The sequence below is a fragment of the Leclercia sp. 1548 genome (genome assembly GCF_050435045.1).
Taxonomy (GTDB): domain Bacteria; phylum Pseudomonadota; class Gammaproteobacteria; order Enterobacterales; family Enterobacteriaceae; genus Enterobacter; species Enterobacter adecarboxylatus.
In genome coordinates this window covers 228,839-272,162 of record NZ_JBNDJP010000007.1, presented here as the reverse complement: position 1 = coordinate 272,162, position 43,324 = coordinate 228,839, and the positions used below count along the sequence as shown (strand labels likewise).

Genomic DNA, 43,324 nt, shown 5'->3' with positions numbered 1-43,324 from the left:
CTGCCGGTTTCTTCCGGGGTCTGCGGTTCAGAAGCCCGGCAGCCACTCACCAATAGCACCACCGCAAGGGCGATTTTCAGTTTCATACTTCTTTACCATCCATGTTGTATTGGGTGCGCTGCCAGTTTTCATCCCGGCGATGCAAAAATCTGAAGAAAAAGGCTACCTGCCGACGCGGCAGGTAGCCTGATAACAATCACCAGTTGCCGTAGGGATAGGCTTTATCTTTGATAAATTCCTGAGTCGTTTTGGTATATCCATATCCCTGAAAATGCCTTGTAATTCCCTTACAGATATCAAGCTGATCGCCTGAAAGCGTCGCGATTTGTTTCGGCCTTAAAGGGACATTTCTCCCTCCGGCGCTGTCCTGAAGCCAGATTTTTACCTTCCCTTCCGGCGCAAGACCAAACAGCATCGTTTTATACCAGGCGGTTTCTCCGTAACGGTCTGTCCCTGTCGGTGTCAGCATGGTTTCACGTAACGAAGGATTGAAAATAATCCACGTTTCATAGGTTTTTTTATCAATGATGGAGTCCCAGCAGAACAGCATGGAAACGGGGGGGTGGCGGACTTTATTAAAGATAACTCCGCCATTAGGTGTAGTGTCACTCCAGAACTGTACGGTATCCGGATCACTCTGCGTACTGTCCAACGTCCGAAAGGTCGATACAACTTTCCCGCTGTCGATTACCACTGCGTGCGTCACGATGGCAGGCAAAGCATAGGGAGTAAAAAATGCAAAACCCCATTTGCCGTAAGGCATGCTGCCCGTTTCTTCCGGTGTCTGCGGCTCAGAAGCGCGGCAGCCACTCACTAATAACACCAGTGCGAGGGCGATTTTCAGTTTCATATTTTTTTCCCGTCCATGTCGTATAGGGTGCGCTGCCAGTTTTCATCCGGGCGATCGAGAAAACCGATGATTTCCGCTGCGGATGCACCGCCCTGCGTAAAACCTTTTGTATCCGCAACGATCGCATTCCAGTTTGCCGAGCAGTGAATATATCGCCGGGCGATAGTGTCGATTTCATCCTGGCTAAACGTACCTGAACTCTGGCCCGAACGAACCGTCTTACCCATTTCCAGGGCTTTGGCGCACAATGAATTCAATTCATCTGGAACATTGAAATTATCGTCTTCCTGTATTTCATCAAACATCACCCCGGCCTCCTGTGCGGCGTCATACATCACCCGCAACGCGACTTTTGACCAGTCATTTCTAATGATTCGGTTACGTAGCGTCAGGGCGGCGTAGCTACGTTTCTGCGGTTCGCCGTAGCGGTCCGGCGGCATGCGGTCATCAAACCAGGTTTCTACAGAAATATCGCTGGTGCGCATAATGGGGGCGACTGCCGGACAGGCGTCCAGCTTATCCAGTTGCTTTCTTGTCTGATGGTAACCCCGCGTTTGTTCGCCGGACTGGCGCAGCGGGACAGTGGCGGTCTCCGGGCGAGACAGAAAAAGATTTTCTTCCACAGCGGGCAGATAACCTCCGCCAATATCAGAATGCACACCGGGTAACGCCAGTTCAGGCCAGGCGGGTTTTACGCTGTTCAGAGCGAAGTTAAAACGGCATTCATGGGCCGCAGTGATATGAAAAACCTTATCCGCCACACCTGGGCGTAGCACAAGATTTACTTCGCCCGTATCCGCACTGTGCGGGTTCAGGCCGTTTAGTGGGGTGCCAATCGCGGCTACGGTATCAAAAATCCCGATAAAGCGAATTTTGCCCACTGGAGTTCCTTTAAACTCTGTGCCCTGCACACCTTCGCGGATTGCAGCAATAATTGCGGGGTCTTCTGAATGAATACGATTGGCAAAGTGACGTGAGGCGGCTGCGCCACGACTGAAACCGAAAATATCAAATTGAAGAGACTTTATAATCAGTTCATAATTTGGTTGTCTTCTGCATATTTCTTGTAAAACCTCCTGTATATTGCGAGCCAGTCGGGATATGGCTATATCCGTTTTAGCAATAACTCCAGTGTCTGATATTCCAAACCCTTGCCCAATCAGGCTGTCCGGCTTACCTGCTTCCGTACCTATACCATCAATGTAAATGGCTCTCTGAATATCACTACCCTTGGTTGATATGTCCTTTTTATACAGCGTCCGCAGCCAGTGCACATTCGTGTAATACCCCGTATAACTAATGGCACCCACACCCGAAACGCCCATACCCTCCCGCGCACATTTTCCCAAAATCGCACCCGCGTCGATGTTATCAAGTTCGTAGCGTTCAGCAATACAGGCTTTTACCATGTTATTGGTATTAATGGCATTGTTGCCCGTACCATCGAAAAACACACCGAGCGTCAGGGTAATTTCTCGTTTTCCTTTTTGGGCACGGTTGCTGGCATTGTCAGAGGTAGCGGCTGAATTTTTTCGTGCGGCCTGCGCATGTTGTTCTGGCTCGCCAGCGTTTACAGGTGCACCGGCAACCGTGTTAACCCGTTTATCTTCCCCGGACCAATATACGGCATTCGGGAATGACGTTATTAGCCTTGCCCGGCACGGGCATGTACTACGGCTATGCAATGTTCCTGCTGCTGCCACGCCATGAATAAAGTAATTAGGTATACCCCCTGCGATATGATAGATCTTACGATCGATACCGCAGGAAACCTTATCGCCGTTTCTGGCCGTCGCAACACCTCCAAAACTATGGTGTTGTGAAGCGGAAAGCACAGTACCGCCACAGGAAGTTTTATCACCCAGACGAATAAAATAACCTATTACCATAATCATCATCCTTAATAAAGCGAATGAGCAGATTTGATTCATTCATGTTCAAAGAAGAAACGGCGAATATTTACATTTGATTAAAATGGTAATAACGCAATATGGAGAGGTTAAATATTACTCCCCCTGCATTGTTCAGCGCCATCAGAAAAATCATTACACCCAGAATAATTAAATGCCACACAAACTAACGGTGGGTTTTGGTTGTTATTATTTTTAGGCCCTATTCTATCGACAAAAATCATTGACTGAGAAAATTACAGGATCAAGTAAAAACTGAAGTAATAATAAAACCTTTGCAATCATTAACGGTGAACCCAGATGCCAGCATTATATAATGCCAGTTGATTGATATTCTTCATCATGCTCATTTCACTGATATTCAAACAGGCTGTTTTTACCATCACTCTGGTCCTCTCCCATAAGAGAGAGGGAACCAAATAGCGCCGAATTACAGGCGGGGTAAGACGCAGCCGCCACCCGTCGATGGTGCTGCGGTGCGGCCTGTTGCCGCTTAACCCTTTACCTCAACTGTTCTGCCGCAGCCAGCTCTGTAACAGCTTACCGTCCTGGCTCATCTCAACATCCTGCCGGACGCACAGGTAATAATCCCGACCATCGTCGATGGGCATATCAAATATTTTCACCAGCTCACCGCTCTCCAGATAGGGCGCAATGAGTGGCTCACGCATCAGGGCGCAGCCCAGCCCCGCCTGCACGCCCGCCAGCGTTAACAGGCCATCTTCAAACATCGGTCCGCTGCGTCGCGGCGGGCGCTTTACCCCCTGCTGGATAAACCACTGCTGCCAGGTCGCGCGCTCCTCATCATGCAGGAGCGGCATTTGTAGCAGCTGTTCGGGGGTATCGATATGTCCGTGCAGGCGCAAAAACGCCCGGCTACAGACCGGCACCATCTGCCCGGAGATAAGCTTCTCGCTCTGGTAGCCTGCCCACTGCCCGTTACCAAAGCGAATCGACATATCCGAGGCATCGCTCAGGTAGTTGCGGTGGTTGGCGTAGACCACATTAATTTCAGTTTGCGGATTGGCCCGCATAAACCCCGGTAGCCGCGGGATAAACCACCCCATGCCAAACAGCGGGATCAGGCTGATGGTCACCTGACGGGTCTGTACCTGTTCAAGCAGATGCTCGGTGGCCTGGCGCAGCACGTTAAAGGCCGCACGAATGGAGCGGTAATAGTCTCGCCCCTGTTGGCTGAGGATCAGCCTGCGTCCCTGACGCTCGGTAAGCGGCATCTGCAGGTACCCTTCCAGCACTTTGAGCTGATGGCTGACCGCTGACGGGGAGATATCCAGCTCCTGCGCCGCCTGGGTCACACTGCCCAGCCGGGCTATTGCCTCGAAGGCCCGTACCGCCCGCAGCGGTGGATCGTTCGCCAGTCGGCTCTCGGCAAAGGCCGGTACCACCAGGGATTGTTCTGTTTTATTCATATATTGATCTGTCATGGATAATCAGGTTTATCAGCCATTTATCATCATCTTTAAAATCAATCAGATAACGCAAGCTCCAAAAATCATAAGAAAGAATATATGTGTATTTCACAATTTAATTCAATTATTAGATGTTACCCGCTGAAAGAGCAATTTGTCGGGTAGGAACGTTGGACACACTCATACAACAACTGATCAACGGCGTGATGCTGGGCAGCATCTACGCGCTGATCGCGCTGGGCTATACCATGGTGTATGGCATTTTGCGCATTATTAACTTCGCCCACGGCGATATTTTAATGGTCGGCGCGCTGACCACCCTGTCAGGGCTGAATCTCCTCAACGGTTATTTTCCCGCTATGCCGCAACTGCTGCAGCTTGGCTTCGCGCTGCTGATCGCGATGGCGGTCTGCGCCCTGCTGGCGATGGCGGTGGAGCGTTTCGCCTATCGCCGCCTGCGGCATGCGCCGCGGCTGGCACCGCTGATCTCCGGGATTGGCGTGTCGGTGCTGCTGCAAACCGTGGCGATGATTATCTGGACGCGTAACCCGCTGATGTTCCCGCAGATCCTGCCGATGGACCCCATTGCCATCACCGCGGGCAGCGAGGCGCATCCCCCGGCGATTGTTACCGTGACCGGCATGGTTACCGTGGCGCTGGCTCTGATCGTCATGACCGGCCTGTGGCTGCTGGTGGAATACACCCGCCTCGGTCGCGGTATGCGCGCCGTGGCCGAAAACCCGCGCGTCGCGACTCTGATGGGCGTCAATCCGAACGCCATCATCACCCTCACCTTCGCCATTGGCGGCATCTTTGCCGCGCTGGCGGGCGTGATGATGGCCAGCAACTACGGTAACGCCAGCTTCTCGATGGGCTTCCTGCCCGGCATTAAGGCCTTTACCGCGGCGGTTCTCGGCGGCATCGGCAACATTCGCGGGGCGATGATAGGCGGGATCCTGCTCGGCATTATCGAAGCACTGGGTGCCGGTTATCTTGGCGAGCTGACTGACGGTGTGTTTGGCAGTAATTACCAGGACGTATTCGCCTTTATCGTGCTGATTCTGGTGTTGGTCTTCCGTCCGGCGGGTCTGCTGGGCGAGCGCGTGGCGCACAGGGCGTAAGAGGAAATCATGACTGCCATTGAACTCAAAACACCGGCGACCCGCCGTAAATTCTGGTCCGGCATGACGCTGTTTGTGCTTGCCCTGCTGCTTGCGCCGGTGGTGGCTACCCAACTGGGCGGCAACTACTGGGTGCGGGTGATCGACTTCGCCCTGCTCTACATCATGCTGGCGCTGGGGCTGAATATCGTGGTCGGCTACACCGGCCTGCTGGATATGGGCTTTATCGCTTTCTATGCTGTCGGCGCTTATCTGGCCGCGCTGCTGGCGTCGCCGCACCTGGCGGAGGTGTTCCCGATCCTCAACGTCTGGTTCCCGGATGGGCTTCATACGTCGTATCTGCTGATCATCCCGATTGCCGCGCTGGTCGCGGCGGTGTGCGGCATCCTGCTCGGTGCGCCAACGCTGAAGCTGCGCGGCGATTATCTGGCGATCGTGACCCTCGGCTTCGGGGAGATCATCCGTATTCTGATGCGTAATCTCGACCGCCCGGTGAACATCACCAACGGCGCTAAGGGCATTACCGGCGTCGATACCCTCAACCTGTTTGGACTGAAGTTCAGCGGGGTATACCACTGGTTCGGCGTCAAGGTGCCCGCCCTGTGGCTGTGGTACTACCTGCTGATGCTGGTGATTGTCGGGATCATTTTTGTCTGTCTGCGCCTGCAACACTCGCGCATTGGCCGGGCGTGGCACGCCATTCGCGAAGACGAAGACGTCGCCCGGGCGATGGGGATCAACGTGCGCAACTTTAAGCTGCTGGCCTTTGCCATGGGTGCCTCTTTTGGCGGTGTGGCCGGGGCGCTGTTTGGTGCCTTCCAGGGCTTTGTCTCGCCGGAATCTTTCACCTTGCAGGAGTCGATTGCCGTGCTGGCGATGGTGGTGCTGGGCGGTATGGGCCATATCCCGGGGGTGATCCTCGGTGCGGTGCTGCTTACTGCCCTGCCAGAGCTGTTGCGTAGCCAGGCTGCGCCGGTACAGCAGGCGCTGTTTGGTTCGGTGCTGATAGACCCGGAGATCCTGCGTCAGCTGTTCTACGGCCTGGCGCTGGTGCTGGTCATGCTGGTTCGCCCGTCGGGCATCTGGCCGGTTCGCCACAAGGAGGTCAACGCATGAGTCTGTTAACCGTGCGCAATATGTCCAAACGCTTTGGCGGCCTGACGGCGGTGGACAACGTCTCACTCTCGATCAACAAAGGCGAAATTTACGGTCTGATTGGCCCTAACGGCGCGGGTAAAACCACCTGCTTCAACCTGATCACCGGGCTGTACCCGGCAGACAGCGGCGAATTTGCCATTGCCGATACACCGTACTTCCCGAAGCAGATCGAAAGAGTGACCGCCGCAGGCATCGCCCGCACCTTCCAGAACGTCCGTCTGTTTAACGAGATGTCGGTGCTGGAGAACGTGATGGTGGGTCGCCATGTACGTACCCGCAACGGGCTGTGGGCCGCGCTGAGCCGTCACAAGCGCGCCAGGGAAGAAGAGGCCCAGACCCGGGAACAGGCGTGGCACTGGCTGGAGTACACCGGCATTGCAAAGTTCGCCCACTACCGCGCCTGCGATCTGGCTTACGGCCATCAGCGTCGGCTGGAAATCGCCCGCGCACTGGCCACCGATCCGCTTCTGCTGGCGCTGGATGAACCTGCCGCCGGGATGAACGCAGCAGAAAAAGTGGCTCTGGGGGAGCTATTGACCCGCATCCGCGACGACGGAAAAACCCTGCTGATGATTGAACATGACGTGAAGCTGGTGATGGGGATCTGCGATCGCCTCACGGTGCTGGATTATGGCAAAACGCTGGCCAGCGGCACCCCGGACAGCGTGCGACGTGACCCGGCGGTGATCGCCGCCTGGCTTGGAGGCAATGCCCATGTCTGAATTACTGAAAGTGGAACGCCTGGACGTGCATTACGGCGGTATCCAGGCGGTGCGCGGCGTCTCCTTTAGCCTGCGCGAAGGTGAACAGGCCACGCTGATCGGGGCCAACGGTGCGGGCAAAAGCTCCACCGTACGAGCCATCACCGGGCTGGAGCGTTTTGGCGGCAACATTGAATTTAACGGCAAGCCGGTGCGTAAACAGAAAGCCGAAGCGCTGCTGCGCGACGGGCTGGTGATGGTCCCGGAAGGCCGGGGTATCTTCGCCCGTATGACGGTGCTGGAGAACCTGCAGATGGGAGCCTGGCTTCGCCGTGACACTGTCACCGTGAAGCAGGAGATGGACGAGATTTTTGCCCGGTTCCCACGTCTTGGCGAACGCCAGCATCAGCTGGCCGGGCTGCTCTCCGGCGGAGAGCAGCAGCTTTTAGCGCTGAATCGCGCCCTGCTCAGCCGCCCGCGTCTGCTGATCCTGGACGAACCCTCCATGGGCCTCGCGCCAAAGATGGTAGAAAACATTTTTGCCGTCATCGCCGGGTTGCGCGAGCGTGGCGTGGCCCTGCTGCTCATCGAACAGAACGCCCGCCTGGCGCTGGAAGTGACCGACCAGGCCTGGGTAATGGACAGTGGCAGTATTGTTCACCATGGCGAATCCAAAGCGATGCTTAACGATGACCAGATTGCACAGATTTATTTGGGCGAAATGCCCGTTTAACAACACCCACCAACATCAGGGAATAACAATGAAAACCGTAACAATGAGCGCGCTCAGCGCCGCGATCCTGCTCAGCGGATTAGCCTCTACCGCGGTCTGGGCCGCCGACAGCGAAACCGTGGTGATTGGCCTGGCAGGTCCGCTCACTGGCCCGTCTGCCCGTATCGGTAAAGATCTGGAGAACGGTGCTCAGCTGGCAATTGACGACATCAACAAGCAGCACCCGACCATCGGCGGCAAAGCGGTGACCTTTAAGCTGCAGTCCGAAGATGACCAGTCGGATCCGCGTACCGCAGTGGCCGTGGCGCAGCGCCTGGTGGACAGCGACGTAGCAGGCGTGGTCGGCCACTGGAACACTGGCACCAGCATCCCGGCGGCCCGCGTCTATCACGATGCCGGTATCGCCCAGGTGGCACCCGTTGCCACCGGCCATGCTTATACCAAACAGGGCTTTGACACCAGCTTCCGCGTGATGGGTCACGATGATGACGGCGGTCAGTTTGCCGGGCAGTACGCGGTCAATACCCTGAAAGCCAAACGCATCGCGGTCATTGACGACCGTACCGCCTTTGGTCAGGGGCTGGCGGATGAGTTTATTAAATCGCTCGAATCCCAGGGCGTGAAGATTGTCGATCGCCAGTACGTTGACGACAAAACCGTTGATTTCAGCGCCGTGTTGACCGCCATTCGCAGCAAAAATGCGGATCTGATTTTCTTCGGTGGCGTGGACAGCCAGGCGGCACCGCTGGCGCGTCGTATTAAACAGCTGGGCATGAATGCCACCCTGATGGGCGCAGGCGGCTTTGTCAGCCAGACCTTCCTGCAGCTGGCGCAGAAAGAGGGTGAAGGCGTAGTGGCGCTGGAACCGGGCCTGCCCGTGGATCAGATGCCGGGCGGCAAGACCTTCGAGCAGGCGTATCAGTCCCGCTACCACACCCATATCGAACTGCACGCCCCGTTCGCCTATGACGCCACCCGCGTCCTGGTGGCCGCGATGGAAAAAGCCGACTCGGTGGATCCGGCAGAGTACCTGCCTGCCCTGCGCGCCATCAGCTATTCCGGCGTCACCGGACAGATCGCCTTTGATAACCAGGGCAACCTGAAAGCCCCGTCATTCACCGTTTATAAAGTGGTCGATGGCAAATGGCAGCCGCAAACCGTGCTCGGCGGCGCACAAACGAAGTAACGCAGTGAGGCAATGTGATGAGTGATAATAATGAGCTGGGCATTCTCGCCCGCCGCAAAATTGAAGCAGAAATTATTAAGCCAATTTACGAAATCCTGGTGCGCGAGATCGGCAAGACCCGCGCCCAGGCGGTCATTGGCGAGGCCATTGAGCAGGCCGCCATTAATGCAGGCAAAGAGTTTGCCAGCAAAGAGCCGAACGGCGCAGACGTGAAGAGCTTTATCGCCCTGCAATATCTGTGGGAGAAAGATAACGCCCTGGACGTGCGGGTGATCGACGCCGACGACCAGCAGTACAACTACGACGTCACCCGCTGCCGCTATGCCGAGATGTATCACGAGATGGGGCTGGGGGAGATCGGCCACCTGCTGTCGTGCGCGCGCGATGAAAAATTTATCGTCGGCTATGCGCCGGACGTGGAGCTGACCCGCACCACCACCATCATGCAGGGCGGTAAATGCTGCGACTTCCGCTATCGCAGCAACAAGGACAAAGCATGATCCGCGTAAACGCAGACCGCTTATGGTCAACGCTTGCGATGATGGCGCAGATCGGCGGCACGCCCGCCGGGGGTGTCACCCGGCTGGCGTTGAGCGATGAAGATCGGATCGCCCGCAACCTGCTGCGTGACTGGGCGCTGGAGGCGGGGTTTTCCTGCGAGGTGGACAGCATGGGCAACATGTTTATCCGCCGTGCCGGAAAAAACCCCACCCTGGCACCGGTGATGACCGGTTCGCATGTGGATTCCCAGCCGCTGGGTGGCAATTACGACGGGGTTTACGGCGTACTGGCCGGGCTGGAACTGCTACGTACCCTGAACGACCATCAGATTGAAACCGAGCGCGACATCGTGCTGGTGAACTGGACCAACGAAGAAGGGGCGCGTTTTGCCCCGGCAATGCTCTCCTCCGGCGTCTGGACCGGGCAGTTCAGCGAGGCCTATGCCCACGCCCGGGCTGACCGGGATGGCATTACGGTGGGTGACGCGCTGGATACCATCGGCTATCGCGGTGAGCACCCTGCCCGCGCCTTCCCGATCCACGCCTGCTATGAACTGCACATCGAACAAGGACCGATCCTTGAAGATGAGGCGGTGGATATCGGACTGGTGCGGGCGGCGATGGGCCAGCGCTGGTTCACGATCACGCTGGAGGGATTTGCCGCGCATGCGGGTACCACGCCGATGCACAGCCGTCGCGACGCCTTAACCGCCTTTGCGATGCTGGCGCTGAAGGTTGAGGCCATTGGATATCAGCATGCGCCCGATGGTCGGGCGACCATCGGCATGGCGAACGTGACCCCCAACTCGCGCAACGTCGTCCCTTCCCGGGTGGTGTGCAGCGTGGAGTTCCGTCATCCGCAGAGCGCGGCGCTGGAGGCGATGGAAGCTGCACTGCATCAGGCGACAAAGAGTCTTTCTGCCCGCGGTGTCAGCGCAAACGTCGAGCGCATTTTTGACTATGCGCCGATTGCGTTTGATGCCACCTGCCTGGCGCGCACGGAAAACGCCGTGGCAGCCCTGGGCTATTCCGCAAAATCGATGGTTTCCGGTGCGGGGCACGACACCTGTTATGTCAGCAAGATAGCCCCTGCCAGCATGATCTTTATTCCGTGCGTGAAAGGCATTAGCCATAACGAAGCGGAAAAGATCCTGCCGGCGTGGTCAGAGAAAGGGGCAAATGTGTTGCTGCACAGCGTACTGAGTGCGGCACAGGAGTTGTAAAACCACGCCGCCGGGGGGTTGTACGGTCGGTTGCCCTCACTCCAACCCTCTCCCACAGGGAGAGGGTTTACACCGCGCCGTCGGGCGTGGTTTACCGCTGCGATACTTTCGCCAGGCTAAACCAGATCCCAATCGCCAGAACCATCAGCATCCCGCCCGCGCTGCCCAGCGCCACGCTGTGCGAGGTGATAAAGGCGGTTTTCGCCGCTGTAATCACCGACTCTGCCAGCGATGGGGAGAGATCCTGCGCCACCCTTACCGCCTCACCGATGGACGAGGAGGCATGATCCGCAAGGGAAGCGTCCAGCCCCTGGGGCAGCTCAATGGATGCCGAGAAACTGCGGGTCAGCAACAGACCGAAAATCGCAATCCCCAGCCCCGCGCCCAGTTCATAGGACATGGTTTCAATCGCCCCGGCGGCTGCGGCCTTCTCTTTCGGCGCGGCGGCCATGATCGCGGCGGTAGAGGCCAGCAATGCGCTCGCCGCACTAAAGCCCAGCAGCACCATCAGGCACCAGGCCTGCCACTGTTGGGTGCTGAAATCGAGCATCGACAGCCCCATAAAGCTAAGTGCGCTCAGCCCCATACCGCCAGTGGCTACAACCCGTAATCCCAGACGCCCTACCAGCACCCCGGCTATTGGCCCGCTAAAGCCGCTGGCGACCATGACCGGCAGCATAAACATCCCTGCCTCAAAGGGGGTGAACCCGTGGACAAACTGCAGCTCCTGGGCCATCAGTAGCTCAAAACCCACCAGGGCGATCATGGCCGTCATCGCCATCACCACGCCGCTGAGAATGATGCGATGGCCAAACAGGCGAATGTCGATCATCGGCGTGTGGGCACGCAGCTGAATGCGAATAAAAGCCCACAGGATTGCCGCCCCGATCAGCAGCGAGCCCGCGACTACCCAGGGAGATAGATCCCCTTTTAGCGCGGTTTTAGCGCTGTAGACCAGCAGCAGGATCGCCACAATCAGCATCAGAGCGTGCGTGATGTTCAGCGGCTGCTCCGGTCGCCCTTGCTGGGCCGGGACAAAACGCGCCGCCAGGGAGACCACCAGCAACACAATGGGAACGTTGATCAAAAACACGGCACCCCAGTAGAAGTGGGCCAGCAGCATCCCGCCCACCAGCGGGCCAAAGGCTGCCCCGCCGGACCCGACGGCAGCCCAGACGCCAAGGGCAATGTTACGCTGACGCGCATCCGGGAAGAGCGTGCGGATCCCGGCCAGCGTCGCGGGAATGATCATCGCCGCGCCGATTGCCAGCGAGGCCCGCGCGGCAATCAACCACCCCGCCGTGGGGGCAAACGCCGCCGCCAGCGAAGAGAGGCCAAACAGGGTGCTCCCCATGATCAGCAGGCGCTTAAAGCCGATGCGATCCCCGAGCGCCCCCATCGGCAGAACCATGCCGGCCATCACCAGCGAATAGATATCAATGATCCACAGCAATTCATTGCCGCTGGCATCCAGAGTCATACTCAGCGTCGGGGCGGCAACGTGCAGCACCGTGGCGTCAATCGCAACCGGGATATAGACCAGCACGATAATCACTAACGCTAACCACTGACGAAACATAGATTTCCTTATTTGATTAAAGCTGGACACATGTCCAGAATGCGATCCTACGGAAAGTTGAACACATGTCCAGCCTTTTGTTACACTCGTTGCCCCCCAGTTGAGAGTGAAAAAAATGACCTATCTGAGCAAGGATGAGCGGCGGGAAGCGATCCTGCAGGCGGCGATGCGTGTGGCGCTGAACGACGGCTTTACCGGGATGACCGTGAGAAATATCGCCGCCGAAGCGAAGGTGGCGACGGGCCAGGTGCATCACCATTTTGCTTCGGCCGGTGAACTGAAAGCCCAGGCCTTTATCAGCCTGATCCGGGCGCTGCTGGATGCCGACGTCGTGGCTGAAAACGCCAGCTGGCGCGAACGCCTGTTCGCCATGCTCGGTAGCGACGACCGCAGCTTTGAACCCTACATTCGTCTGTGGCGGGAAGCCCAGCTGTTAGCCGCCCGCGACCCGGAGATAAAAGGCGCTTATCTGTTAACCATGGAGATGTGGCATCAGGAAACGGTGGACATCATACGTGCGGGCGAACAGGCGAAAGCCTTTACGCTGAAAGACACAGCCGAAAACGTCGCCTGGCGGCTGATTGGTCTGGTCTGTGGGCTGGACGGGTTATACGCGCTATCCATGCCGGAGATGGACGACGCCGCATTTAATCAGCACCTGAAAACATTAATTACGCTCGAGCTGGGTTAATCATCAGCATCTCTTAACTGTTACGCTTTGTAACATATTAAGCGGATCCATTTCTCCCTTCAAAACTCATGGATTCGCTTTTTTATCTATCCTTTCAGAAGTCTCCTAAAACACTCCAGATAAATTCTCATCAAAAAAACAGGTAACCGCCTGAATGTATTTCTCTTTCTGCCATTTACGGATATGCAAGAGGGCAATATGTCACAACAAGCTGAGAAGAATAATCACTATTTGTTAAGTAACTGGAAACCGGAAAACGCCGCATTTTGGGAAAAGAAAGGCAAACCCATTGCGCGGCGAAACTTAGTGATTTCGGTTGCCTGTCTGCTACTGGCCTTCTGCGTGTGGATGTTATTCAGCGCCGTGGCAGTCAACCTGAATAAAGTGGGTTTTAATTTCAGTACCGATCAGCTGTTTATGTTAACCGCTCTGCCTTCACTCTCCGGGGCAATATTACGTGTCCCCTATTCCTTTATGGTGCCGATATTTGGCGGACGCTACTGGACGGTATTAAGCACCGTTATTCTGATCGTGCCCTGTGTGTGGCTGGGTATTGCGGTGCAGAATACCGCCACGCCTTACGAAATCTTTATTGTCATCGCCCTGCTGTGCGGCTTCGCCGGGGCCAACTTTGCCTCCAGCATGGGCAACATCAGCTTTTTCTTTCCCAAAGCCAAACAGGGCAGCGCGCTGGGCATTAACGGCGGACTGGGCAACCTCGGCGTCAGCGTGATGCAGATGGTGGCGCCGGTAGTGATCTTCCTGCCGATGTTCACCTTCCTCGGGGTTCACGGCGTCCCCCAGGAGGATGGCTCGTCGATATTCCTGGCTAATGCCGCCTGGATCTGGGCACCGCTGCTGCTGCTGGCAACCCTTGCCGCCTTTTTTGGCATGAACGATATTGCCAGCTCGAAAGCGACCATCGCCAGCCAGCTACCGGTGCTGAAGCGACTGCACCTGTGGCTGCTAAGTCTGCTCTATCTGGCGACATTCGGCTCCTTTATCGGCTTTTCTGCTGGCTTTGCCATGCTGTCGAAAACCCAGTTCCCGGACGTTAACATCCTGCACCTGGCCTTTTTCGGCCCGCTGATCGGGGCGCTGGCGCGCTCTGCCGGTGGGGTTATCTCCGACAAACTCGGCGGGGTGCGCGTCACGCTGGTGAACTTCATCTTTATGGCGCTGTTCACCGCCCTGCTGTTCCTCACCCTGCCCGGCTCCGGCTCTGGCAGCTTTACCGCCTTTTATCTGGTGTTTATGGGGCTGTTTCTCACCGCCGGATTGGGCAGCGGTTCCACCTTCCAGATGATTGCGGTCATCTTCCGGCAAATCACCGTCTATAGAGTGAAACTGCGCGGCGGTACGGACGAGCAGGCCCAGAAAGAGGCCGTTACCGATACGGCGGCCGCGCTGGGCTTTATCTCGGCCATCGGCGCTGTCGGCGGGTTCTTCATTCCCAAAGCCTTTGGCACCTCGCTGGCGATGACCGGCTCGCCGGTGGGGGCGATGAAGGTCTTCCTGGTGTTTTACATCGTCTGCGTGTTCATCACCTGGCTGGTGTATGGCCGTCGTCAGAAGCACGTCAAATCATAACGCGTAGTTCAATTTTTTTGTGAGCAGTGTAACCACGGGGCGGGAGTCGCCCCGTCAGGAGAAACGTCATGAGTAAATTGTTGGATCGCTTTCGTTATTTCAAACTAAAAGGCGAGACCTTCGCAGATGGACACGGTCAGGTGATGCACACCAACCGCGACTGGGAGGACAGCTATCGCCAGCGATGGCAGTTCGACAAAATTGTGCGGTCCACTCACGGCGTGAACTGTACCGGCTCCTGTAGCTGGAAAATCTACGTCAAGAATGGTCTGGTCACCTGGGAAACCCAGCAGACCGACTACCCCCGCACCCGCCCCGACCTGCCGAACCATGAGCCGCGCGGCTGCCCGCGCGGGGCCAGCTACTCCTGGTATCTCTACAGCGCCAACCGCCTGAAATACCCGCTGATACGCCGCAAGCTGATTGAGCTGTGGCGCGAGGCACTGGGCCAGCACAGCGATCCGGTGCTCGCCTGGAATGCCATCATGAATGATCCGCAAAAGAGCCAGAGCTACAAGCAGGCGCGCGGTCACGGTGGGTTTATTCGCTCGAACTGGAAAGAGTTGAACCAGCTTATCGCCGCCGCCAACGTCTGGACCATCAAACACTACGGGCCTGACCGGGTGGCGGGCTTTTCGCCGATCCCGGCGATGTCGATGGTCTCTTACGCTGCGGGCACCCGCTATCTCTCCCTGCTGGGCGGGACCTGCCTGAGCTTCTATGACTGGTACTGCGACCTGCCCCCCGCCTCGCCGATGACCTGGGGGGAACAGACCGACGTGCCGGAATCCGCCGACTGGTACAACTCCAGCTATATCATCGCCTGGGGGTCGAACGTGCCGCAGACCCGTACCCCGGACGCCCACTTCTTTACCGAAGTGCGTTACAAAGGCACCAAAACCATCGCCATCACGCCTGACTTTTCGGAAGTGGCCAAACTCAGCGATCAGTGGCTGGCACCGAAACAGGGCACCGACAGCGCCCTGGCCATGGCAATGGGCCACGTGATCCTGAAAGAGTTTCACCTCGACAACCCGAGCGACTATTTCCTCAACTACTGCCGTCGCTACACCGATATGCCGATGCTGGTGATGCTCGATCCCCGCGACGATGGCAGCTACGTGCCGGGCCGGATGCTCCGCGCCTCCGACCTTGCCGACGGACTGGGCGAAGCCAATAACCCGGAGTGGAAAACCGTCGCCTTTACCTCCACGGGCGATCTGGTGGTACCGAACGGCTCTATCGGCTTCCGCTGGGGTGAGAAAGGCAAATGGAACCTTGAACCGCTGGCGGCAGGCCAGGAAACCGACCTGGCGCTCTCTCTGCTGGGCACCCACGACACGGTCGCCGGGGTGGCTTTCCCCTACTTTGGCGGCAACGAAAACCCGCACTTCCGCAGCGTGAAGCAGGAGCCGGTGCTGGTGCGCCAGCTGCCGGTAAAAACCCTGACCCTCGCCGATGGCCGACAGCTGCATGTTGCCAGCGTCTACGATCTGGTGCTGGCTAACTATGGTCTCGATCGGGGGCTGGAGGATGACCTTGCGGCAAAAGATTACGCCGAGATCAAAGCCTACACACCGGCCTGGGGGGAGCAGATCACCGGGGTGCCGCGTCGCCATATCGAGCAGATCGCCCGGGAGTTCGCCGACACGGCGCATAAAACCCATGGCCGGTCGATGATTATTCTCGGTGCCGGGGTGAACCACTGGTATCACATGGACATGAACTACCGCGGGATGATCAACATGCTGGTCTTCTGCGGCTGTGTGGGCAAAAGCGGCGGGGGTTGGTCGCACTATGTCGGCCAGGAGAAGCTGCGTCCGCAAACCGGCTGGCTGCCGCTGGCCTTTGCCCTCGACTGGAACCGCCCGCCGCGCCAGATGAACAGCACCTCGTTCTTCTACAACCATGCCAGCCAGTGGCGCTATGAAAAACTTACGGCCCAGGAACTGCTCTCCCCGCTGGCCGATGCCTCGAAGTTCACCGGCCATCTGATCGACTTTAACGTGCGTGCCGAACGCATGGGCTGGCTGCCGTCTGCGCCTCAGCTGAACCTTAACCCGCTGCACATTAAGGCCCAGGCGGATGCCGTTGGCATGTCGCCGCAGGAGTACACCGCCCAGGCGCTGCGATCCGGCGATATCCGTATGGCCTGCGAACAGCCGGATAGCGGCAATAACCACCCGCGTAACCTGTTTGTCTGGCGCTCTAACCTGCTCGGCTCCTCCGGGAAAGGCCACGAGTACATGCTTAAATACCTTCTGGGCACCGAAAGCGGCATTCAGGGCGACGATCTCGGCACGACGGACGACGTGAAGCCGGAAGAGGTGGAGTGGCAGACCGCCGCCATCGAGGGCAAGCTGGATCTGATGGTGACGCTGGATTTCCGCATGTCCAGCACCTGTCTGTTCTCGGATATCGTTCTGCCGACTGCCACCTGGTATGAGAAAGACGATATGAATACCTCGGATATGCATCCGTTTATTCACCCGCTCTCTGCCGCAGTGGACCCGGCCTGGGAGTCACGCAGCGACTGGGAGATCTACAAGGGCATCGCCAAAGCTTTCTCTGAGGTCTGCGTCGGCCACCTGGGTAGCGAAACCGACGTGGTATTGCAGCCCCTGCAACACGACTCCCCGGCGGAACTGTCGCAGCCGTTCGACATTGCCGACTGGCGCAAGGGCGAATGCGATCTGATCCCCGGCAAAACCGCGCCGAACATCGCCGTGGTGGAGCGAAACTACCCGGAAACGTACGAGCGCTTTACCGCCCTCGGGCCGCTGCTGGACAAGCTCGGCAATGGCGGGAAAGGCATCTCGTGGAACACCCAGGATGAGGTCGATTTCCTCGGCAAGCTGAACTATGTGAAGCTCGATGGCCCGGCGAAAGGCCGTCCGCGCATCGAGACGGCAATCGACGCCTCGGAAGTGATCCTTGCCCTCGCCCCGGAAACCAACGGTCAGGTGGCGGTCAAAGCCTGGGAGGCACTGGCCGAATTTACCGGTCGCGAGCACATCCATCTGGCGCTGAACAAGGAAGACGAGAAGATCCGCTTCCGCGATATTCAGGCCCAGCCGCGCAAAATCATCTCCAGCCCAACCTGGTCCGGCATTGAGAGCGAACATGTTTCCTACAACGCTGGCTACACCAACGTCCATGAGCTGATCCCGTGGCGCACCCTCTCCGGGCGGCAGCAGTTGTATCAGGATCACACGTGGATGCGCGCCTTTGGCGAGAGTCTGGTGGCCTATCGTCCGCCGATTGATACCCGCAGCGTGACCCACATGCGCGAGATCCCGCCGAACGGCTTCCCGGAGAAGGCGCTCAACTTCCTGACCCCGCATCAGAAATGGGGGATTCACTCCACCTACAGCGAAAACCTGCTGATGCAGACCCTGTCGCGCGGCGGGCCGATTGTCTGGATCAGCGAAACCGACGCCCGCGAGCTGGGCATCGAAGACAACGACTGGATCGAGTGCTTTAACGCCAACGGCGCCCTCACCGCCCGCGCGGTGGTCAGCCAGCGCGTGCCGCCAGGCATGACCATGATGTACCACGCCCAGGAGCGCATCCTGAACATTCCAGGTTCAGAGGTGACCGGACGGCGCGGCGGGATTCATAACTCGGTGACGCGCGTGTGTCCGAAGCCGACGCACATGATTGGCGGCTACGCCCAGCTGGCTTACGGCTTTAACTACTATGGCACCGTCGGGTCGAACCGCGATGAATTCATCATGATCCGCAAGATGAAAAACATTAACTGGCTGGATGGCGAAGGTCGGGATCAGGTACAGGAGGCGAAAAAATGAAAATACGCTCACAGGTTGGCATGGTCCTCAATCTCGATAAATGCATTGGCTGTCACACCTGCTCGGTGACCTGCAAAAACGTCTGGACCGGGCGCGAAGGCATGGAGTACGCCTGGTTTAACAACGTCGAAACCAAGCCCGGCATCGGCTATCCTAAAAACTGGGAGGATCAGGAAGCCTGGCAAGGCGGCTGGATCCGCAGTATTACCGGCAAGCTGACCCCGCGTCTCGGCGGCAAGCTGGGGGTGCTGTCGAAAATCTTCGCCAACCCGCAGATGCCGCAGATTGACGACTATTACGAACCCTTCACCTTCGACTACCAGGATCTGCACCGCGCCCCGGAGGGTAACCACCTGCCCACCGCCCGCCCGCGCTCGCTGATTGACGGCAAGCGCATGGACAAGATCACATGGGGGCCAAACTGGGAAGAGCTGCTCGGCGGCGAGTTTGAAAAGCGCGCCCGGGACCGTAACTTCGACCGGATGCAGAAGGAGATGTACGGCCAGTTTGAAAACACCTTCATGATGTATCTCCCGCGCTTGTGCGAACACTGCCTCAACCCAAGCTGCGCGGCGACCTGCCCGAGCGGGGCGATCTACAAGCGCGAAGAGGACGGCATCGTGCTGATCGACCAGGACAAATGCCGCGGCTGGCGTCTGTGCATCAGCGGCTGCCCGTACAAAAAAATCTACTTCAACTGGAAGAGCGGCAAGTCGGAAAAATGCATCTTCTGCTATCCACGTATTGAATCCGGCCAGCCTACCGTCTGCTCCGAAACCTGTGTCGGACGCATCCGCTACCTGGGCGTGCTGCTCTATGACGCAGACCGTATCGAGGAGGCGGCCAGCACCGAACACGAAACCGATCTCTATGAGCGTCAGTGCGATGTGTTCCTGGATCCGCACGACCCGGCCATCATCGAAGAGGCGGTTAAGCAAGGGATCCCGCAGAACGTGATTGACGCGGCGCAGCGCTCACCGGTCTACAAGCTGGCGATGGACTGGAAGCTGGCCCTGCCGCTCCACCCGGAGTACCGCACCCTGCCGATGGTCTGGTATGTGCCGCCGCTGTCGCCGATCCAGTCTTACGCCGACGCCGGTGGCCTGCCGCAGACCGACAGCATCCTCCCGGCGGTCGAAAGCCTGCGCATTCCGGTGCAGTATCTGGCGAATATGCTCAGCGCAGGAGACACCGGCCCGGTGCTGCGCGCCCTGAAACGCATGATGGCGATGCGCCACTACAAACGTTCCCAGACCGTGGAAGGCGTGACCGACACCCGCGCCATTGAGGAAGTGGGCCTGAGCGTCGAACAGGTCGAGGAGATGTACCGTTATCTCGCTATCGCCAACTACGAAGACCGCTTTGTGATCCCCACCAGCCACCGGGAAATGGCGCGCGACGCCTTCCCGGAGAAAAACGGCTGCGGCTTTACGTTTGGTGACGGCTGCCACGGCTCCGACACCAAATTCAACCTGTTCAACAGCAGCCGCATCGATGCCATCAACATCACCGAGGTGCGTGAACACGGGGAGGGAGACTAATGCAGATCCTCAAAATTATTGCCCTGCTGATTGAGTACCCGGACGAGGCGCTATGGGAGAGCCGCGACGAGGCGCTCGCCCTGGTGACGCAGGATGCGCCCATGCTGCTGCCGTTTGCGCAGCAGTATCTTAGCGCCCCGCTGCTCGACCAACAGGCTTCCTGGTGCGAAGTGTTCGAGCGCGGACGCGCCACCTCGCTGCTGCTGTTCGAACATGTCCATGCCGAATCACGGGATCGCGGCCAGGCGATGGTTGACCTGATGAACCAGTACGAGCAGGCCGGGCTGCAACTCGACTGCCGCGAACTGCCGGACTATCTGCCGCTCTATCTGGAGTATTTAAGCATCTTGCACGACGCGCAGGCCCGGGAGGGGTTGCAGAACGTCGCGCCCATTCTGGCGCTGATTGGCGGGCGGCTGAAACAGCGACAGGTGGCCCACTATCAGCTGTTCGACGCCCTGCTGAGGTTTGCAGGCAGCAAGCTCTCAAGTGACAGTGTCACGCATCAGGTGTCGGGCGAAAAACGGGATGACACCCGCCAGGCGCTGGATGCGGTCTGGGAAGAGGAGCAAGTGAAGTTTATTGAAGATAACGCGACGGCCTGCGACAGCTCGCCCATGCAGCAATATCAACGACGCTTTAGCCAGGACGTCGCGCCGCAGTACGTGGACGTCAGTGCCGGAGGCCCAAAATGACACACCATCTGAACGTCTTTTTCTTCGACATTTATCCCTACATCTGCGCCGCGGTGTTTTTCCTCGGCAGCTGGCTGCGGTACGACTACGGCCAGTACACCTGGCGCGCCTCCTCCAGCCAGTTGCTGAGCAAGCACGGCATGAACTGGGGTTCCAACCTGTTCCACATCGGTATTCTGGGGATTTTCTTCGGGCATCTGTTCGGCATGTTGACCCCGCACTGGATGTACGCCTGGTTCCTGCCGATGGCGGTCAAACAGCAGCTGGCGATGATTGCCGGGGGGATCTGCGGCGTGCTGACCCTGATTGGCGGCTCGATGCTGTTGTATCGTCGCCTGTTTAACCAGCGGGTGCGCGCCACCTCCACGACGCCGGATATCATCATCATGAGTATTCTGCTGACCCAGTGCGTGCTCGGCCTGACCACCATCCCGTTTTCGGCGCAATACCCGGACGGCAGTGAAATGCTGAAGCTGGTCGGCTGGGCGCAGGGGATCTTTACCTTCCGCGGCGGCTCGTCTGAGATGCTGACCGGCGTGGCCTTTATCTTCCGTCTCCATCTGGTGCTGGGGATGACTATTTTCCTGATCTTCCCCTTCACCCGCCTGGTCCACGTCTGGAGCGCGCCGTTTGAGTACATCACCCGGCGCTATCAGCTGGTGAGATCCAGAAGGTAGGCCCGAGCCATGCCGGGTAATGGCTACGCCTTACCCGGCTTACGAAACCGCCCCACCCAGCCGGGCAGGCGCATGCGTCGCCCGGCGTTTTCACCCCGCCACTGTATCGACAATGTTGACACATAAAATCCCCACGCTTTATGATGACGATACTTTTTATCGACATCTGGAGTCTTTTTATGCCGCAAGTCACCGTCAAAAAATGGGGTAACAGCCCTTCTGTCAGGCTGCCTGTCGCAGTTATGCGCGAGGCTGAATTGCACGTTGACGATGTGGTGAACGTTAACGTAGACGAAGAAGGACGCATTATTTTGACACCCGTCAGGAAGGACGAACCGACGCTGGAATCGCTGCTCGCTGCGATCACCGACGACAATCTGCATCACGAAGTCACCTTTGGAGAACCGCAAGGTAAGGAGCTGTTGTGATGGACTACATCCCGGAAGCGGGCGATATCGTCTGGCTGGATTTTGATCCGCAGTCAGGTCATGAACAGGCAGGCCATCGCCCTGCGCTGGTTGTTTCCCCCGCCACTTACAATGGACGCACCGGTCTGATGCTCTGCTGTCCAGTCACGTCGCAAATCAAAAACTACCCCTTCGAAGTTGTCATTAGCGGAGCACGCCGCAATGTCGCCCTCGCCGATCAGATCAAAAGTCTGGACTGGCGGGCGCGTCACGCAGTGAAAAAGGGAACGGCAACTGCCGAAGAACTGGATGCCGTGAGAATGCGGGCGAAGGTTTTGATCGGCTAACAGAGAGGGGCTTACGCCCCTTCCCGTTTTATTTTCCCCCTGTGGAAGAGCATGATACTGCGCCCGCCGCCCGTGCATGGTAAATAGACTAAAGACCAGGCAAACTACCGTTAATCACGGAAAAAATCAGGAAAAGCAGAAGAATGGCGCAAATTATCCCAATACTAAACAGGGCCACGTGAAACATCAGCGTTCCTCCTCCGAATGCTAACGCGCCCGCAATCCCCCAGCGATTTTCTTTGCGCATACCGCCGATAAACGCGAGCACCAGCCCAGCGATGGCAAGGATAATCCCGCCATTATTGAGAAGCCGATCCATATCCACGGTACTGTTTTCTGCGGGCGCAGGCGTCTTCCCGGTTATGCCAGCAATAATGCCTTCTTTAACGGCGGCAACCTGTTCAGCCACCACCGTTTCCAGACGTGGCGGTGGGGAAGAAAAAGGCCCAAAAGAGAAATGCACAATGCCCAGGATCAGGGCTATAGCGCCCAGCAGCATGCCGAACGAACTGAATTTATTCTGTGACAAGATTTCCATATCAATATGCTCTGAGTTAATGAGTGAAGATGTTCCGATGGGTTATCCACCGGGCATTATTCTACATAACATCAGCAACATGCGAAGGGATAGTAGTTGTAAGTCCAGCTCTATACATTCTGCGCGACGAGCAGTGAAAAAGGGAACGGCAACTGCCGAAGAACGGGATGCCCTGAGAATGCGGGCGAAGGTTTTGATCGGTTAACAGAGAGGGGCTTACGCCCCTTCCCGTTTTATTTTCCCGCCTGCGGATGGGTTTCAAACCCGGCCATCACCGCCGTCAGTTCTGCCAGTGAAAAACCGTGTTTCGGATCGTCCACTCCAAGCCCAAACCGTTCCTGCATCAGCTGATATAACGCGTCTGCATCAGGGAGGTTGCGCTGCTCAATCACCTGCCCGTTCTGCCAGTGGGTAAAGTGCAGGTTGGTGAGGGTCAGCTTGCCGCCGTCCGGCAGATGCCGACACATCAACAAATGATGACGAAAATGGGACTGCGGCCAGTGCGCTGACCAGAAGTTGCCCATCACGTAATCGTTTTGATACTGGGCGGCGAGATCGAAGTGATACATCGACTGCCAGTGTTCGTGATGGCGGAACTGGAGCACCCAGTCGAGACCATCGTTGATCAGCCGGTAGAGCCCGTGCGGTGTCGCCTGCTCCTTCTCGGCGATCAACTGAATCGGTGCGGTCAACGTCTGTCCGCCAAAGCCGACATCGGCAATCCAGCGTTCGCCATTCAGCTCAACCAGCAGCAGACGATGGGTGCGCGGGGGCATTTGGGGTGGGTTCGCCATCACTACCCGACCCAGCAGGCTACGGACGTTAAACCCTACTTCACGCAGCACCCGCTCAAAAAGACCGTTTTGCTCAAAGCAATAACCGCCGCGGCGGCCGGTGACCAGCTTATCCACCAGAGATTGATCGTCGAGCTGGATCTCCCGCGGCAGCACTACGTCAATATTTTCAAACGGGATGGTGCTGTTGTGTTGCAGGTGCAGCGCCCGCAGGGTCTCTATATCCACAGAAACCGGCTGCTGCCAGCCGGTGCGGGCGAAATACTCGGTTAAAAACGGGGTCATGGTTGGCTCCTTTAACAATTCGTCCTTATCTCTACGCAAAACCATTCAAGTTGCATCAAGGCGGCAAGTCTGAGAACGCCCGGACGCTGACGTAAGTAAGCGACCGGGGTGAGCAGACGCAGCCAACGCAGAGGCAGCGTGAAGGATGAAGTGTTTATAACCTATTTTTCGCCGGTGACTGTTTCAAAAGTGCTTTTTAACCGCGCGTGGTGCGTTGCATGATCCCCAGCGCCGTCAGCATCAATACCAGCCCGGTAAGCAGCGTCAGGGTGGCCATTGCCATGCCCTGCCCGACGGAACCCTGCTCAAACTGCCGCCAGATAAACACCGACACGGTTTGCGTGCCCGCAGGGGCCAGCAGCAGCGAAGTGACCAGCTCGCGCGAGGCAATGGCAAACACCATCAGCATGGCCGCCAGCATGGCCGGAGAGACCAGCGGCAGGACGATAAAACGCAACGCCTGCAGCGCCGACGCACCATGCACCCGGGCGGCAGGCTCCAGATTCCCCCCTAGCTGGCGCAGCGCGCTACCGACATAGCGTACCGGCCACGGCAGCAACAGGCAGCAATACGACAGCAGCAGGATCGCCCAGCTGTTGTAAGGAGACACCGGCCAGAAGGGCTGGTTCCACAGCAGGATCAACCCTACCCCCACCACGACGCCGGGCAACGCAGCGGGCATCAGCGACAGGGCATCCACCAGCCCGTGGCCTTTGATCTTCTGCACCACCACCAGCCATGCAGCAAGCAGGCCGAGCAAGCCGGTGATGCAGGCCGCCCCCAGCGCCAGCGACAGGCTGGTGCCCAGCGCCGACAGGGCATCCCCCTGCTGACTGAACAGCGCCGCATAATGGGAAGCGGTCAGATTGGCGAGCGACACCCCGCCCGACAAGGTGCCCAGCACCCCGGATAAGGCCATTGAGGCACCCGGCAGGATCACCGCGACAAACCCGGTCAACCCCAGCAGCGCCACTATCGGCAGGGTAAAGCTCCCCGCATCCGCGCCCATGTTCTCTGTCGGTTTGCCGGTAATACTGGTCACATCCTGATTACCGGTCAGTTTTTTCTGTAGCCACCAGGCGCTGAGTGCAAGGGTCACCAGCACCACGGAGAGCATCGACGCACCGGAGAGATCGATCGGCCATTCCGCCAGCTTTTTCTCGATATCGGTGGTCAGCATCAACACCCCGGCGCGGGTGCCAAGTGCGGCGGGCACGCCATACTCCTCAATCGCCAGGGTGAAGGCCAGCAGCATCCCGGCCGCCAGCGACGGCGAAAGCATCGGCAGCGTGATATGCCAGAACGCCCGTCCGGGACTGGCCCCGTGAACCCGGGCCACCAGCGCCAGACGTTGTCCGCTGGCCAGCAGGCTGCGCGATACCGCGAAATAGACCACCGGGAAGATATTCAGCGCCATCACCAGCACAATCCCGGTCTGGCTGAACAACACATCATTGAGGTTGAAGCCGGTGAGCTGTTGTAGATAGCCGTTGGTTTGCAGCACCAGCATCCACGACAGCGCGGCAATATAGGGCGGGGTTAAAAACGGGATCAGAAACAGCAGATCCCACAGCCGGGGCAGCGGCAGATTCAACAGCCCGCGCGCCACGCCAAGTGGAAAGCCAATCAAGGCACTCACCAGGGCCACACCAACCCCAACCTGTAGCGTGCCGCCCAGCATGGTGGGCAAGTGCGGCTCGGCCAGCAGCGTTGCGACGCCGCTCAAGGCCCCCGAGAACACCCCGGCGCTGAACTGCGTAAACACCGCCTGTAGCAAGATAAACGCCAGCGGAAACGCCACCAGGATCACCAGTAGCGCCAGCGTCATCACCGACAAGAATTTAGGATTCACAAAGCAGTCCTGAAGACGGGGTTGCCCCCGTCACGTGATTATAAGGTGAAGAGCGTATTGAAACGCTTGAGGATATCGCTGCGTTCGCTGGTGCCGTCGCTGTTGGTCGGCAGGATTTTCAGGTCGTTGAGCAGCGGACGCTTAGCCTGTACGTCGCCGCGGGCTGGCATCAGCCAGGCATCGGCCACCATCGCCTGGCCTTCTGGCGACAGGACGTAATCGACGAAGGCTTTCGCATCATCCGCATGCTGGGTAGATTTGAGGATCATCATCGGACGCGGAGCCATCACCGTGCCGCTGGCCGGGAAAATCACCTTCAGGGATTCACCCTGGCTGATGTTGCCATAGGAGACATAATCCACCGCGCCGAACACCGCCGCTTTCGCCCCCTGCATGACCGGCGTCACCGCCTGAGCATTCGGGCCGCTCACCACCATGCCGTTCTTCTTGAGATCTTCAAACAGGGTCCAGGCCTTATCGCCCATGCCATTTTGCAGACCGATCAGCAGATCGAGCGAAGCACCGGACAGCGCCGGGTCCGGGGTGGTGACTTTGTCTTTAAACGCGTCAGTGGTCAGATCGCGCCACTCTTTCGGCTCCGGGGTGCCGCTTTTGGTGTTCCAGACGATGCCTAACGCTGAGACGCCCTGCGCCACAAAGTCGTTTGATTTCAGGTCTGCGGGCACGTTCGCCGCATTGGCGCTCTGGTACGGCAGCAGCCAGCCGCGGTTATGCAGATCTTCCGCGGTATCCCAGGAGGCGGAAATCAAAATATCGGCCTGCGGATTAGCCTGTTCCGCTTCGAGGCGGGCCATCACTTTGCCGGTGGTCGCCTGGAAGATATCCACCTTGACGCCGGTTTTCTTTTCAAAGCCGCTGGCAAGGCTTTTGGCGAGCGACCCCGGGCCTGCGGTGTAGACGGTCAGCGCGTGTGCGCTGGACATCATAACGGACGATAACGCCATGGCTAACAGCACTCCTTTTTTTACGGACATTGCAGCTTTCATGCGAACTCCCCTGAGGATGTAATCAAACGATCGGCAGCGACGCTGCCAGCAGACAAATGCACGATGCGATCGGCCAGGATTTCAGCCTCCCGGCGGTCGTGGGTAACATAGACGGCGGTGGTACCGAGCTGGCGCAGCAGCGTGGCCATCTCGTGACACAAGGTTCCACGCAGTTCGCTGTCGAGGTTGGAGAGCGGCTCGTCAAACAGCAGTACCCGCGGTTCGGCGACAATCGCCCGGGCCAGCGCCACGCGCTGTTGCTGCCCGCCGGACAATCCCGCGGGTTTGCGGTCGGCGAACTCGCTTAAGCCTACGCGAGCCAGCGCCTGCGTGACCCGGCGGTCGCACTCCTGACGCGGGATATGGCGCATCTTCAGCGGGAACATCACATTCTGTGCCACGGTCATGTGCGGCCAGAGGGCGTAATCCTGGAACACCATGCCGATGTCCCGGGCTTCCGGCGGTAGCGCCCAACCGGTTTTCGCCACCAGGCGGTCGCCGAAATGGATCGCCCCCTCCGCAGGCTGGGTTAGCCCTGCCAGCAGGCGCAAAAGCGTACTTTTGCCGCAGCCCGACGGCCCCAGCAGCGCAACCACGCTACCCGGCTCGATATGCAGATCGATTTGATTCAAAACGGTATTCGCGCCAAAAGCGTACGAGACGCCGTTGAGCGTTATGGAAGTGAGCATATTGTTATCCTCTTTGGGATTTGATGCTCGCCACTGTAGGCAGCTTATGTGACGAATACATGACGTAAATGTTGCGTATTGATTTCCGATGGCTTTCAGACGTTTAATGCTCTGACCCGTTCTGTGAGGAATTTCTATGAGCCACTTCCGCCCCGTTGAGTTAATGCACGCCAGCCGTCTGTTGAATCACGGCCCCACGGTGTTGATCACCAGCCGCGACGACACCCTTGACCGGCGCAATGTGATGGCCGCGGCCTGGTCAATGCCGGTGGAGTTCGAACCGCCGCGCATCGCCATCGTGGTGGATAAAAGCACCTGGTCGCGGGAGCTGATTGAGCGCAGCGGCATGTTCGGGATCGTCATTCCCGGCGTGGCGGCTGCCAACTGGACCTGGGCGGTCGGCAGCTTCAGCGGCCGGGATGAGGATAAATTCAACTGCTACGGCATTCCGGTCATCAATGGCCCGGTGCTGGGCCTGCCGGTTGTGGAAGAGAAGTGTCTGGCATGGATGGAGTGCCGTCTGCTGCCCGCGACACCGGCAGCAGAAAAGTATGACACCCTCTTTGGTGAAGTGGTCTCTGCCGCGGCGGATGAACGGGCGTTTGTCGCCGGGCGCTGGCAGTTTGACGACGATAAGCTTAATACCCTGCACCACCTGGGGGCGGGCACTTTTGTGACCAGCGGGAAGCAGGTAAAAGCACCGGGTCAGTAGGTTTTATAGGGGATCCGCATCCGGTCCAGCAGGTTGGTAAAATCCTGCACCGCGATAAAGACCACGGCCCCTTTGCCCGGGATAACGTTGGTAATGATCCCTACCGTCTCCCCGGTCAGACTGTCCACTACCGGCCCGCCGGACATGCCGGATACCGCCCCCGCCCCGGTGATGACACCGTAGTAGCAGCCGTCACGCTTTACGAAACCGTCAATCTTGCCCATGCTGGATTTTGGCAGGCTGTTGATAGCGCTGTAGCCGAACAGGGTCACGTTGCGTCCGGCTCTGGCATAGGCCAATTGATGCACGATCTTGCCCCGGTTGTTATCGCCAATCACCGCCACATCACAGAGGGGATGTTGCGCCTTAATGGGCTTCAGCAACGGCACCGCGACGTGGGCGGCAGTAAGCGACAGGGTACTGGAGACCGGAAAGGTGGTGCCCTGCATCCCCGCCGCAAGCCAGTTCAACGGCGCAGGCAGGCCAATAAACACCAAATCTGCCTGCCTGGTGGCGGTAAAGTCGGTGCGGCTGGTGCCGGACATCACCACGCACCCAAGCAGTGTCAGGGAGGCCATGAGCGCAGCGAGGGCAAGATGCGGACGCTTCATGGTTCACTCCGGGGCTACTTTTTCGATCGCCCGGCGATGATATCATCCGCCACGATACGCGGCGCTTCGGCGTAATGGTGGAACTCCATGGTGTACGTCGCCCTCCCCTGGGACATGGATCGCAGCGTGGTGGCGTAACCGAACATCTCCGCCAGCGGCACGTCGGCGCGGATAATCTGACTGCCGAACCGCTCCTCCATCCCCTGCACCAGGCCGCGGCGGGAGGAGAGATCCCCCATAATGTTACCGGCGTACTCTTCCGGGGTTTCGACCTCGACGTGCATCATCGGCTCGAGGATCACCGGGTCGGCCTTGCGCGCGGCATCCTTAAAGCCGAAGATGGCCGCCATGCGGAAGGCCATCTCTGAGGAGTCAACGTCGTGGTAGGAGCCAAAGGTCAGGGTTGCTTTGACATCCACCACCGGGTAGCCCGCCAGCACGCCGCTGTTCATCGCTTCCCGCAGCCCCTTCTCCACCGACGGGATATACTCCCGCGGCACCACCCCGCCTTTGGTGGCATCGACAAAGGTAAAACCGCTGCCTGGTTCCTGCGGTTCGAGACTCAGCACCACATGGCCATACTGCCCTTTGCCGCCGGACTGGCGAACGAACTTGCCCTCGATATCGCTCACCCCTTTGCGAATGGTTTCCCGGTAGGTCACCTGTGGACGGCCAATATTGGCCTCGACGCCGAACTCACGCCGCATACGGTCAACGATAATCTCGAGATGCAGTTCGCCCATCCCGGAGATGATGGTCTGGCCGGACTCTTCGTCGGTATGCAGGTGGAAGGAGGGATCTTCTGCCGCCAGACGGTGCAGCGCGATGCCCATTTTCTCCTGGTCGGCTTTGGTTTTTGGTTCGATGGAGAGCGAGATCACCGGTTCCGGGAACTCCATCCGCTCGAGGGTGATCACCGCGCCGGGGTCTGTCAGGGTATCCCCGGTGGTGACATCTTTTAGCCCCACGCAGGCGGCGATATCCCCGGTGCGTAACTCTTCGACGTCATGACGGTCGTTGGCATGCATCAGCACGATGCGCCCGATGCGCTCTTTCTTACCCTTAACCGGGTTGAACACCGCGTCGCCTTTTTTTAACACCCCGGAGTAGACGCGGATAAAAGTCAGCTGGCCGACGTAGGGATCCGACATCAGCTTGAACGCCAGCGCGGAGAAGGGTTCGTCATCGTTAGGGTGACGCTCGGCGTGCTGCCCTTTCTCATCCACCCCGTCGATGGCGGGCACGTCGAGAGGTGACGGCATCAGCTCGATCACCGCATCCAGCATTCGCTGCACCCCTTTGTTTTTAAAGGCGCTGCCACACAGCATCGGCTGGATCTCCCCGGCAACCGTGCGCTGACGCAAGCCACGGATGATTTCCGCGTCGTCCAGGGCGTTGGTTTCAAGGTATTTATCCATCAGATCGTCGCTGGCTTCCGCTGCCGCCGAAACCATTTTTTCCCGCCACGTCTGCGCGGTAGCCAGCAGGTCATCCGGCACCGGGGCATAGTTAAAGGTCATCCCCTGGGTAGCATCATCCCAGATAATGGCCCGCATCTTGATCAGATCGACCACGCCCGTGAAATGATCTTCGGCCCCAATGGGGATCACAATCGGCACCGGGTGGGCTTTCAGCCGGTCTATCATCATCTGCACCACGTGGAAAAAATCGGCCCCCGGACGATCCATCTTATTGACGAAGGCGATACGTGGCACCCGGTACTTATTGGCCTGCCGCCAGACGGTTTCCGACTGCGGCTGCACGCCGCCCACCGAGTCGTAGACCATCACAGCCCCGTCCAGCACCCGCATGGATCGCTCCACTTCGATGGTGAAATCGACGTGCCCGGGGGTGTCGATAATATTGATGTGGTGCGGCTCATAACCGCGATCCATCCCGGACCAGAAGCAGCTTACCGCCGCAGAGGTGATGGTAATGCCCCGCTCCTGCTCCTGCGCCATCCAGTCGGTGATCGCCGCGCCATCGTGGACCTCCCCCAGCTTGTGGCTCACCCCGGTGTAAAACAGGATGCGCTCGGTGGTGGTGGTTTTACCGGCATCAATATGTGCCGAGATGCCGATGTTGCGATAACGCTCAAGAGGAATGGACCGGATCATGATGCATCCTTATGTAATGGACACGACAATCACGCGCTGGGGTAGCGCGTGCAGGTATGTAGATCAGTGTAGTGCCCTGTGAAGGGGGGGACGGGTGATTCTGCGGTCGAAGAGTAGAGAAATCAGACCATCGGAGACCAGCCGTCATAGTGGAGCGTAAACTGTTGTGCCGCCCCCTGTTTCACCGTGGCAGTGATGGGCGCATTGAAATGCATGCCCGAAACGATGAGTTTATCTGTCGCCACGCGCTCCAGAAGACGTTTGCGGGTGGCTGCCGCTGCCGCCGGATCGCTGTCAAAGGCGATGGTCACGTCCGGGTGTTCAACCTGAATATGTGGGAAATGGACAATATCGCCCCAGATGAGAAGGGAATCTTTCTCGTCCCCTATAACGTAGCCGCTGTGCCCGGGCGTATGCCCCGGCAGTGCCACCGCCTGTATTCCCGGCAGGATATCATCGTGTTTGAACGGAACCAGTTTCTGTTCGTAGGCCGCAAAAGCGTTTTGCGCCAGCGCGAAAGCGGGCTTGAAACCCTCCGGGGCAGAAGCCTGTAGCGTTTTATTGCGCCAGAAAGCCAACTCATCCTGATGAACAAAGAGCCGCTCCACATTGCGGAAGTGTGGCGTCTGTAACGGGCCAGCCAGACCGCCAATATGGTCAGGATGCGCATGGGTGAGCAGGATCGTATCAATTTGCAGCGGATCAATTCCTGCTGCTGCCAGCGCCACGGGCAGTCGTCCGCCCCAGCCCTTGAAGTTACCCGCCCCACTGTCGACCAGGATCGTCTGCTTACCGTTCTGAATTACGTAGACGTTGATATTCATTCGCGGCAGCGCCGATACTCCCCGCTGCTGCAGGACCGCTTCCGCTTGTGAACCGGTGATACCGGATAACAGTTCAAATGAAGCATCCAGATAGCCATCGCTCACCAGGGTGACCAGGGTATCGCCCACTTGTTTGCGATTGACTGCGGGTGCCTGGTGATTGTGAAATATCGACATGTCATGACCTCATTGCGTTGGATGACATCAGGATAAGTATTTGCTGGTACAGAAAAAAGTGGCTTTTTCGTATTACACTGTTATCCATTGAGAAACAATCCCACCAAAAGGCTGAAGACGATGAGCGCCAGGATGTTTGAACGGATGAACATATTTGTGGAGGTTGCCGAACAGGGCAGCTTTACCCGGGCGGCAGACAGACTACAGCTTCATCGTCCTGCCGTCACCAAAGCCCTGCAACAGTTGGAAGACGAACTGGGGACAAAACTCCTCCACCGGACCACCCGCAAAATTAGCCTCACCTCTGAAGGGGAGCTTTTTTTTCAGCGAGCTAAAGTCTTACTGCATGAAGTAGACGACGTGCTGGCTTTCTTCTCGCCCACGCGTCCTCCCCGTGGTCGGCTGCGAGTCGATACGCCGCTGTCGCTGGCCCATGCGGTGCTGATCCCTGCGCTCTCCGGGTTTCAGGAAAAATACCCGGATATTGAACTGGAACTGACCTCCTCAGATCACCGCGTCGATATGGTGGCAGAAGGGATTGACTGCGTGATCCGCCTTGGGGAGTTACAGGACTCGACGCTCATCTCCCGGCGTCTGGGTGATGCGCGACTGGTCACCTGCGCGGCGCCCGCTTACCTGGAAAAACACGGCACGCCTACAACCCCTGACGATCTGGCGGGACATAAAGCCGTAATGTTCTTTTCCGGTCAGAGCCGTGCGGTGATGGACTGGCGCTTTATGCAGGACGGCACGCCGAAGATTGTGCGCCCCGCACGAACCATGTTGGTGGATAATTCGGATATCTTGCTCTCGTGCGGGCTTGCCGGCCTGGGAATGTTGCAGGGCATCCGTGCGATTCTGGCTCCGCATCTGGAGTCTGGCAGGCTGGTTGAGGTCCTTACCAGCTACACCACCGTCACTAAACCTATCTCAGTGCTTTATCCCGATCGCCGCTACCTTGCCCCCAAAGTGAGGGTCTTTATCGACTGGTTAAGCGCGCTTTTTGCCGACAATAGCGCCCAACTGCATGGATTGTTACCCCCAGGGAAACAGTGAAGTTCCGCGTGAGCGGTTTTTCCCACGAATGCTGCCCGGTACAGTTTGACCTTCAATTTGTCCGTTACGTCATTCGAGGTGAGAAATGTCAAAAATAGTCATGTTCAACCAGACGGGTAGCGGCTTCGCCTTGCCCGGCCTGCAGCACGTGCCCCCTCTCCCTCGAGAGAGATTAAGGGGGTAGATCGCAGCCCGCCGGGTTAAAACCGGCTCTTACGCCTTATAAATAAACCGTCGGATAAAATCGGCAATATCGGCCTGGACCATTGCGCACTTTTCTGCTGAGGGTCGCACACCCAGAAACTCATCATATCCGCTCAGGAGTGAGATGAGCTGTCGCGTGGTGCGGCTGGCGTCGCACGCGCGGAAGGTTCCATTTTCGACGCCCTCCTCAATGATGTCGCGCACCAGTTCGCTCCACGCCTGCATAATGGATTCAACCAGTTCAGCGTATACGTCGTTATGCAGCGCCAATTGCCAGGTTGCGCCATACAGCTGCCAGGCGGCATCCTGCTCAAAGGGCAAAAAATCGGCGACCAGACGATCCATTTTTTGCGTAGAGGGTAAGGCCGCCACCTCACGCGTAAAGATTTCCAGCTCGTCGCGCATAAACCGCTCCAGCGCCGCAATACACAAGGCCTGCCAGTTGCTGAAATAATGATAAATATGGCTGCGTGAGATCCCTAACGACTCGGTCAACTCACGCGTGGTGACGTTGGCAATCCCCTTCTCCAGAAATAGAGCGATAGCCCCGTCCAGAATCCTGACTTTTAACGCCTCTTTTGCTTCTTTCATCGACCTGCCTATGTTGACTTTGAGCAAGCGCTCAAATAGACTCACCCCACAGATTTGAGCAACCGCTCAAGTCCATCTTAACAAAAAACTTTATGCTTACCTTAAAAAATGCGGCACCCGCCGCAGTATCAAACAGCGCGGTCAAAACCCTCAAACTGCTGGGCCAACGACATAGCCGAAAACTCATTCTCACGTTCTTACTGGTGGCGGCTGAAAATATCACGATGCTGCTCTACCCTCTGCTGGCAGGCTTTGCGATCAATGCCATTGTTACGGGCCAGGCGTTACATGCCGTGCTCTATGCGGTGATGGTGTTTGTGATGTGGGCGATTGGCGCGGCAAGACGCAGCATCGATACCCGCACCTTTGCGCGCATTTACGCCGAGCTGGCCGTTCCGGTCATCATTGCGCAACGCGAAGAGCAGCACAGCGCCTCAACCATTGCCGCACGCGTGGCGCTGTCGCGTGAATTTGTTGATTTCTTCGAGAAACATCTGCCGGTGCTGGTGACCTCTGTCGCGTCAATCATCGGTGCCGCGGCGATGTTGCTCCTGCTACAGTTCTGGACCGGCGTCGCCTGTCTGTTCATCCTGGCTTTTTTTGCCCTCTTTTTACCGGGCTTCTCCTCCAGGAACGAAGCGCTATTCGTGCGACTAAACGATCGGCTGGAAAAAGAGGTGGCGTTCGTGAACAGCGCATCCAGGAGGTCGTTGTCCAGGCACTACGATGTGCTGGCGCGGCTCCGAATTAAGCTGTCAGATCGGGAAGCGTTTGGCTATTTAGCCATCGGTACGGTGACCGCGATTTTATTCGCCAGTACCATACTGACCATGTCGTTCGAAGGCGGAATGGATGCCGGGCATATCTATTCGGTCATGACCTACATGTGGATGTTTGCGATGAGTCTGGATGACGGGCCGCAACTGCTGGAAAAATATTCTCAGCTAAAAGATATTGGCAAGCGGGTAAATACCAGTACCCTTTGAAAGTAAGCGGCTCGCCTGGGCGGTATAAATTTTAGTATCCTATATCCTTATAAGCTTCGTTGGTTTTTACTATTAAAAGTAAAAAACCTGTGCCAATAAAAACAACAAATGGGATGATGATGCTTGCAACAAGCTCCCACATAGAGAGGGGATCATTTTCAACTGCGAAACTAATATAATACGCAAAGAGTGAAACTATAAAGAAAAACGCCGCCATACCTGCAGGCAACAGTGGATTACTCCATGTCCCCCATACAAGGTTTGCAGGAGTGGCGGTTTTCTGAGAAGAGAGCGCAGTAATACTAAATTTGTTTTTTTCTGAAGAAGCCACCAACTGCTCCCCCTGGGCATATTTCACCGCATCTGCCGCCAACGCCAGCGCGAGCCACCGATACCCGGCACTCTTCTCGCCTAATGAGGTATCAAGATCCAAACGTTCCGGCGCCTGCCCCTTTTCATCCAGGGCCTGCATTAACGGGTATTTCTCGGTACGGGAAAGACCGGTATACCAGAGCGTTTTTGGCGTAAGCACAGATTCCACCTGCAGATAGATCGGCATTTTTGCCTCAATATCTGTGACACCGGACATGGGCTGATACAGATAAACCGGTTTTTCACCTTCCTCCCAAACATAATGGTTGGTCAGCAGGAATGCACAGGCATTTTCCATGCACTTTGATTCGTCGTCTTCTTCATGCAAATCAAGAATAACAACTAACCGGTTTTCAATCCTGTAATCTGCCAGATTAGCCCATTGGCTGATAAGCGCATAATCGGGGCATTCCGTCATATATTCAATTTTGCAGGTACTGGCATGATCAACACCCATTCGCTCCAGTGAGCGCCGGAGTTCTTCAATACAATTCTCATTCCCACCGCGAACCCAGACAACGGTTTCAAACACACGATAATTGTATCGATTCAGCTTTTCGGCCATCGGGGCCAGCAGGCGATTAAATATCTGTTCATTACGGGACTGGTCGAAAAGCGCTTCCTGATGAATTTTAACCGGCGTTTTCGGTGCCAGCGGAAACTCCCCTTCAAGCTTCAACATATTCAGTGCCGGTTGCTCCAGAGGAGTGATTGCAGACCAGGCTGCAATAGCCACATTTTTCCGAGCATACGTTTTTAAATTGATTTCTCGCTCTTTTGCGATGAATTTACGCGTTTCGAAATAGTGAACATGGGTATCATCAAACATGAACGCTATATATACAAACATAGAGACAAGGCAGAAAGGCAGAATAACGGAAGGCACAAAAAATATAGCAGTAACATGTTCCTTTTCAGGCCAGGTTAATGCTCTGATCAGCAGACTGGCGCCTATAGCCAGAACATATATGGCAATAATTACCGCGACGGATACATTACTTTCTGCATCTGGCTGTTGCTTGTATAACCACCACTCTTTCATCACGCAGCCCCCGCAACAGGCAAGGTGCTTTTGATTTCGCAGCCACAGGCCGCGTGACAACCATCCACCACAACCCCCTTGCCGTGCATGGTCCAGGTTGGATGACATTCATTGATAGTGAATGTCCCTTTGTGCATAGGGCACTGCACCAGATCACCACTCAGGGCTACAGGCTTACCCATAAAGTCAGCACCAGTGGCTTTTATAACTTTTCCACCGCCTATAAGCGGGTCGTTCAGTCGAATGACACCTTTCATTATTTTTATCTCCTTATCGTCCTGCATCCATATCGCAGCGCATCCGGTCCCAGCCGGTGTAACCTTTCACCTCCGGGACTGTATCAGGTAAGTCCTGATAGTTTTGTTCATGACTTACAACTTTTCCTTCGAGCCATCCCTTAGTAAAGTACACCATACCCCACTTCCAACCGGGAAATTCCGGGGTAATTGACTGGACGGTACCATCGTCAAGTGTGTACGTAATACCGGGGCCCCCAGTGACAACGCGTGGGTCATCGAACGGCTTTGACGACATATAAAGCCGGTGTTTAGTTTGCAAAAAACCCTGATCATTGACGACGGTAAACGACACCGCGTCTTCGGCTGGTGCTCTGTTATCCCCATTAGGCTCATTATGACCGGGAGAAAAGCCAACAGCCCTCCATGTTTCGCCATAATCTTTCGAAACAAGGAATCCATCCACCTCCCAGTTTGGGATAGAAATATAACGTTCTGAAGGATGGATAAATTTACGGGTGAATATCCGGTAAAACTGAAAATAAGGCTGTGAGTGAATGCCCCGCTTTGTATCGGTATACCAGAGTTCTCCCTGACAATCCCAGCCTTTGAGTTCGAGGTAGCGATGGTCATCGAACCGATATACCACCTGCGTCGGTGGCTCCTTCGCCATACAATTAGCAGCCAGTGCAACAGCGGCCACTGCGAGAACGGTACATAATCCTTTCATCATTTATCGCCCTGCATCCATATCACAGCGCATCCGATCCCAGCCGGCGTAATCTTTCACTTCGGGGACTTTATCAGGTAAATCTTGCCAGTTCGTCTTCAGTTGTTGAGAGCTGCCCTCAAGCCCTTGCTTAGTCATGTAGATCATGCCCCAGGCCCAACCAGGGAATCGGGGTTCCAGCCTCCCGTGGACTGTGCCTCCCATACCGTCATCCACCGTATATTCAATGCCCGGGCCGCCAGGCAGAATCCGCGGGTCTTCAAACGGCTTTGACGACATATACAGCCGGTGTCTGGTCTGCAGAAAACCCTGATCGTTGACAACAGTAAACGACTCCGCGTCTTCGGCTGGTGCTCTGTTATCCCCATTAGGCTCATTATGACCGGGAGAAAAGCCAACAGCCCTCCATGTTTCGCCATAATCTTTCGAAACAAGGAATCCATCCACCTCCCAGTTTGGGATAGAAATATAACGTTCTGAAGGATGGATAAATTTACGGGTGAATATCCGGTAAAACTGAAAATAAGGCTGTGAGTGAATGCCCCGCTTTGTATCGGTATACCAGAGTTCTCCCTGACAATCCCAGCCTTTCAATTCCAGGTAGCGATGGTCATCGAACCGATATACCACCTGCATCGGTGGCTTCTTCGCCATACATTCTGCAGCCAGTGCAACAGCGGCCATTGCGAGAATGGCACATAATCCTTTCATCACTTATCGCCCCGCGTCCATATCACAGCGCATCCGATCCCAGCCGGTGTAACCTTTCACTTCGGGGACTTTATCGGGTAAATCTTGCCAGTTCCTCTTCAGTTGTTGAGAGCTGCCCTCAAGCCCTTGCTTAGTCATGTAGATCATGCCCCAGGCCCAACCAGGGAACCGGGGTTCCAGCCTCCCGTGGACTGTGCCTCCCATACCGTCATCCACCGTATATTCAATGCCCGGGCCGCCAGGCAGAATCCGCGGGTCTTCAAAAGGCTTTGACGACATATACAGCCGGTGTTTAGTTTGCAAAAAACCCTGATCATTGACGACAGTGAAAGAGATAACATCATCATAATAAGGCGCGTTACCTCCATCAGGTTCATTGCCTCCAGGCGACATGGATGCCCCCCCTCTTTCCCATGTTTTCCCATAGTCCTTGGATACTGAAAAACCACCAGTAATATGTCCCCACCATGGAATTGCAAGATAGCGTTCTGATGGATGTACGAATTTTTTGGTAAAGATTCGATAAAACTGACTGGCTATTCTTGAATGGAAACCTCGCTTTGTATCCGTGTACCAGAGCTCACCTTCGCAGTTCCAGCCTTTGATTTCTAGGTGGCGGTGATCATCGAACCGATATACCACCTGCGTCGGTGGCTCCTTCGCCATACAATTAGCAGCCAGTGCAACAGCGGCCACTGCGAGAACGGCACATAATCCTTTCATTATTTATCGCCCCGCATCCATATCACAGCGCATCCGATCCCAGCCGGTATAACCCTTAACTTCGGGGACTTTGTCGGGTAGGTCCTGATAGTTTATCTTAAACTGCGCGGTATCCTCTTTTAGAGCTTCTTTGGTGATGTAATCCAGTCCCCATGCATGCCCTGGGAAATGAGGTTCCAGCCTCCCGTGGACTGTGCCTCCCATACCGTCATCCACCGTATATTCAATGCCCGGGCCGCCAGGCAGAATCCGCGGGTCTTCAAACGGCTTTGATGACATGTACAGCCGGTGTTTAGTTTGCAAAAAACCCTGATCATTGACGACGGTAAACGACACCGCGTCTTCGGCCGGTGCTCTTTTCTCCCCATTAGGTTCATTATGACCGGGAGCAAATCCAACAGCCCTCCATGTTTCGCCATAATCTTTCGAAACAAGGAATCCATCCACCTCCCAGTTTGGGATAGAAATATAACGTTCTGAAGGATGGATAAATTTACGGGTGAATATCCGGTAAAACTGAAAATAAGGCTGTGAGTGAATGCCCCGCTTTGTATCGGTATACCAGAGTTCTCCCTGACAATCCCAGCCTTTCAATTCCAGGTAGCGATGGTCATCGAAGCGATATACCACCTGCGTCGGTGGCTCCTTCGCCATACAATTAGCAGCCAGTGCAACAGCGGCCACTGCGAGAACGGCACATAATCCTTTCATTATTTATCGCCCCGCATCCATATCACAGCGCATCCGATCCCAGCCGGCGTACTCTTTTACTTCGGGGACTTTATCGGGTAAATCTTGCCAGTTCGTCTTAAATTGCTGAGTGCTGTTCCCCAGCGCTTGCTTAGTCATGTAGACCATGCCCCAGGCCCATCCAGGGAAACGGGATTCCAGCCTATCGCTTACTTTATTTCCCATCCCGTCATCTACGGTATAAGCAATCCCTGGACCGCCGGGCAAAATGCGTGGGTCTTCAAACGGCTTTGACGAAATATACAGCCGGTGTCTGGTCTGCAAAAAACCCTGATCGTTGACGACGGTAAACGACACCGCGTCTTCGGCTGGTGCTCTGTTATCCCCATTAGGTTCATTATGACCGGGAGCAAAGCCAACAGCCCTCCATGTTTCGCCATAATCTTTCGAAACAAGGAATCCATCCACCTCCCAGTTGGTAATAGCTATATATTTCTCTGACGGATGGATGAATTTACGGGTAAATATTCGATAAAACTGGCTGGCTGGTTGGGTGTGAATACCTCGTTTTATATCCGTGTACCAGAGTTCACCTTCGCAGTCCCAGCCTTTAAGCTCCAGGTAGCGATGGTCATCGAACCGATAAATAACTTGTGTCGGCGGTTCCTTTGCCATGCATTCAGCAGCCATTACAACAGCGGCCACTGCGAAAGCGGTACATAATCCTTTCATGCTCGATCCTTAAGCCAGTTGGCTGTCACTTTTAGGTTTTGGCATTTCCCATTGCAATAACTTTATTTCCTGGAAATCTTCCGACCTGACAATCCCCATCTCAATATGCCTTGGATTACGTGCACGGGGTCGGTTACCGGCATAATCATTCTCCACCCCGAACTCACCTTCAGGCAGCACTTTTTCGGGCTTATTCATATGGAATTTTGTTGAGATCTCAGGTAATTTGCCTGATCGATAATATTCTTTAGCATCACTATTTTTATTCAGTGGGTCGCGCCAGTCTGCCAGATGTAATAGCTCTTCCCAGAATTTCCCAGCCTTATAGTCAAACGATTTACATTGTCCAATTGCCAGATCGAACGCCATCGCATGTGAAGGCGCATATTCACTCATCACAATAGAAGAGTGCTGGCTGTAACCTACCGGATCGGTTTTCTGCCATTCCTTTTCCAGTTCCTCACGAGTTTTCCGCCAGGTAATGGTCAGCACTGGATAGTCTTTAGAACCACTGACCGCTCCATGAATAACGTCGAGTTTTCTGTCGGCCTTTTCAACTTTAAGTTCGTCTGGGGTTAAAATATGTCCCGGTTTCCAGCTAATACGCTGGTAACTGTTGAGCATATACATCGCAGATTCCGTGCGTTTGATGGTGCTGGCCTTGGCTGAATAAGAGATGTAGGCATCCGGGCTATCGGGATCGATATAATACGTATAGGGCGTGTCGCTGGTTTTCGGATCGTTATCAGGATAATTATCCTGACCCTGAAGCTTGAAAATAAAAGGTTCCGGTAATTCCTCGCCATTAACCACTACATCGCGCGCACTGTAGCTGGCATTTGTCCAGAAGGCATATTTTGCATCCCCCTCCTTTCGTGGCGGTAACTCTAAGGGTTTAGCGTCAGGGGCTTTTCCCACCTCACCATGCTGATAAAACACGCGCTGATACAGATTAGGAATTTCACTGGCTAGTTTCTGAGGAATGCCACGCCAGCCGATACCCTGCACATTTTCCAGCGACACGACACCGTCGTTCGGGCAAAAATAGTTATACACTTTACCGTCGTTGCTACGGCAATATCTGTCATCGGATCGCAGCGGGTTATCGGAGGGCTTTCGCAGGATACAGGAGGCCTCCAGGTTCAATAATTCCGCTTCAGACATCTTTCCGCCACCTTTCCATTGCGTATACATCAGGCGACAGAAGTTTTTAAAGGTCTTCTGTCTTGCTGAGTCGGTCTGTTGATAGCCAGGCTGAATATTTTCAGCCACGCGCGACTCTAGTGAATAGGGAGAGTGGTTAAGAATCACACAGTTAACCGGAGCATATCCGGCTTGCTTAACCAGCATATTTGCCAGCATGGTAATGATCGTGCCCTGACTGTGGGCCACAACGTTAATCACATCTTTTACAGTAATAGGCTCACTTCGAATCTGCAGAATCAAATCCGCCAGCCGTTGAGCGGCAAAGAATTGATAAATCCGGTGCGGGTTTTCAAAGATAGGATGCGTGAAATCGCCATCATTAAAGTGCAACGAAGCAAATCCCGCAGCGGCCACACCGAAGCCACCCGCACCGGGTCCTAACATATCGGGGATAGTGGTCGTAGCATTAGCAAAGGTCCCGCCATTTTTGGCAAAGTGCGTATCCAGCGCATTTTTGAAGTTATCGTTGTGGTACTTAAACGGTCCGTTGCCGTCATTACCCAGCGCGGCTTTATTCGCTTCGTTATCTTCCTGGTAAGCATCATAGGGTAAATGGGCTTTGTCACTCATCTTGCCGACCTCTTCCCGGTAGCGTTTCTGATCTGCCCGGTAATCGTCATGGGTGACCGGTTTATATCCCCAGTAAAACGGGATAATGGGCGAGCGACCGGGCGCCGCGATCCTGTAATCTTTCCACTGATGGGCGTAAAAATCCTGGCGGTTAAGCCGTTTCCCCAGTCCTGCAAGTATCCCCTTCTCCTGATTCTGGTAGGCTTCACCCACATCGTTCACGCCGTGGATCAGAATGATAATCCCCGGCATCGGGCGCGGTACTCCCACGTTGCGCGTCTGGGCAGCCTCTCCCAGAGTTCTGTGTACCGGAATATCCCCTTCCGATACCACCCGCGGGGCGTACGGTTTTGTCTTCGACTCCGTCATTCCATCAGCTCCATTTTGTAACTATCGAGGTCGTCAGCATCAAGCAGCGGTGAATGACCCTTGCTGTCCGTGACGCCTTCTACAATCTGGCCGGCCGAATTCGTCAGTCTGAATTTTTTGTTCGCCAGAATTTGCTCCGGGTCATCGCCAGCGTGCAGCTTGTAACGGAGTTTAAATGCGCCTTTCTCGAAGGATGGTGATTGGACTGACGCACTATCCGGACCGTCGTATTTCAGGCTCGGCGCTTTCAGTTCAATGCCGGTTGGCGAGAAAAGGGTAACCAGCCCGTTTGGGCTGATACGGATCCCGCCCCCGCCGCAGACAAACTGCATCCCCTCCCGGGCACTGCCGTTCATCTTCCCGGCGGTGCTGGTCATCGTAAAATCCTTCTGCGACAGCATGTGCATTTCACCGCGCTGTGCCTGAGACGTAATATCTCCCGCGCCGGCAATCATCTGGATACCGAGCTTGCGGGCAAACAGCGAAATTTTCTCCCCCACGGCCAGCGAGAATTTTTTCACCACATTCATGCTGGTATCATTGCCTGCCGTGACGATCAGGTCTTGCCCGGCTGACAGTTGCAGGCTATCCGGGGTCACCTGAGCGACGCCGTTTTTGCCATACGCCAGAATGCCAGGCCCCGTGAGGTGACTTAACGTCTGGCTGAGCGCATTCTGCCGATCGGTTTCCACATGACTGGCACCAGCCGTCAGCGCACTTTGCTGCAGGGTCATCGCCAGCGTTAAGGCTTTCTCCAGTTGCGCAATGGCGTCCGTCATATCCAGCTGTTTTCCCGCGGCACGCGGCTGGGCCTCTGTGGTTATCATCACCCCTTTAGCGGCACGCAGCGCCATCCAGTCGTCGGTACGGGCTTCCACGCCTTCCCCGCGTTTTTTACCTTCCGCATCCACCAGGTGGCCAACGCTGAATTGCCCTTTGCCGTACTCCGTGGAAATCTTGATATGCTCCTTGCCGCGGCGGTCCTCAAGACGGATCTTGTTGGACGCGGCCGTGCGGATCACGTTGCGGCTATCGTTGCGGTTGGTGACTAAATCCGGCCGGCTGCCATCGTGCATTACGTGAGCAATGAAAGGCCGGTCTGGATCGCCGCCTTCAAAACCCACGGCGACCTCGGTTCCGTCCAGTAGTGGAAAGTGGATACCAAAGGTGTCACCCGCATACGCTCTGCCGAGGCGTACCAGGGCGCTTTCGAACCCGTCACGCTTTTCATCAAGGTCAAAATCAAACTTCACCCGGTAGCGACCATGCGCATCAAGCCCGGCATAGGTTTTATCTCCCCCGATAGCCGCCACTCTGGCGGGTATCGTTCCGGCTATCACTGGTCGGGGTAT

Annotated in this window: 41 protein-coding genes (1 of these 41 only partly in view); 19 read left to right on the top strand and 22 right to left on the bottom strand. The window is 56.4% G+C overall.

The window, feature by feature from the left end:
• On the top strand, positions 1–190 hold a 190-nt coding region (locus ABIE02_RS18975; RefSeq protein ID WP_429211413.1), incomplete at its 5' end, for a hypothetical protein.
• Positions 191–196: 6 nt separating this feature from the next.
• Here ABIE02_RS18975 and ABIE02_RS18970 read toward each other — a convergent pair.
• From ABIE02_RS18970 to ABIE02_RS18960, 3 genes are all read right to left on the bottom strand, one after another.
• Positions 197–850 carry a DUF2931 family protein gene (locus tag ABIE02_RS18970; RefSeq protein WP_234548574.1) on the bottom strand — a complete coding sequence of 218 codons (654 nt, stop codon included), beginning with the start codon at positions 848–850 and terminating at the stop codon, positions 197–199.
• Entirely contained in the window at positions 847–2,739 is a 1,893-nt protein-coding gene (locus ABIE02_RS18965; protein WP_336994598.1) for a phospholipase effector Tle1 domain-containing protein, read from the bottom strand. The genes ABIE02_RS18970 and ABIE02_RS18965 overlap by 4 nt, the downstream gene beginning before the upstream one ends.
• Before the next feature lie 527 nt (positions 2,740–3,266).
• Positions 3,267–4,190, bottom strand: a complete 924-nt coding sequence (locus ABIE02_RS18960) for a LysR substrate-binding domain-containing protein (RefSeq protein WP_032618199.1) — start codon at positions 4,188–4,190, stop codon at positions 3,267–3,269.
• A gap of 170 nt (positions 4,191–4,360) precedes the next feature.
• On the opposite strand from ABIE02_RS18960, the gene ABIE02_RS18955 reads away from it, so the two are divergent.
• From ABIE02_RS18955 to ABIE02_RS18925, 7 genes are read left to right on the top strand one after another with little or no spacing between them, the layout of a single operon-like run.
• Complete coding sequence (locus ABIE02_RS18955) at positions 4,361–5,311, top strand: branched-chain amino acid ABC transporter permease (protein ID WP_032618198.1); 951 nt, start codon at positions 4,361–4,363, stop codon at positions 5,309–5,311.
• A gap of 9 nt (positions 5,312–5,320) precedes the next feature.
• Positions 5,321–6,427: a branched-chain amino acid ABC transporter permease gene (locus ABIE02_RS18950; protein WP_059307906.1), complete on the top strand. Its 1,107-nt coding sequence runs from the start codon at positions 5,321–5,323 to the stop codon at positions 6,425–6,427.
• Positions 6,424–7,191 (top strand): ABC transporter ATP-binding protein, encoded by a 768-nt coding sequence (locus tag ABIE02_RS18945; protein ID WP_077227676.1) that lies wholly within the window; start codon positions 6,424–6,426, stop codon positions 7,189–7,191. The genes ABIE02_RS18950 and ABIE02_RS18945 overlap by 4 nt, the downstream gene beginning before the upstream one ends.
• Positions 7,184–7,903 carry an ABC transporter ATP-binding protein gene (locus ABIE02_RS18940; RefSeq protein WP_032618195.1) on the top strand — a complete coding sequence of 240 codons (720 nt, stop codon included), beginning with the start codon at positions 7,184–7,186 and terminating at the stop codon, positions 7,901–7,903. Before ABIE02_RS18945 ends, ABIE02_RS18940 begins: the two co-directional genes overlap by 8 nt.
• Positions 7,904–7,931: 28 nt before the next feature.
• Positions 7,932–9,089 (top strand): branched-chain amino acid ABC transporter substrate-binding protein, encoded by a 1,158-nt coding sequence (locus ABIE02_RS18935; protein WP_117386498.1) that lies wholly within the window; start codon positions 7,932–7,934, stop codon positions 9,087–9,089.
• A gap of 17 nt (positions 9,090–9,106) precedes the next feature.
• The gene (locus ABIE02_RS18930) at positions 9,107–9,589 is read left to right on the top strand and encodes an L-2-amino-thiazoline-4-carboxylic acid hydrolase (protein WP_059307903.1); all 483 of its coding nucleotides are present in this window, start codon (positions 9,107–9,109) and stop codon (positions 9,587–9,589) included.
• Entirely contained in the window at positions 9,586–10,812 is a 1,227-nt protein-coding gene (locus ABIE02_RS18925; RefSeq protein WP_336994597.1) for a Zn-dependent hydrolase, read from the top strand. Before ABIE02_RS18930 ends, ABIE02_RS18925 begins: the two co-directional genes overlap by 4 nt.
• A gap of 91 nt (positions 10,813–10,903) precedes the next feature.
• Here ABIE02_RS18925 and ABIE02_RS18920 read toward each other — a convergent pair whose 3' ends face one another.
• Positions 10,904–12,391 carry an MFS transporter gene (locus ABIE02_RS18920; protein WP_270735487.1) on the bottom strand — a complete coding sequence of 496 codons (1,488 nt, stop codon included), beginning with the start codon at positions 12,389–12,391 and terminating at the stop codon, positions 10,904–10,906.
• A gap of 115 nt (positions 12,392–12,506) precedes the next feature.
• Between ABIE02_RS18920 and ABIE02_RS18915 the strand changes: the two genes are divergently transcribed.
• The 8 genes from ABIE02_RS18915 (at position 12,507) to mazF (ending at position 22,148) form a co-directional block, all read left to right on the top strand.
• Positions 12,507–13,082, top strand: a complete 576-nt coding sequence (locus tag ABIE02_RS18915) for a TetR family transcriptional regulator (protein WP_103792341.1) — start codon at positions 12,507–12,509, stop codon at positions 13,080–13,082.
• 198 nt (positions 13,083–13,280) lie between these two features.
• A complete protein-coding gene (locus ABIE02_RS18910; RefSeq protein WP_032618189.1) occupies positions 13,281–14,672 on the top strand; it encodes a NarK family nitrate/nitrite MFS transporter in 1,392 nt (463 codons plus the stop codon).
• Positions 14,673–14,740: 68 nt separating this feature from the next.
• A complete protein-coding gene (locus tag ABIE02_RS18905) occupies positions 14,741–18,481 on the top strand; it encodes a nitrate reductase subunit alpha (RefSeq protein ID WP_336994596.1) in 3,741 nt (1,246 codons plus the stop codon).
• Positions 18,478–20,022, top strand: coding sequence for a nitrate reductase subunit beta (gene narH, locus ABIE02_RS18900; protein ID WP_059307898.1), 1,545 nt, complete (start codon positions 18,478–18,480; stop codon positions 20,020–20,022). Before ABIE02_RS18905 ends, narH begins: the two co-directional genes overlap by 4 nt.
• Entirely contained in the window at positions 20,022–20,717 is a 696-nt protein-coding gene (gene narW / locus ABIE02_RS18895; protein ID WP_336994595.1) for a nitrate reductase molybdenum cofactor assembly chaperone, read from the top strand. Before narH ends, narW begins: the two co-directional genes overlap by 1 nt.
• On the top strand, positions 20,714–21,394 hold the full coding sequence (gene narI, locus ABIE02_RS18890) for a respiratory nitrate reductase subunit gamma (RefSeq protein WP_336994594.1): 681 nt from the start codon (positions 20,714–20,716) through the stop codon (positions 21,392–21,394). Before narW ends, narI begins: the two co-directional genes overlap by 4 nt.
• A gap of 179 nt (positions 21,395–21,573) precedes the next feature.
• On the top strand, positions 21,574–21,822 hold the full coding sequence (locus tag ABIE02_RS18885; RefSeq protein WP_059307895.1) for an AbrB/MazE/SpoVT family DNA-binding domain-containing protein: 249 nt from the start codon (positions 21,574–21,576) through the stop codon (positions 21,820–21,822).
• Positions 21,822–22,148 (top strand): endoribonuclease MazF, encoded by a 327-nt coding sequence (mazF, locus tag ABIE02_RS18880; protein ID WP_103792339.1) that lies wholly within the window; start codon positions 21,822–21,824, stop codon positions 22,146–22,148. Before ABIE02_RS18885 ends, mazF begins: the two co-directional genes overlap by 1 nt.
• Positions 22,149–22,236: 88 nt before the next feature.
• Here mazF and ABIE02_RS18875 read toward each other — a convergent pair whose 3' ends face one another.
• From ABIE02_RS18875 to ABIE02_RS18855, 5 genes are all read right to left on the bottom strand, one after another.
• On the bottom strand, positions 22,237–22,686 hold the full coding sequence (locus ABIE02_RS18875) for a hypothetical protein (RefSeq protein ID WP_336994593.1): 450 nt from the start codon (positions 22,684–22,686) through the stop codon (positions 22,237–22,239).
• 233 nt (positions 22,687–22,919) lie between these two features.
• Positions 22,920–23,765 (bottom strand): N-hydroxyarylamine O-acetyltransferase, encoded by an 846-nt coding sequence (gene nhoA / locus ABIE02_RS18870; protein WP_059307893.1) that lies wholly within the window; start codon positions 23,763–23,765, stop codon positions 22,920–22,922.
• Between the two features lie 196 nt (positions 23,766–23,961).
• Positions 23,962–25,593: an ABC transporter permease gene (locus tag ABIE02_RS18865; RefSeq protein ID WP_419720654.1), complete on the bottom strand. Its 1,632-nt coding sequence runs from the start codon at positions 25,591–25,593 to the stop codon at positions 23,962–23,964.
• Between the two features lie 62 nt (positions 25,594–25,655).
• Positions 25,656–26,624 carry an ABC transporter substrate-binding protein gene (locus tag ABIE02_RS18860; RefSeq protein WP_336994591.1) on the bottom strand — a complete coding sequence of 323 codons (969 nt, stop codon included), beginning with the start codon at positions 26,622–26,624 and terminating at the stop codon, positions 25,656–25,658.
• Positions 26,621–27,313, bottom strand: coding sequence for an ABC transporter ATP-binding protein (locus tag ABIE02_RS18855; RefSeq protein WP_191152655.1), 693 nt, complete (start codon positions 27,311–27,313; stop codon positions 26,621–26,623). The genes ABIE02_RS18860 and ABIE02_RS18855 overlap by 4 nt, the downstream gene beginning before the upstream one ends.
• A 136-nt stretch (positions 27,314–27,449) precedes the next feature.
• On the opposite strand from ABIE02_RS18855, the gene ABIE02_RS18850 reads away from it, so the two are divergent.
• Positions 27,450–28,025, top strand: coding sequence for a flavin reductase family protein (locus ABIE02_RS18850; protein ID WP_336994590.1), 576 nt, complete (start codon positions 27,450–27,452; stop codon positions 28,023–28,025).
• Here ABIE02_RS18850 and ABIE02_RS18845 read toward each other — a convergent pair.
• The 3 genes from ABIE02_RS18845 to ABIE02_RS18835 all read right to left on the bottom strand — a co-directional run bounded on the left by ABIE02_RS18845 (position 28,019) and on the right by ABIE02_RS18835 (position 31,754).
• A complete protein-coding gene (locus ABIE02_RS18845; RefSeq protein ID WP_032618176.1) occupies positions 28,019–28,636 on the bottom strand; it encodes a trypsin-like peptidase domain-containing protein in 618 nt (205 codons plus the stop codon). The genes ABIE02_RS18850 and ABIE02_RS18845 overlap by 7 nt on opposite strands.
• A 14-nt stretch (positions 28,637–28,650) precedes the next feature.
• Entirely contained in the window at positions 28,651–30,753 is a 2,103-nt protein-coding gene (fusA, locus tag ABIE02_RS18840) for an elongation factor G (RefSeq protein ID WP_336994589.1), read from the bottom strand.
• Between the two features lie 122 nt (positions 30,754–30,875).
• Positions 30,876–31,754 carry an MBL fold metallo-hydrolase gene (locus ABIE02_RS18835; protein WP_262660346.1) on the bottom strand — a complete coding sequence of 293 codons (879 nt, stop codon included), beginning with the start codon at positions 31,752–31,754 and terminating at the stop codon, positions 30,876–30,878.
• Between the two features lie 120 nt (positions 31,755–31,874).
• On the opposite strand from ABIE02_RS18835, the gene ABIE02_RS18830 reads away from it, so the two are divergent.
• Entirely contained in the window at positions 31,875–32,810 is a 936-nt protein-coding gene (locus ABIE02_RS18830) for a LysR family transcriptional regulator (protein ID WP_262660347.1), read from the top strand.
• A 213-nt stretch (positions 32,811–33,023) separates the two neighbouring features.
• Here the strand turns inward: ABIE02_RS18830 and ABIE02_RS18825 are convergent, their stop codons facing one another.
• Positions 33,024–33,605, bottom strand: coding sequence for a TetR/AcrR family transcriptional regulator (locus ABIE02_RS18825; RefSeq protein ID WP_262660348.1), 582 nt, complete (start codon positions 33,603–33,605; stop codon positions 33,024–33,026).
• Positions 33,606–33,697: 92 nt separating this feature from the next.
• Between ABIE02_RS18825 and ABIE02_RS18820 the strand changes: the two genes are divergently transcribed.
• Positions 33,698–34,591, top strand: coding sequence for an ABC transporter six-transmembrane domain-containing protein (locus ABIE02_RS18820; protein WP_032618172.1), 894 nt, complete (start codon positions 33,698–33,700; stop codon positions 34,589–34,591).
• A 31-nt stretch (positions 34,592–34,622) separates the two neighbouring features.
• On the opposite strand, the gene ABIE02_RS18815 is transcribed toward ABIE02_RS18820, so the two are convergent.
• The 9 genes in view from ABIE02_RS18815 to ABIE02_RS18775 are tightly spaced (at most 13 nt apart) and all read right to left on the bottom strand, a layout consistent with a single transcriptional unit that may run on beyond the window.
• Positions 34,623–36,005, bottom strand: a complete 1,383-nt coding sequence (locus tag ABIE02_RS18815) for a hypothetical protein (protein ID WP_223263948.1) — start codon at positions 36,003–36,005, stop codon at positions 34,623–34,625.
• Complete coding sequence (locus ABIE02_RS18810; RefSeq protein WP_032618206.1) at positions 36,005–36,262, bottom strand: PAAR domain-containing protein; 258 nt, start codon at positions 36,260–36,262, stop codon at positions 36,005–36,007. The genes ABIE02_RS18815 and ABIE02_RS18810 overlap by 1 nt, the downstream gene beginning before the upstream one ends.
• Positions 36,263–36,275: 13 nt before the next feature.
• Positions 36,276–36,971: a T6SS immunity protein Tli3 family protein gene (locus ABIE02_RS18805; protein WP_336994748.1), complete on the bottom strand. Its 696-nt coding sequence runs from the start codon at positions 36,969–36,971 to the stop codon at positions 36,276–36,278.
• A gap of 3 nt (positions 36,972–36,974) precedes the next feature.
• Positions 36,975–37,682, bottom strand: a complete 708-nt coding sequence (locus ABIE02_RS18800; protein WP_336994747.1) for a T6SS immunity protein Tli3 family protein — start codon at positions 37,680–37,682, stop codon at positions 36,975–36,977.
• A 3-nt stretch (positions 37,683–37,685) separates the two neighbouring features.
• Positions 37,686–38,405, bottom strand: a complete 720-nt coding sequence (locus ABIE02_RS18795) for a T6SS immunity protein Tli3 family protein (RefSeq protein WP_098946241.1) — start codon at positions 38,403–38,405, stop codon at positions 37,686–37,688.
• Positions 38,406–38,408: 3 nt separating this feature from the next.
• Positions 38,409–39,116: a T6SS immunity protein Tli3 family protein gene (locus ABIE02_RS18790; protein ID WP_144837986.1), complete on the bottom strand. Its 708-nt coding sequence runs from the start codon at positions 39,114–39,116 to the stop codon at positions 38,409–38,411.
• Between the two features lie 3 nt (positions 39,117–39,119).
• A complete protein-coding gene (locus tag ABIE02_RS18785; RefSeq protein WP_032610787.1) occupies positions 39,120–39,827 on the bottom strand; it encodes a T6SS immunity protein Tli3 family protein in 708 nt (235 codons plus the stop codon).
• 9 nt (positions 39,828–39,836) lie between these two features.
• Positions 39,837–41,972: a T6SS effector phospholipase Tle3 domain-containing protein gene (locus ABIE02_RS18780; protein WP_144837988.1), complete on the bottom strand. Its 2,136-nt coding sequence runs from the start codon at positions 41,970–41,972 to the stop codon at positions 39,837–39,839.
• Positions 41,969–43,324 carry the 3' portion of a DUF2345 domain-containing protein gene (locus ABIE02_RS18775; protein WP_429211410.1) on the bottom strand. Its footprint extends 1,158 nt past the window's final position, so only the last 1,356 of its 2,514 coding nucleotides appear in the window; its start codon lies beyond the right edge, outside the window; it ends in the stop codon at positions 41,969–41,971. Before ABIE02_RS18775 ends, ABIE02_RS18780 begins: the two co-directional genes overlap by 4 nt.

Excerpts from the sequence above, each read along its gene's own strand:
- ABIE02_RS18970 (WP_234548574.1), bottom strand. The coding sequence starts at position 850 with ATGAAACTGAAAATCGCCCTCGCACTGGTGTTATTAGTGAGTGGCTGC.
- ABIE02_RS18965 (WP_336994598.1), bottom strand. The coding sequence starts at position 2,739 with ATGGTAATAGGTTATTTTATTCGTCTGGGTGATAAAACTTCCTGTGGC.
- ABIE02_RS18960 (WP_032618199.1), bottom strand. The coding sequence starts at position 4,190 with ATGAATAAAACAGAACAATCCCTGGTGGTACCGGCCTTTGCCGAGAGC.
- ABIE02_RS18950 (WP_059307906.1), top strand. The coding sequence starts at position 5,321 with ATGACTGCCATTGAACTCAAAACACCGGCGACCCGCCGTAAATTCTGG.
- ABIE02_RS18945 (WP_077227676.1), top strand. The coding sequence starts at position 6,424 with ATGAGTCTGTTAACCGTGCGCAATATGTCCAAACGCTTTGGCGGCCTG.
- ABIE02_RS18940 (WP_032618195.1), top strand. The coding sequence starts at position 7,184 with ATGTCTGAATTACTGAAAGTGGAACGCCTGGACGTGCATTACGGCGGT.
- ABIE02_RS18935 (WP_117386498.1), top strand. The coding sequence starts at position 7,932 with ATGAAAACCGTAACAATGAGCGCGCTCAGCGCCGCGATCCTGCTCAGC.
- ABIE02_RS18930 (WP_059307903.1), top strand. The coding sequence starts at position 9,107 with ATGAGTGATAATAATGAGCTGGGCATTCTCGCCCGCCGCAAAATTGAA.
- ABIE02_RS18925 (WP_336994597.1), top strand. The coding sequence starts at position 9,586 with ATGATCCGCGTAAACGCAGACCGCTTATGGTCAACGCTTGCGATGATG.
- ABIE02_RS18920 (WP_270735487.1), bottom strand. The coding sequence starts at position 12,391 with ATGTTTCGTCAGTGGTTAGCGTTAGTGATTATCGTGCTGGTCTATATC.
- ABIE02_RS18915 (WP_103792341.1), top strand. The coding sequence starts at position 12,507 with ATGACCTATCTGAGCAAGGATGAGCGGCGGGAAGCGATCCTGCAGGCG.
- ABIE02_RS18910 (WP_032618189.1), top strand. The coding sequence starts at position 13,281 with ATGTCACAACAAGCTGAGAAGAATAATCACTATTTGTTAAGTAACTGG.
- ABIE02_RS18905 (WP_336994596.1), top strand. The coding sequence starts at position 14,741 with ATGAGTAAATTGTTGGATCGCTTTCGTTATTTCAAACTAAAAGGCGAG.
- narH (WP_059307898.1), top strand. The coding sequence starts at position 18,478 with ATGAAAATACGCTCACAGGTTGGCATGGTCCTCAATCTCGATAAATGC.
- narW (WP_336994595.1), top strand. The coding sequence starts at position 20,022 with ATGCAGATCCTCAAAATTATTGCCCTGCTGATTGAGTACCCGGACGAG.
- narI (WP_336994594.1), top strand. The coding sequence starts at position 20,714 with ATGACACACCATCTGAACGTCTTTTTCTTCGACATTTATCCCTACATC.
- ABIE02_RS18885 (WP_059307895.1), top strand. The coding sequence starts at position 21,574 with ATGCCGCAAGTCACCGTCAAAAAATGGGGTAACAGCCCTTCTGTCAGG.
- mazF (WP_103792339.1), top strand. The coding sequence starts at position 21,822 with ATGGACTACATCCCGGAAGCGGGCGATATCGTCTGGCTGGATTTTGAT.
- ABIE02_RS18875 (WP_336994593.1), bottom strand. The coding sequence starts at position 22,686 with ATGGAAATCTTGTCACAGAATAAATTCAGTTCGTTCGGCATGCTGCTG.
- nhoA (WP_059307893.1), bottom strand. The coding sequence starts at position 23,765 with ATGACCCCGTTTTTAACCGAGTATTTCGCCCGCACCGGCTGGCAGCAG.
- ABIE02_RS18865 (WP_419720654.1), bottom strand. The coding sequence starts at position 25,593 with ATGACGCTGGCGCTACTGGTGATCCTGGTGGCGTTTCCGCTGGCGTTT.
- ABIE02_RS18860 (WP_336994591.1), bottom strand. The coding sequence starts at position 26,624 with ATGAAAGCTGCAATGTCCGTAAAAAAAGGAGTGCTGTTAGCCATGGCG.
- ABIE02_RS18855 (WP_191152655.1), bottom strand. The coding sequence starts at position 27,313 with ATGCTCACTTCCATAACGCTCAACGGCGTCTCGTACGCTTTTGGCGCG.
- ABIE02_RS18850 (WP_336994590.1), top strand. The coding sequence starts at position 27,450 with ATGAGCCACTTCCGCCCCGTTGAGTTAATGCACGCCAGCCGTCTGTTG.
- ABIE02_RS18845 (WP_032618176.1), bottom strand. The coding sequence starts at position 28,636 with ATGAAGCGTCCGCATCTTGCCCTCGCTGCGCTCATGGCCTCCCTGACA.
- fusA (WP_336994589.1), bottom strand. The coding sequence starts at position 30,753 with ATGATCCGGTCCATTCCTCTTGAGCGTTATCGCAACATCGGCATCTCG.
- ABIE02_RS18835 (WP_262660346.1), bottom strand. The coding sequence starts at position 31,754 with ATGTCGATATTTCACAATCACCAGGCACCCGCAGTCAATCGCAAACAA.
- ABIE02_RS18830 (WP_262660347.1), top strand. The coding sequence starts at position 31,875 with ATGAGCGCCAGGATGTTTGAACGGATGAACATATTTGTGGAGGTTGCC.
- ABIE02_RS18825 (WP_262660348.1), bottom strand. The coding sequence starts at position 33,605 with ATGAAAGAAGCAAAAGAGGCGTTAAAAGTCAGGATTCTGGACGGGGCT.
- ABIE02_RS18820 (WP_032618172.1), top strand. The coding sequence starts at position 33,698 with ATGCTTACCTTAAAAAATGCGGCACCCGCCGCAGTATCAAACAGCGCG.
- ABIE02_RS18815 (WP_223263948.1), bottom strand. The coding sequence starts at position 36,005 with ATGAAAGAGTGGTGGTTATACAAGCAACAGCCAGATGCAGAAAGTAAT.
- ABIE02_RS18810 (WP_032618206.1), bottom strand. The coding sequence starts at position 36,262 with ATGAAAGGTGTCATTCGACTGAACGACCCGCTTATAGGCGGTGGAAAA.
- ABIE02_RS18805 (WP_336994748.1), bottom strand. The coding sequence starts at position 36,971 with ATGAAAGGATTATGTACCGTTCTCGCAGTGGCCGCTGTTGCACTGGCT.
- ABIE02_RS18800 (WP_336994747.1), bottom strand. The coding sequence starts at position 37,682 with ATGAAAGGATTATGTGCCATTCTCGCAATGGCCGCTGTTGCACTGGCT.
- ABIE02_RS18795 (WP_098946241.1), bottom strand. The coding sequence starts at position 38,405 with ATGAAAGGATTATGTGCCGTTCTCGCAGTGGCCGCTGTTGCACTGGCT.
- ABIE02_RS18790 (WP_144837986.1), bottom strand. The coding sequence starts at position 39,116 with ATGAAAGGATTATGTGCCGTTCTCGCAGTGGCCGCTGTTGCACTGGCT.
- ABIE02_RS18785 (WP_032610787.1), bottom strand. The coding sequence starts at position 39,827 with ATGAAAGGATTATGTACCGCTTTCGCAGTGGCCGCTGTTGTAATGGCT.
- ABIE02_RS18780 (WP_144837988.1), bottom strand. The coding sequence starts at position 41,972 with ATGACGGAGTCGAAGACAAAACCGTACGCCCCGCGGGTGGTATCGGAA.